The sequence below is a fragment of the Pseudomonas sp. B21-012 genome (assembly GCF_024749305.1).
Taxonomy (GTDB): Bacteria; Pseudomonadota; Gammaproteobacteria; order Pseudomonadales; family Pseudomonadaceae; genus Aquipseudomonas.
This window is the reverse complement of the sequence record NZ_CP087197.1, coordinates 1896137-1950847: the sequence shown is the minus strand read 5'-3', so window position 1 is coordinate 1950847 and position 54711 is coordinate 1896137. Positions and strand designations below refer to the sequence as shown.

Genomic DNA, 54711 nt, shown 5'->3' with positions numbered 1-54711 from the left:
CGCCAGCGGCGCGTGCAATTGCTCGCCGGGCGCCTGTTGATCCGCAGTGGCCACCCCTCGAACGCCAATCAACGCCCGTTAAGCGTTTACACCGTACATGGCCAGGTACGGGCATTGGGGACGCGTTTTAGTGTCGAGCTGCAAGAGCCAGCCACGCAGGTCGAGCTGTTCGACGGTGCAGTCGAGGTGCGGGCGCGGCAATCACCCGCCAACCCCCTGCGCCTGGCTCCCGGGCAGCGCGCGCGCTTCACCCCGACCCGCATCGAACCGGCCACCGGCACCTCGGCCGAACCGGCCTGGAGCAAGGGCTTGCTGGTGGCCGACAACATGCGCCTGGATGCCTTTGTCGAGCAACTCAGCCGCTACCGGCCTGGCCTGTTGCGCTGCAGCGACGAGATCGCTGCGTTGCGTATCTCCGGCGTTTATCCGCTGGCCGACACCGATGCGGTGCTCGACGCCCTGCCCCTGTCATTGTCCGTGCAGGTGCTGCGGCGCTCACGCTACTGGGTTACGTTGAGTCAGCGCTAGACGCCACTTACGGCGCCAGCTCAATGCTCACCTGGTGGTGTTTACCCGCCATTACCCGTACCTGCGCACCAAACACCTGGGCAATGCGCTGCTCGCTGAGCACCTGGGCCGGCGCGCCGCTGGCGCAAAGCCGGCCGCCTTCGAGCAGCCAAAGGCGGTCGCAGTAGCGCGCAGCCAGGTTCAGGTCGTGTAACACACAGACCACGGCAATACGCGGCGAACGGGTCAGCGTGCGCAACACCCGCATGAGGTTCTGCTGCTGGCCGATATCCAGGGCGCTGGTGGGTTCGTCCAGCAACAGCAGGCAGCCGCGACCATCGTCCCAGGCGTCAGTCAGCGGGCTGATTGCCAATTGGTTCATGGCCCGGGCAATGGTTACCCGCTGCAGCTCGCCGCCAGACAGCGACAACACTCCCCGGCCAAGCAAGTGACGGACATCCAGCGCATCGATAATGCCCGGGCACGGCTCGCCAGGGTGCTGCTGACCGAGACGAATGAATTCTTCGACCCGCCAATCGAAAGCACTGTCCATCTGCTGCGTCACCAGCGCGCGCCGGCGCGCCAGTTGCCCGGGCAAATAAGCGGGCAACGCTCGACCGAGCAACTCGATCTGCCCGCCCGCCGGTTGCAGGTAACCGGATATCAACGACAACAGCGTGCTTTTGCCCGCGCCATTGGGGCCGATCAACCCAAGAAGCTCACCTGCCCGTACCCGCTCGCTGAACGGCGCCAGGGCAAAAGGACGCTCCAGGCTGACATTGATCAGTTCAAGCATGTCAAAACTCCCGCACCTTGCGACCGAGTAACAACCAGAGAAAATACGGCCCACCAATAATGCTGGTGACCAGGCCGACGGGAATTTCTGCCGGGCTGGTAAGACTGCGTGCCAGGGTATCGGCGACCAGCAACAGGATCGCGCCGCAGAGCATCGACGCAGGAATCAGCAAACGGTGGCCGGGGCCGAAATACAGGCGCAGGCAATGCGGCACCAGCAGGCCGATAAACCCGATGATGCCGCTCAGCGCCACGCACAGGCCCACGCCCAGCGACGAAGCCAGCACCACACGGTTTTTCAGCCGGTCGCCATCCAGCCCGGCGGCGTGTGCAGACACCTCGCCCAGCTGAAACAAGTCCAGATCGCCCGCACAGCGCGCCAGCACCCACAAGCTCAGGGGCAAGACCAGGGCGGCCACCGATACGCTCGACCACTCGGCGCTGCTCAGGCTGCCCATGCCCCACAAGCTCAGCTGGCGCAACTGCTCTTCGCTGGCGACAAAGGTGAGGATGCCGCCCAGGGCACCGGTCAGGGTGTTGATGACCAAGCCGGCCAGCAACAAGGTGATGGTCGACTCGCGCCCTTTGTAGCCGCGGCCAATACGAAAAATCACCAGGGTCACCAGCAACGCGCCAATAAAGCCTGCGAAAAACTGCCCATAAAGCTCCAACCCGGCAAAGCGGCCATTGAACAGTACGACCCAGATCGACACCGCCAGCCCGGCGCCGCTGGCCTGGCCGAGCAGGGTCGGGTCGGCCAGCGGGTTGCGAAACAGGCCTTGCATCGCCGTGCCGCCCACCGCCAGGGTCGAGCCCACCAGCACTGCCAGCAGCAGACGCGGCAGGCGCACTTCGCTCCAGACCTGCCACTCCAGGGCGGTGGGCAGATCACCGAACACAATCCGTGGCGACAAGCCGATACTACCGACCAGCGAACACACCACCAGCAGGGCGCACAGCCCTGCCAGCATCAGCATCAGTATCGACAGCGAGACGCTGCTTGCGCGCCTCATGGAAACAGCGCTCCTGCGTCCTGGCGTAGCTGCAGCATGGCCTGCACCGTGCGCGGCCCGAGGTTGAGCAGCGCCTGGTCATCGACCTGCACCAAGCGCCGATGCTGTCCGGCCGGGGTATGGGCCAGGCCGCCCAGTTTCCACAGGTTGTCTTCACCCCCAAGTGCCGCCAGCCCGGCGCGGCTGACGATGACGAAATCCGGCGCCAGCGACACCATGGCTTCAGCCGCCACTTGCTTGTAGGCATTGAAGGTCGCGCAGTTTTCGATCCCCGCCTGCGCCAGTGCCGCCTGAGCTTCGGTGCCTTGCCCCATGATCAGCGGCGTCATGCCGGCATGATTGAAAATGAACAGCGCCTTCGGTCCTTTGAGCGCCGGCGTCTTGGCCAACTGCCCAGCCAACTGGCGCTGCTCATCAAGCAAGGGTTGCGCCTGCGCCTGTAGGTTCATGGCCGCCGCCACCTGCTCGATCTTTGCCGGGATATCGCCGACACCCTTGCCGCGGGCAATGCTCAGCACTTCAAGCCCCAGGCCGCTCAACTGGCGCAGCACGATAGCCGGGCGGGCAGCATCGCTGATCAGCAGCCGTTGCGGCTTGAGCGCCAGCACCCCTTCTGCCGAGAGCTGGCGCATGTACCCCACCGACGGCAGGTTGGCGATGGCCTGCGCAAAGCGACTGGAATCATCGCGCCCGACCAGGCGCGAAGTACCGCCCAGGCGCTCGACAATTTCCGCCAGATCATTGCCAATCACCAAGGTGTCAGCGGTTTCGGCCTGCACGGTCATGACCGCACAGGCCGCCAGCACGCCAAGCAGCAAAGCCTTCATCGCGCCGCCTCCAGGGCATCCAGCCACTCACGCCAGGCCGGTTGTTCAGGCTGCCCCGCCGGACGACGAGCAAAGACCTGGACAATCAGACGCTGCTCGGCATCAAAAAACTCGAGGCTGGTGACGCCGCCGACCTGGTTCGGTTTGTAAACCCGCCAGATCTGCGCATCCGGCGCATCGGCGACCCTGAAGCAGGTAGCCGCCGCCTGGTCACTGGCGGGCATGTCGAACAGCAGCTCGGCGCCCGACTCGCTCACACCCGTCAGCCGGCCGGTAAAGATCTGCACGCTACCGGCGCTGTAGACGAACAGCATCAGCTCCAGCGCGCTGGCGGCCAGCTCACGGAACATAGCCACCGGGCTGGTCTGCGAAAGTTGCCGGGCAAAATCCGGGGCCACCAGGGCGTTACCTTCGTAACGGGTCAGGCCGTGGCGCTTGAGCAGGGCAAAGTGCTCATGGACATTGGCCATCGCCGCCCATTCCTCAACAAGGCCGGGCACCTGCAGATCACGCTTGCTGAACGAAGGCGGCTCGCTGAAAACTGCCGGCTTGTCGATGCACTGCTCATACAGTCCTGCCCAGCCGGCCATCGACGACTGCTCGGTCGAGGCCAGGCGCAGCAGCACTTTGCCGTGGCGATCGAAGACACTCAGGCGGTAGCCACCGGCATCATGAGCCATGCCGATCCAGTACCAGGCACGCAGATTCAAGCGCAGGTCCAGGCCGTCCTCGCCAATCACCAGCCCCGCTTCGCTGATATCGTCGGATTGCGGATAACGCCCCAGTTGTTCGATCACGGCATGGTTAGCCGGCGTACACGTGCACACCAGGCCCAGGCTATGCAGCTGTGCGGCTACCTCCACGGCGGGCAGGTCCAGGCACAGCGGGTTGAATCCGCTTTCAGTCAGTTCAGTCATGGCTAATTCCTTGTAATGAAGGCTTCAATGGGCGGGCTGGTCGCAACCACCCGCGTCGGTAACCAGGGCGGCGCCCTCGGCATCCGCGCTCGGCAGCATCCAGACGTAGTCGGCGTCGCTGGCGCTCAGGCGATGATCCTGCTCAGCGATCACCAGTACTTTCAGCCCCGGGTCGCTCGCCCCTTGCCCCAGGTATTGCGGGGCGCCCAGGCTTTTGAGCGTGTGCAGCACACCCGCCAATAGCAGTCGCGGCGCCTGGGCGTTATCGAGCACCTGCGCCATGCGCTGATCGCGGGCGTGCTGGATCGCCAGCATTGCATTCATGCGCGCGGCATCGATCTGCCCGCAGTGCATCTGCTTGATCTGCTGGCGTTGGCGGGCGGCGATGGCGGGCGACGGGAACAGACCGTCGGGGTTGGCTGTCGCTGTTGCCATCAGACGCTTGCGCTCGGCGCCCGACAGGTTGCCGGCCAGCAGTGCCGCTGGCGCCGGCATCAGCGCTGCCATCAGCGTGCCGTATTGCTCCCAGCTCCAGCGCGGGTCCCAATGGATGATCTGTTGCAGGCGCTGGCTACGCACCTGGTTGCCCTGGCCCAGCCAGGCCTGGACTTCGGCGACCGGGCGCTGCTGGTCGCTGCCGAGCATCTCCAGAACCACCGCCCCCTGGGGCCGGCGCTTGGCCAGGTGGGTCGCCAGCCATTGCTCGATCAGATGATGGGCGAAGTTGTCGTGCACTTCGCCGACCATCACCGTGTGCGCTGGCGCCAGCTCATCAAGCAGTTGCGTCGGCGAAACCTGCTTGCCACTGCCCAACTCGATGATCGCGCCCCATTCGGGAATATGGCTTTCGACCCGGGTGTAGGCGCTGTCGGCCACCGGCGCATTGACGCTGGCGCAACCGACGAGCAGCGCCAGCCCTGCCCCTATAAAGGAAGACTTGAACATGAAGGGTCCTGTCAGTATTCGAGGGTGAAGCCGAACGAGGTGGTGCGGCCACGGCCGTTGCCCTGGTCCATCACCGCCGACATCAGGTAGTCCACCGAGGCGCTGTTGTTGTAGACCTTGTTGCCGACGTTCTCGACGTTGAAGAACAGGCTCAGGTTGTCCTGCACCCGGTAGCTGCCGTACAGGTCCCAGATCACCCCGGTGGAGTTGGATTTTTTCGTCTCGTACCAGTCCCAGCTGGTTTCCGACGGGCCGGCGTACTCGCCACGGGCGCCCAGCACCAGGCGTTCGTCAAACCAGCGGGTGCCAAGGTCGAGGGTCCAGAACCGGTCCGGCTGACTGTTGATGTCTTCCAGCTCGATGCCGGAGGTGGTCGGCGACTTGGTCGTGGCCTTGGTCCACGACAGATTGGCGTAGAAGAAGCCGGCGTCGTAGCGCCCTTCCAGCTCATAGCCGCTCATGCGCACTTCTTCCGGCCAGTTGACCCAGTTCATCTTCGCCGACTCTTCGCCGTCGTCATCAAGGATGTCGAACGACTGCGGGGTGATGTAGCCATCGATCTTGCTGATAAAGCGGTTGATCTTCAGTTGCCCGTAGTCGTCGTTGCTGAACAGCCCGGCGCGGCTGAAATTGACCCCGAACTCGTAGTTGGTCGAACGTTCCTGACGCAGGAACGGGTTGGCGCCAACACCATCGGCGTCGCTGGCATCGGCCTCGAGCGGCACTTTTTCGAAGAACATTTCCTGCACCCGCGGCGCCCGCGAGGTGCGCGACCAGCTGCTGTAGAGCTGCATCCAGTCATAAGGCTTGACTGCAAAGCCCACCCGCGGGTTGAAGCTGTGTTCACGCCGGGTGATATCCACGTCACCGCCATCGATGCCGCGGCACTGGCCAATGATCGAGCACTTGGGCACATGGCCGCTGACCTTGTAGCCGTCATAGTGGCCGGCCAGGGTCAGGGCATAGATGTCGTAGTTGAATTCCAGAGTGCTGAACAGGCTATGGGTAGCCTGCTTGCCTTCGGGGTTGGCGCCGCGTTTCTCCGGGGTCTGGGCAACGAAGTCGTCGGTGTAGTAACGCGCGCCATTGCTCCAGCTCGCCTCCACCGGCCCGAGGTTGAAACGACTGACGTTAGTCAGGTCAAAGCCGTGGGCGTCGTCGCGGGTTTTGCGGCCAATGTAGTGGGACTCTTCTACCGGCGGGTACTCAAGCTCGGTCTTGTTCTGGTAGGCATTGACCGTGAGGTTCACCCATTCGCTGTAGGGCGTGTAGGCGTACTTGGCGCGATAGGTCTCGTTGTCCAGTTGCCAGGGGTAGTTGTGATAGAACTCGTTGCGGTACTTCACCCCGCTCAGGTCAAGGCGATGCATGTCGTTGGGCTGCAGGCGCAGCTTGAGCAAGCCGGAGCGTGGGTTCTGCTTGGTGGTGTCGTATTCGTTGGACTGGCCGTTGGTGGTCTTGTACTCGCCGGTCTGGGTGCTGCTCACCGCGGCGACCAGACCGTAGACACCCTCGACATCTTCCGGACGGGTGCGGGCACCGGCGGCAAACATGCGGGTGTTGCCGTAGCCGTTGTTACCGGTGCGATAAGTCGTGCGCAGGCCTACACGGTGGTCTGGCTTGACGATGTCATCGATATCGAAGGTACGAAAGTTCGCCGAGCCGCCCAGGGTGTTGGCACCTTCGGCGCCGTCCACCGAACCACGCTGTACATCGACCCCGGCCAGCAGGTTGGCGTCGACAAAGGCCATCGGCCCACCCGAGCCGTGGCCGGCATTATTGCGAAAGGTCTGGGTGACGCCATCGATCATGGTGTTGACCCGGCCCAGGCCGGCCAGGCCACGAATGTTCACCGACACCCCCGGCTGGCTGCGCGAGTGCAAGGTGTAAGTACCGGGTATCGAGCGCACCACACTGTTGAGGTCCTGGCGCTCGGCATGCACTTCCCGGCTGCTCTGGATTGCCCCGGGCCGCTCGGCCAGGGCGCCGACCATGGTCGGGCCGACTTCAAGCGCGCTGTCGCTGCGTTCGTGCATGCGCAGCACGTAGGTATGATCCTTGAGCCGCTCAACCCACAGGCCAGTGCCCATCAGCAGCAGGTCGAAAGCCTCCTTGAGGGTGTACTCGCCGCTCAGGCCCTGGGTGCTGCGGTTCTCGCTGAGTTGCGGATCGAAGGTGAGGATCACCCCGGTAGCGGTGGCCAACTGGTTCAAGGCCGGCGCCAACTGCCCTGGCGCAATTTCATAATGCTTGCGCAGCGGCGCCTGCTGGGTCGCGCCTCTTTCAGCGGCATTGGCCAACGACCAGGCGTTGCTGCCGCCCGCCAAAGCCAGTGCGGTCAGCGCACTGCAGGCAATCTTGCGTGCAGCGTTTTTGTTGTTTGGCTGCAGCCGCTGAACGGCGGCCGGCTGTGTGCTCTTCACGAGGCGCTCCCTTGCAGATTGAAATGATCTTGTAGGAGAGGTCACGCGAGGGAAGCAAAAAGGGAAATGAAAATCAGTTCCATCTGAAACTATTTTCTATTTGACCGGAAACCAGCAGGCAGGAGTCAAACCCCGGAAACGAAAAAAGCCGCACAAGGCGGCTTTTTCGAGGCTTTCTCGCGCTTCAGTGAAGGGCGGTGAAAGCTTGGATGGTGCGGACGAAGAGACTCGAACTCTTACAGCTTGCGCCGCTGGAACCTAAATCCAGTGTGTCTACCAATTTCACCACGTCCGCATGAAGCGTTTAAAACAAAGGCGCCGGATTTTCATCGGGCGCCTTTGGGAATATGGGGTGGACGATGGGAATCGAACCCACGACCACAGGAATCACAATCCTGCGCTCTACCAACTGAGCTACGTCCACCATATTGCATGTGCCGCTTTGCACCTGTCAAAGCTGCTTTTGAAACATTCACGCGCTTCAGCGAAGGGCGGTGAAACGTTGGATGGTGCGGACGAAGAGACTCGAACTCTTACAGCTTGCGCCGCTGGAACCTAAATCCAGTGTGTCTACCAATTTCACCACGTCCGCATGACGCTTTTAAAGCAAAGGCGCCAGACTTTCATCAGGCGCCTTTTGGAATATGGGGTGGACGATGGGAATCGAACCCACGACCACAGGAATCACAATCCTGCGCTCTACCAACTGAGCTACGTCCACCATATTGCAGTTACCGCTTTACTTGTGCCAAAGCTGCCGATTGGCGCACCCGGCAGGACTCGAACCTGCGACCATCCGCTTAGAAGGCGGATGCTCTATCCAGCTGAGCTACGGGCGCATATTTAATCTGCTTTCTGTGACGATTACAAATTAACTTTTAGCCGTACCGAACAAGCTAAAAAATCTGCTCATTCTGCCTGACCTTGCTAACCAGTGCTAGGCTCTGCCCGACAAGTGCGACGAATCTTATAGACGAGTGGAAAGGTCGTCAACAGTTTTCTAAAAAAAATTCATTTTATTTAAGGGCTTAGGGCAATTGCCAGACCAAGCGCCTTTGCCCTCGGGCCCCTTCATGCGAGAATGCGCGCTCTTTTTATTCCCTCTCGATGGTTAATCACGCGTCATGACTGCACACCTTATCGACGGCAAGGCGATCGCCGCCAGCCTGCGCCAGCAGATCGCCCAACGTGTCGTGGAGCGTCGCCAGCAAGGCCTGCGTACGCCTGGCCTGGCGGTGATCCTGGTCGGCACCGACCCCGCTTCTCAAGTCTATGTCTCGCACAAACGCAAGGATTGCGAAGAGGTCGGCTTCAACTCCCAGGCCTTCGACCTGCCCAGCGATACCACGCAGCAAGCCCTGACCGAGCTGATCGATCGCCTCAATGACGACCCGAACATCGACGGCATCCTCCTGCAACTGCCATTGCCGGCGCACCTGGATGCCTCGCTGCTGCTCGAGCGCATTCGCCCCGACAAGGACGTCGATGGTTTCCATCCGTATAACGTCGGCCGCCTGGCCCAGCGTATCCCGCTGCTGCGCCCGTGCACGCCAAAAGGCATCATGGCCCTGCTCGAAAGCACCGGTCAGGATCTGTACGGCATGAACGCGGTGGTCGTTGGCGCCTCCAACATCGTTGGCCGGCCGATGGCCATGGAACTGCTGCTGGCCGGTTGCACCGTGACCGTCACCCACCGCTTCACCAAGGATCTGGCCGGCCACGTCGGCCGCGCTGACCTGGTGGTAGTGGCTGCCGGCAAGCCGGGCCTGGTCAAGGGTGAGTGGATCAAGGAAGGCGCGATCGTCATCGACGTCGGCATCAACCGTCAGGAAGATGGCAAGCTGGTGGGCGATGTGGTCTACGAGACCGCCCTGCCCCGCGCCGGCTGGATCACCCCGGTACCGGGTGGCGTCGGGCCGATGACCCGCGCCTGCCTGCTGGAAAACACCCTGTATGCGGCCGAAGAGCTGCATAAGTAAGTGCTGATGGCGGGATGAAAAACGGCACCTGTGAAGGTGCCGTTTTTTTGTGCCTGTGTGGTTACTTGCGCGCAGCCTCCCAGGATTTGAGCAGCTCGCTGTAGCTCACGGTCTCGCCCTGGGGCTTCTCGTTGGCCAGTTTCGGCTTCGGCGCACCGGGCTGATCAAACCAGTACTGGGCATCTTTCTCGGGATTGAGCTTCGGCGCACAGGTGGCCTGGGCCTTGGAACGCTCCAGACGAGCAAGGATCGCGTCCTGATCCTTGGCCAGGCCGTCGAGCGCCTGTTGCGGGGTTTTCTCGCCACTGGCCGCCTCGGCAATGTGGCTCCACCACAGCTGAGCCAGGCGCGGGTAATCCGGCACGTTGGTGCCGGTCGGGGTCCATTGCACCCGCGCCGGGCTGCGGTAGAACTCCACCAGGCCGCCGAGCTTGGGCGCAAGGTCAGTCATGGCCTGGGAGTTGATATCAGACTCGCGGATCGGCGTCAGGCCGACGATGGTCTTTTTCAGCGAGACGGTCTTGGAGGTGACGAACTGGGCGTACAGCCAGGCCGCCAGGCGTTGCTTCTCCGGGGTCGACTTGAGGAAGGTCCAGGAGCCGGCGTCCTGATAACCCAGCTTCATGCCCTCCTCCCAGTACGGCCCCTTGGGCGACGGCGCCATGCGCCACTTCGGCGTGCCGTCGGCGTTCATCACCGGCAGGCCCGGCTTGGTCATGTCGGCGGTAAAGGCTGTGTACCAGAAGATCTGCTGGGCGATATTGCCCTGGGACGGCACCGGCCCGGACTCGGAGAAGGTCATGCCCTGGGCCTCGGGCGGCGCATAGGCGCGCATCCAGTCGACATATTTTTGCGTGGCATACACCGCCGCCGGGCCGTTGGTATCGCCGCCACGGGTGACACTGGAGCCGACCGGGTGGCAGTCCTCGACGCGAATCCCCCATTCGTCCACCGGCAGGCCATTGGGCAAGCCCTTGTCGCCGCCGCCGGCCATGGAGAACCAGGCGTCGGTGAAGCGCCAGCCCAGTGACGGGTCTTTCTTGCCGTAGTCCATGTGCCCGTAGACACGCTTGCCGTCGATTTCCTTGACGTCCTCGCTGAAAAACTTGGCGATGTCTTCATAGGCCGACCAGTTCACCGGCACGCCCAGTTCGTAGCCGTACTTTTCCTTGAACTTGGCCTTGAGGTCGGGGCGGTCGAACCAGTCGGCGCGAAACCAGTAGAGGTTGGCGAACTGCTGGTCGGGCAGCTGGTAAACCTTGCCGTCCGGCGCGGTGGTGAAGGAGATGCCGATAAAGTCCTTGAGGTCCAGGGTTGGCGAGGTGTAGTCCTTGCCTTCATTGGCCATCAGGTCAGTGATCGACTCAGTCTTGCCGTAGCGAAAATGGGTACCGATCAAGTCGGAATCATTGACCCAGCCGTCGTAGATGTTCTTGTCCGACTGCATCTGCGTCTGCAGTTTTTCTACCACGTCACCTTCTTGCAGCAGGTCGTGGGTCAGCTTGATCCCGGTGATCTCGCTGAAGGCCTTGGCCAGCACCTTGGACTCGTATTCATGGGTGGCGATGGTTTCCGACACCACGTTGATCTTCATCCCGCGAAACGGCTCGGAAGCCTTGATGAACCACTTCAACTCTTCGAGCTGCTGCTCGGGAGTCAGGGTCGAAGGCTTGAACTCGCTGCCGATCCATTTTTTCGCGGCATCTTCGTAGGCATCGGCCCAGGCGCTGGCGTGAAAGCTGCCCAGCACCAGCAGGGCTGCCAGGGTCAAATGTCGCCGGTTCTTGTTGTTGTCGAACATTGTGATCTCCCGATTGAGTATTTTCACCCAGGCGCGCCGATTGCCCTCGGCTACCCCCAGCGCATCACCACCAACAGCCAGGCCAGGGACAGCAGCGAGGCCACCCACAGGTTCCAGTCGCTGAGCCCGATTACCAGCAAATGCAGGTAAGCGCTGCCCAGCAAAGCAATGAACAGCCGGTCGCCACGGGTGGTGGCAATCGGCAGAAAGCCGCGACGCTCGACGCATGGCCGGCGCAGCTCGTACACCGTCATGCCCAGCAGCAACAGGCCGATCGCGGCGAAGAAGATCGCCGTCGGCAGGGTCCAGGCCATCCAGTCCATAGCGCGCTCCTCAGACCCGGCCCAGGGCAAAGCCCTTGGCCACATGGTTGCGGACAAACCAGATCACCAGCATGCCCGGCAGAATGGTCAATACCCCGGCGGCGGCCAGCACGCCCCAGTCGATCCCCGAGGCCGACACCGTGCGGGTCATTACCGCGGCAATCGGCTTGGCGTTCACCGAGGTCAGGGTGCGCGCCAGCAGCAATTCGACCCAGGAAAACATGAAGCAGAAAAACGCCGTGACGCCGATGCCGGAGCCAATCAGCGGGACGAAGATCTTCACGAAGAACCGCGGGAAGCTATAGCCATCGATGTAGGCGGTTTCGTCGATCTCCTTGGGCACCCCGGACATGAAGCCTTCGAGAATCCACACCGCCAACGGCACGTTGAACAGGCAGTGGGCCAGGGCCACGGCAATGTGCGTATCGAACAGGCCAATGGAGGAATACAGCTGGAAGAATGGCAGCAGGAACACCGCCGGCGGTGCCATGCGGTTGGTCAGCAGCCAGAAGAATAGGTGCTTGTCGCCCAGAAACCGGTAGCGCGAAAAGGCATAGGCGGCCGGCAAGGCCACGCTCAGCGAGATCACTGTGTTCAGGCACACGTAGTACAGCGAGTTGATGTAGCCGCTGTACCAACTGGGGTCGGTGAAGATCACCCGGTAGTTGTCGAAGGTGAAGTTCTGCGGCCACAGGGTCAGGCCGCCGAGGATCTCGGTGTTGCTCTTGAACGACATGTTCAGCAGCCAGTAGATCGGCACCAGCAGGAACAGAATGTACAGCAGCAGCGCCAGCGTCTTGCGCAGGTTCATGGGCGGCCCCTACTGTTTGTCGGCGTGGGTCATGGCGGTATAGAACAGCCACGACACCAGCAGGATGATCAGGAAGTACACCAGCGAGAACGCCGCCGCCGGACCCAGGTCGAACTGCCCCACGGCCATCTGCGTCAGGGTCTGGCTGAGGAAAGTGGTGGCATTGCCAGGCCCGCCACCGGTGAGCACGAACGGCTCGGTGTAGATCATGAAGCTGTCCATGAAGCGCAGCATCACCGCGATCAACAGCACGTTCTTCATCTTCGGCAACTGGATATGCCGGAACACTGCCCAGGCCGAAGCGCGGTCGATGCGCGCCGCCTGGTAATAGACATCGGGGATTGCGCGCAAGCCGGAGTAACACAGCAGCGCCACCAGCGAGGTCCAGTGCCAGACGTCCATCACCAGCACCGTGACCCAGGCGTCCATGGTGTTGGCGGCGTAGTTGTAGCTGATGCCCAGCTGGTTGAGCGAAGCGCCCAGCAGGCCGATGTCGGCGCGGCCGAAAATCTGCCAGATGGTGCCGACCACGTTCCACGGGATCAGCAGCGGAATGGCCATGACGATCAGGCACAGCGACGACCAACGGCCCTGGGTCGGCATGGTCAGGGCGATGGCGATGCCCAGGGGGATTTCGATCAGCAGCACGCAGGCCGAATAGATGAACTGGCGCAACAGCGAGTCGTGCAGGCGCGGATCCTGCAGCACCTGGCGGTACCAGTCGGCGCCGACGAAGTAGCGACTGGACTGGTCGAAAATGTCCTGCACCGAGTAGTTGACCACGGTCATCATCGGCACCACAGCGCTGAACGCCACCAGCAGGAACACCGGCAGCACCAGCCACCAGGCCTTGTTGTTGGGCACTTTGTTCATGGCCGGGCCTCCAGCAGTACGTCATCGGCATAGAGCATCAGCCACTGCGCCGGAAAACTGATCCAGGCCTGGCCCTCGGGCAGCGTGCGGTCCTCGCCCAGGCGCACTTTGAGCGGCACGCCTTGAAGGTCGAGGCTGAGAATCTTGTAGGTACCCAGGTCTTCGACATCCACCACCCGGGCGCTGAAGCCTTCGTCGAACGGCGCGTCCCAGACCTGGATGAACTCCGGGCGGATGCCCACTTGCAGGCGCACGGCACTGGTCGCAGCCAGGCGCGCCTGCAACTCCAGCGGCAACGCCAGGTGAATGCCGGCGAAGCCGACGCCACCAGGCTGCACCTGCACCGGGATCAGGTTCATCCCCGGGCTGCCGATGAAATAGCCGACGAAGGTATGGCGCGGACGCTCGAACAACTCGCGCGGGGTGCCGAACTGGACGATCTGGCCGCCATACATCACCGCGATCTTGTCGGCGAAGGTCGAGGCTTCGAGCTGATCGTGGGTGACGTAGATCATGGTGATATTGAACTGCTCGTGGATCTGCTTGAGCTTGCGCCGCAGCTTCCACTTAAGGTGCGGGTCGATCACCGTCAGCGGCTCGTCAAAGAGGATCGCCGAGACGTCGTCGCGCACCAGCCCACGGCCCATGGAGACCTTCTGCTTTTCATCGGCGCTAAGGTTGCGGGCTTTTTTCTTCAGCAGGCTGCCGAGGTCGAGCACCTCGGCGATCTCGGCCACCTTGCTGGCTATGCGCGCTTCATCCAGGCCCTGGTTGCGCAGCGGGAAGGCCAGGTTGTCGAACACCGTCATGGTGTCGTAGACCACCGGAAACTGAAACACCTGGGCGATGTTGCGCGCCTGTGGCGACAGTTCGTTGACCACCTTGCCATCGAACAGTACCTGGCCGTGGGACGGGCTGAGCAACCCGGAAATGATATTGAGCAAGGTCGACTTGCCGCACCCCGACGGGCCGAGCAAGGCGTAGGCGCCGCCCTGCTCCCAGACATGTTCAAGCTCACGCAAGGCATAGTCGTCCGCACCCTGGGGGGCACGGCTGTAACTATGGGCCAGCTGCTGCAGACGAATTTCGGCCATCAGGCGACCCTCGTTTCACGCAGGCCCGGGGCCTGCACCAGTTGCCCGGCGGGGTCGAAGACGAACAGCTTGTGGGTGGGGATGAACACCCGGATCGGCGCATCGACGTGGTACTCGTGCACCCCTGGCAAGTGCAGGACCAGGCGAAAGTGCTCGTTGCGCACATGCAGGAAGGTTTCCGAGCCGCTGATTTCCGCCAGCTCCACCAGCACCGCCAGCTCCAGGTCATCGTCGTTGGACGGCACCAGGCTGATATGGCTCGGACGCACGCCGAAGCGGTAGTCGCCATCGCCGATGCGGCGCAGGTCGGCGTTCATGGCGAAATGCACAGCACCGGCAAAACTCACTTCGTTGCCGTTGATACGCCCGGGCATCAGGTTGATCGGCGGTTCGGAAAACAGCTCGGCGGCCAGCACCGTGCGTGGCTGGTGGTAAACCTGAGCAGTGGGCCCGCTCTGGACGATGCGCCCTTCATGGAGGATGGTGGTGGTGCCGCCCAGGGCCAGGGCCTCGTTGGGTTCGGTGGTGGCGTACACGGCAATGCAGTGGCGCGCGGCGAACAGCTCGCGCATCTCCTGGCGCAGCTCTTCGCGCAGCTTGTAGTCAAGGTTCACCAGCGGCTCGTCGAAGAGGATCAGTTCGGCATCCTTGACCAGTGCCCGGGCCATGGCCGTGCGTTGCTGCTGGCCACCGGAAAGCTCCAGCGGCAAGCGCTGCAGATACGGTTCGATACGCAGCATCTGCGCGGTCTGCTGGACCTTCTCGCGGATCAGCGCTTCGCCCATGTGCGCCTGGCGCAAGGGCGAGGCGATGTTCTCGAACACACTCAAGGTCGGATAATTGATGAACTGCTGATAGACCATCGACACGTTGCGCTGGCGCACCGGCCGGCCGGTGACATCCTCGCCATTCATCAGCACCCGGCCGCGGTCTGGCCGATCAAGCCCGGCCATCAGGCGCATAAGGCTGGTCTTGCCGGCCAGGGTGCGGCCGAGCAGCACATTGAACGAGCCGGGTTCGAAGCGCAGGCAGGCATCGTCGATGCACAGCTGGTTATCCACGGTACGGCTGACATGCTCAAGGGTGAGCGACATGGCGCGGCCTTCTTGTTGTTAGCGGACAGGCGCCTGCTATAGAGCGAGATTCATGCCAGCGCCGGCCAAGCCGTTGTCGGCAAAGGACTTTCAGCAGATTGTGGCTTTGCCAAGGTTCACTCCTGAACACAAATGAACAACCTTCACTGCACGGTTGAACAGCCGCGGCATTGACAATGAACAGGACTGAACAACACTGGATCACACAAAAACAACAACACTGCCGCCGGCAGAGGACGGGCCCATGGCCGCATCCAGCAGCGCCCATGCGCAACTGATCCAGGCGTCCTGGCAGCGCTGCCGCGCCTACGGCCTGGACCACCAGTCGCAACCGCAGTTCGGCGACGCATCTGCTGTGCAGGTCAGCGAGCTGCTCGAACGCCAGCACTCGCTGCTGGGCACCACTCGCGACGAGGTGCTGCCGCAGTACGCGCACCTGCTGGGTAACTCCAGCTACCTGATCATGCTCAGCGACGATCACGGCCAGTTGCTCGACGCCTGGGGCACGCGGCGCTTTATCGACCCGCGCCAGCGCCACGGCTTTGTCGCCGGTGCCTGCTGGCGCGAGCAAGGGGTGGGCACCAACGCCATCGGCACAGCCCTGGCCACCGGCGAAGCGGTGCATGTCAGCCAGGACGAACACTTCCTCAAGCTCAACCGCTTCATGGCCAGCGCCGCCGCGCCGCTGTTCGATGCCGAGCGCCAGCTGATCGGCGTGCTCGATGTGTCCAGCGACAGCTACCTGCCGACGGCGCAAACTCAGGGCCTGGTACGGATGATGAGCCAGAGCCTGGAGAACCGCCTGATCCTGGCGCGTTTTGCCGGGCACTACCAACAGCTGAGCTTCAACACCGGGGCCAACAACCTCGACAGCCAATGGGCCGGGCTGCTGGTGTTCGATGACCAGGGCCGGGTGCTGGCGGCCAACCGTCGGGCTGACAGTCTGCTTGGGCAGAACCCACTGCAACTGAACCTGGAGCAGTTGTTCCGCACGCCGCTGGCGCAACTGTTGGCCCACCGGGCTGACCAGCCATTTGCGCTGCAGGTGGCCGGGCGCAACCGCTTCCATTGCTTGCTGCATGCCCCCACAGCATCACCCGCAGCAGCGCTCAACCGCCCGCAACCAAGCTGCGATCCGCGTATCGACAAGGCCCTGCGCCAGGCCGGGTTGCTGCTGGAAAAAGACATCCCGCTGTTGATCGAGGGCGAAACCGGCGCCGGCAAGGAGGTCTTTGTCACCGCCCTGCACCGCGCCAGTAGCCGCGCCACGCAGCCATTGATTGCGGTGAACTGCGCGGCGATTCCGGCCGAGCTGGTCGAGTCGGAGCTGTTCGGCTACGAGAAAGGCGCGTTCACCGGCGCCCACCACAAGGGCAACATCGGCCTGATCCGCAAGGCCGACCATGGCATTTTGTTTCTCGACGAAATCGGCGACATGCCGCTGCCCACCCAGGCACGCCTGCTGCGCTTTCTGCAAACCCGCAGCATCCAGCCACTGGGCAGCGGCGAACCGACGCCGGTGGATATCCGCGTGGTCTCGGCGACCAACCACAACCTCGCCGAACAGGTGCGCCTGGGTCATTTTCGCCAGGACCTGTACTACCGCATCGCCGGCCTGAGCCTGATGCTGCCACCGCTGCGCGAACGCAGCGACCGCCTGGCCCTGATCGAACAGCTCCACCAGCAGTACCGCGAACCGGGGGCACCGACGCAATTGCCCGGCAAAGTGCTGGAACTGCTGCTTCAGCATCCCTGGCCGGGCAACCTGCGACAACTGGCCAGCGTGCTGCAGGTGGCCTTGGCGTTGGCCGGCGAACGGCCGATTGCCGTGGAGCACCTGCCCGACAGTTTCTTTGCCGACCTGCCTGAGACCAAGCCCGCCGCGCCAGTGCTGGCCACGCCGGCAAACACTGACGATCTCGGCCAGCGCCTGCGTGCCCTCAATGGCAATATCTCGGCCCTGGCCCGGGCCCTCGGCATCAGCCGCACCACCCTGTACAAGCGCCTGCACACCCAGGGCCATGCCGGCGCAGTTGACGAACGCCTGGGCTGATGGTCAGATGCCTGCCAGTTTCAGGTGCCTGCCGCCGCCGTGCGTCAGGTGAAACGGGAAGCCGGTGCGTCGTTATCGACCAGTCCGGCGCTGCCCCCGCAACGGTAAGCGAGTGAAGCATTCAACACGCCACTGTGCCCACAGGCACGGGAAGGCGAATGACTTTACGCCTCGCAAGCCCGGAGACCGGCCTGAAGCCCCACGACTGCATGCAGTCAATTAGGCAAACCTGCGGAGGGCGGGCACGAGCCGGCTGCCTGGCGCGTGTTGGCCGGGGCCCTCCTGTGCGCTTCGCGAATATTTTTCGAGAAGTCCATGACAGCAACAACCCCCAAGCGTCGCCGCGGCCGCCTCGCCGAAGAGCAAATCCAGAGCAAGCCGGAGTGGTCGCAGATCCCCGAGCATACCCGCCATGTGATGCTCTGCACCGGCCCGCGCTGCGTACAACGCGGTGCCCTGCCACTGTGGAAAGTCCTGCGCCGCGAGCTGCTGGTGGCCAACCGCATCGAAACCACTGACGGCGTGCTGCTGACCCGCAGCCATTGCCAGTTCCCGTGCAACCTCGGCCCGGTGCTGACGGTATATCCGGACCGCTGCTGGTACCGGGTAGCCAACGCCGAAGACGCTCAGCGCCTGGTGCGTGTGCACCTGATCGACGGCCAACCGGTGCCCGAGTTGCTGCTCAACGGCCAGGGCTCATGAGGGGGTTGGGCGCCAGCGTGCTGGCCCTGTTGAGCAGCAGCGCCATGGCCCTGGACTATCAGAACTGCGGACACACCTGGCAACTGCCACAGGAGCGCCCGCAACGCATCCTGGCCCTCAACCAGCACGCCGCCGACCTGCTGCTGGCCCTGGACGCCGGCCCGGCGCTGGCCGCCGTCAGCTATATAGATGATGACGCCCAGGCGTTGAGCAGCGGACGCTATCGCGGCGTCCCCCTGCTGTCGCGTCGCTACCCGGCAACCGAGGTGGTCTATGCCCAAGGTTACGACCTGCTGGTCGGCGGCTTTGCCAGCGCCTTTCGTGACCGCGACGGGGTCGTCCCGCGCACCACCCTGCAGGCCAACGGCATCGCCAGCTACCTGCTGGAAAACGCCTGCGCGCCGGCGCCGGGAAACGGCTTTGCCGCCATTGAACAAGACCTGCGCAGCCTCGGCCACCTGTTGCAGCGCGAGGCCCGGGCCAGCCAGTTGATCACCCGCCAGCGCCACGACCTGGCCGCCGCCAAAACCATCGCCGGGCACAGCCCGCCGCTGTCGGTGTTCTACCTCGACAGCGAGGTCAACGGCCTGCAAAGCGAAGGCAAGCGCGGTTTCATCACCCAGTTGATCGACGCAGCAGGCGGTCGCAACCTGTACGCCGAGATCGAGCTGAACCGGGTCACAGTCGATGCCGAGCGCCTGCTGCGCGCCGATCCTGACGTGATCATCCTTGCCGATGCGGTGTGGTCGCCGGCCGCCGGCAAGCGCGCCTACCTGCGCCAGCACCCGGCGCTTTCGCACCTGCGCGCGGTGCGCGACGACCGCCTGATCGACCTGCCCTTCAGCCATATCGTACCCGGCGAACACAGCGCCCGTACCGCCCTGACCCTGGCGCGCCAACTGCGCGCCTTGAAGCAACAGCGGCCTTGACCCGTCGCAGCAGAATCCGCTGCCAAACCCACTATTTCAGCTTTACCGGCTGAGCACCCAATGCGCTTCAGCCGGGATTTATCCTTGATCACGTCGACAATAAGCACACAGCCAACCCCGGATGCGTGCCTCGATGCAAACAACAAATACAGTCTTGATGATCCGCCCGGCGCGGTTCGCCTTCAACCCGGACACCGCCCTCAACAACCGTTTCCAGCAAGCCCTGCTCGACCCGCAGCAGGCACAGCAGAAAGCGCTGGAAGAGTTCGATGGCTACGTCGATACCCTGCGCCAGCACGGTGTCGAAGTGCTGGTGGTGCAGGACACCCCGGCGCCGCACACCCCTGATTCGATCTTCCCCAACAACTGGTGGAGCAGCCACGCCGACGGCAGCCTGGTGCTCTACCCGATGGAGGGCCAGAACCGCCGCCTGGAGCGCAGCAAGGGCGTGCTCAAGGTGCTTGAAGAGCGCTTCGCCGTCCGTCAGACCATCGATCTGAGCCCCTTGGAACAGCAGAGTATGTATCTGGAAGGGACCGGCAGCATGGTCCTCGATCGCGAACACCGGATCAGCTACGCCTGCCACTCCGGGCGCACCCACACCCAGGCCCTGCGCCTGTTCGCCGAACAGCTCGATTATCGCCTGTGCCTGTTCCACGCCGTCGACCGCCACCAGGCACCGATCTATCACAGCAACGTGATGATGAGCGTCGGCCGCGGGCTCTCGGTGGTCTGCCTGCAGGCGCTGCCCGAGGCCGATGAGCGTCGCACCCTGGAGCATTCGCTGCGCGACACCGGCAAGGACATCCTGACCCTGGACTTCGACCAGCTCGAAGGTTTTGCCGGCAACATGCTCGAAGTCCACGACAAGCAAGGCCAGCCACTGCTGGTGATGTCGCGCAGCGCCTGGCGCTCGCTCACCTCAGAACAACGCCGGCAGGTCGAGCAGCACAGCCACCCGGTGGTGGTGAACATCGACCATATCGAGCGCATCGGCGGCGGCAGCGCGCGCTGCATGCTCGCCGAAGTGCACCTGCCTGTCCGTCACTGATTACAACAAAGGAGTTCACCATGACCCGCTATATCGACGTTACCGACCTCAGCCGCCTGGTGGCACGCAAAGGCCTGAGCACCTGCATCAGCGAGATGGCCGAGTACATCCGTGAGGACTACCTGCGCTGGCACGACTTCGAAAAATGCGCGCGCCTGGCCAACCACTCGGCCGACGGGGTGATCGAGCTGATGCCGGTGTCCGATGCCAACCTGTACGCCTTCAAGTACGTCAACGGCCACCCGAAAAACACCCAGCGCGGCATGCTCACAGTGATGGCCTTCGGCGCCCTGGGCGACGTTGATAGCGGCGCGCCGGTGCTGCTCAGCGAGATGACCCTGACCACCGCCATCCGCACCGCCGCCACCTCGGCCCTGGCCGCGCGCTACCTGGCGCGCAAAAACAGCCGCAGCATGGCGCTGATCGGCAACGGCTCACAGAGCGAGTTCCAGGCGCTGGCGTTCCATGCCCTGCTGGGCATCGACGACATCCGCCTGTATGACCTGGACCCTGCGGCCAGCGCCAAGCTGGTGGCCAACCTCGCCGCCTTCCCGGCCATCAAGGTCAGCGTTGCCGGCTCTGTCGCCGACGCGGTGCGCGGCGCCGATATTGTCACCACGGTGACTGCCGACAAGGCCTACGCCACCATCCTCACCCCGGACATGATCGAGCCTGGCATGCACCTGAATGCCGTCGGCGGCGACTGCCCGGGCAAGACCGAACTGCACCGCGAGATCGTCGAGCGCGCGCGGGTGATCGTCGAGTACGAACCGCAAAGCCGCATCGAAGGCGAAATCCAGCAAATGCCTGCCGACTCGCCCACCACCGAGTTCTGGCAAGTGGTCAACGGCCAGGCCGCCGGGCGCGAGAACGCCGAGCAAGTGACCCTGTTCGATTCGGTCGGCTTTGCTCTTGAGGACTACTCGGCCCTGCGCTATGTGCTGGACGTCGCCAAGGCCCTGGACATCGGCAGCGAGATTGCCCTGGTGCCGGAGCTCAAGGACCCGAAAGACCTGTTCGCGCTGCTGCGCGCCCCGGTTGCAGACCTGCAGAAAAAACGCGCCTGAGGCCGACCGATTCTGCCGCGCCGCGGTGCGGCAGATCGGAAACCGCTGCACACGAAGCTCAAACAGGAGGTGCTCCAGCCGATTCGGCTGCCATTCACGCGTTAACAGCAAAATCCGGCAGCCGACGCCGGCGCAAACGACACAAAAAAAACGTCGTCATCGCGCATTCTGAGCCCGACCAGAGAGTCACTAAAAGACCAGAAGCGCACCACTGCCCTACATCAACTATAAAACTCAGGGATACTCATATGACTTCGCTGCGAAAGCTCCTCAGCGTGCTGCTCCTGCCACTGTGCGCAAGTGCGGTGCAGGCCAAGGAATGGACCGAGATCCGTTTCGGCGTCTACCCCGAATACCCCCCTTTTGAATCGGTTGCTGCCGATGGCAGCCTGCAAGGCTTCGACATCGAGCTGGGCAACGCCATCTGCGCCAAGCTGCAGGTCAAATGCACCTGGGTGCACAACGAATTCGACGGCATGATCCCGGCCCTGCGGGCACGCAAGTTCGACGCGATCATGTCGTCGATGGCGGTGACCCCGGCGCGGCAGAAACAGATCGATTTCAGCGCCAAACTGTTCCTCAGCCCGACCTCGGTTATCGTGCGCAAGAGCGCCGACTTCGGCGATACCCCGGAATCGCTCAAAGGCAAGCAGGTCGGCGTGCTGCAAGGCTCGCTGCAGGAAGCCTACGCCCGCGCCAAACTGGCGCCGCTGGGGGCCCAGGTCAAGGCTTATCAGGCTCAGGACCAGAACTACGCCGACCTGCTCAACGGCCGTCTCGACGCCACCTTGACCGACAAGCTCGAAGCCCAGCTCAACTTCCTTTCCAAACCCGAAGGCGCCGACTTCAAGAGCGGCCCGGCGATCAAGGACCCGACCCTGCCCCTGGATATCGCCATGGGCCTGCGCAAGAACGACAGCGAGCTCAAGGCCCTGCTCGACAAAGGCATTGCCGCGGTGCACGCCGACGGTACCTTCGCCGAAATCCAGAAAAAATACGTCGGCGACCTGGATATCTACAACGAGTAAGCCGTGTAGTCGCGATCGGCTCGCCCTGAGCTGATCGCGCCCGCATTTGCCCTGCGTCCTACCGAGATTTTTCCCGTGAACGACTTCCTTCACTCCCATGGCTGGCAGGCCTTGAGCCTGCAGGGCTTCGGCCCGCTGTTGCTGCAAGGGACCTGGATGACCCTGAAACTGGCGCTGTTGTCGCTGGCCCTGAGCCTGGCACTGGGCCTGTTCGGTGCCAGCGCCAAGCTCTCGCGGCTGAAACTGCTGCGGGTACCGGCCACTCTGTACACCACGCTGATTCGCAGTGTGCCGGACCTGGTGCTGATCCTGCTGATTTTCTACACCTTGCAATTGTGGCTCAACGACCTGACCGAGCTGCTCGGCTGGGACTACTTCGAGATCGACCCGTTCACCGCCGGGGTCATCACCCTGGGCTTTATCTACGGCGCTTATTTCACCGAGAACTTTCGCGGGGCGATCCTCAGCGTCCCGGCCGGGCAACTGGAAGCCGCCACGGCCTACGGTCTGAGCCGCGCGCAACGCTTTCGCCTGGTGCTGTTCCCGCAACTGATGCGCTTCGCCCTGCCGGGCCTTGGCAACAACTGGCTGGTGCTGCTCAAGTCCACTGCGCTGGTGTCGATCATCGGCCTGGCCGACCTGGTCAAGGCCGCACAAAACGCCGGCAAGACCACCAACAACACCCTGTACTTCCTGATCATCGCCGGGCTTGTGTACCTGCTGATCACCACCCTCTCCAACCGTCTGTTCAAGCACCTGGAGCGGCGTTACAACACCGGTATCAAGGGGCTGGCACGATGATCGAACTCTTTGAGCAATACGGCCAGGCCTACCTCTACAGTGACGGCGCCGGGCTTTCCGGGCTGGCCATGACCCTGTGGCTGTTCGTCATCACCATGGTCCTGGGCTTTTTCCTGTCGCTGCCGCTGGCCCTGGCGCGGGTCTCGCGCAGCCTGTGGTTGCGCTGGCCGGTGGAGTTCTACACCTTCGTGTTCCGCGGCACGCCGCTGTATATCCAGCTGTTGATCTGCTACACCGGCCTGTACGGGCTGGAGGTGGTGCGCGATCACGCCCTGCTCGACCAGTTCTTTCGCAATGCGCTGAACTGCACCCTGCTGGCTTTCGTGCTCAATACCTGCGCCTACACCGTGGAGATTTTCGCCGGGGCGATTCGCAATATCCCCCATGGCGAGATCGAAGCGGCCCAGGCCTACGGCCTGCACGGCTGCAAGCTGAACCTGTTCGTGGTGCTGCCGGCGGCTCTGCGCCGCTCATTACCGGCTTACAGCAACGAGCTGATCCTGATGCTGCACGCTACCTCGCTGGCTTTTACCGCCACCATCGCCGACATCCTCAAAGTCGCCCGCGATGCCAATGCCGCCACCTTCCTGACCTTCCAGGCCTTTGGAACCGCGGCACTGCTGTACATGTTGCTGTCCTTCGCGCTGGTCGGGCTGTTTCGCCTGGCCGAGCGGCGCTGGATGGGTTTTCTTGTTCCTGCCCGAGGCTAACTCATGACCACTACCGCACACGCCTTGTCGACCGGCGAACACACTCACTGCACACGTCCAAGCCCGCGCATTGCCAACGTCGCCGCCGATGCCACGGTAAAACTGAGCGTTGCCGACCTGCACAAACGCTACGGCGATCATGAAGTGCTCAAGGGTGTCTCGCTGCAGGCGCGCAAAGGCGACGTGATCAGCCTGATCGGTGCCAGCGGCTCAGGCAAGAGCACCATGCTGCGCTGCATCAACTTCCTTGAGCAACCCGATGCCGGGGTCATCACCCTCGATCAGCAGACCATCGAAATGCGCCAGGGCCGCGCCGGCAGCCGGGCGCCGCACCCAGCGCAGTTGCAGAACCTGCGCACGCGCCTGGCCATGGTGTTCCAGCACTTCAACCTGTGGAGCCACATGACGGTGCTTGAGAACATCTGCATGGCGCCGCGGCGGGTGCTCGGGGTCAGCAGCCAGGAAGCTGAAGCGCGGGCACGCAAGTACCTGGACAAGGTCGGCCTGCCGGCCCGCGCCGCTGACCAGTACCCGGCGTTTCTTTCCGGTGGCCAGCAACAGCGGGTGGCGATTGCCCGGGCCCTGGCCATGGAGCCGGAAATCATCCTCTTCGATGAACCGACCTCGGCCCTCGACCCGGAACTGGTCGGTGAAGTGCTGAAAGTCATACAGACGCTGGCCGAGGAAGGCCGTACCATGCTCATGGTCACCCACGAGATGGGCTTTGCCCGCCAAGTGTCGAGCCAGGTGCTGTTTCTGCATCAGGGCCGGGTCGAGGAACAAGGAAGCGCCGAGATACTTGACCAGCCGCAGAGCGAACGCCTGCAGCAATTTCTTTCCAACCGTTTGAAGTGAAGCCGAACCTGCATGGATACCAAGGTCAACAGCCCACAGACCACGCCGCCCCTGGACCGGATCGACGAAGCGATCATCGATGTGTTGCGCCACAACGGGCGCATCACCTATGAAAAGCTCTCATCGCTGGTGCACCTCACCCCTCGCCCGTGCCTGGAACGGGTGCGCAAGCTGGAACGGCGCGGAGTGATTCGCGGCTATGGCGCGATCATCGATGTGCAGATGGTTTCGCCGGGGCTGTCGCTGCTGGTGCTGGTGGCCCTCTCCAACCAGAGCGGGCGCGCCGCGCAAAAGGCCTTCGAGGCCTGCGTGCGCGCCTGCCCGCAGGTGTTCGACTGCCAGCTGATCAGTGGCCACTTCGACTACAGCTTGCGCATGCGCTGCCGTGACATGGAGCACTACCGGGTGCTGACCGAAACCTGGATGAACAACGACGAGCTGCACATCGACAAGCTGGTCGCCCACCCGGAGCTGGCGGTGGTGAAGAACACCGCCCCCCAGCTCTAGGCCATCAACTCAGGTACGCGGCGGCGCCACCGGCCCGCTGCGCGACCAATCGAGCAACAAGCTGTAGGCCACCGCCAGCAAGGTCGGGCCGATGAACAGGCCGATAAAGCCGAAGGCCAGCAAGCCGCCAAACACCCCGAGCAAGACGATCACCAGCGGCAGGTTACCGCCACGGCTGATCAGGTAGGGTTTGAGCACGTTGTCGACGCCGCTGATGATGAAGGTACCCCAGAGGCCGAGGAACACCGCCATGCCGTACTCGCCCTGCCAGGCCAGCCAGGCGGTAGCCGGCACCCAGGCCAGCGGTGGGCCCATGGGAATCAGGCTGAGCATGAAGGTGACGATCCCCAGCACCAGCGCCCCTGGCACACCGGCAATCAGGAAGCCGATCAGCGCCAGTACCGCTTGCGCCGCAGCGGTGCCGATCACGCCGTTGACCACCCGTTGCACGGTACCTGCCACCAGTTCGAGGTAGTACTCGGCGCGCTCGCCAATCAGGCGGTCCAGCAGGCGCAGGACAAACGCCGCCAGGCGCGGCCCGTCACGGTAGAAGAAGAACACGAAGACCAGGCTCAGGGTCAGCTCGAGAATGCCGCTGCCGATCTGCGCGCTGCGCGCCAGCAGCCAGTTGCCGACCTGGCCCAGGTACGGCTTGATGGTGACCAGCAACGCCGCACCTTGCTGGTCAATGGTGTTCCACATGCCCACCAGGCGCTCGCCGACAAAAGGCACGCTGCCCAGCCAGCCCGGCGCATCGGGCAGGCCATCGACCTGCACGTCGCGCACGAAGGCGGTGGCATCGCGAATATGGTCGGCCAGGTTGAAGCCCAGCCATACCAGCGGCAACGCCACCAGCAATATCCACAAGGTGGTCAACAACCCTGCGGCGAGGGTTTCGCGACCGCCGAGCAGGCGCGTCAACAGGCGCATCAGCGGCCAGCTGGCGTAGGCCAGGATGGCCCCCCAGAGCAGCGCCGAAATGAACGGTGCCATCACCCAGAGGCCGGCGCCAAGCAGCGCCAGCAGGATGATCTGCACCAGCAGGCGGTCATTATTGGGCATCATGTTTCTCGATCAACGAATCAGTTCGACGTGGAAACCATCAGTCTCGGCGCTACCCACTTCCAGTCGCGCCGAACGCACCCCGGCCTTTACCAGTTGCTCACGCCAGTCTTGCGCCTTGGCCCCGCTCAGGCTCACGCGCAAGGTGGTGTTGTTGTTCAGGCTGCGCCCGATCAGCTTGACCCAGGCCGCAGGCGGCTCGCCGTTCAAGTCAGGGTAGTCGAGCTTGCCGGTGTCGAGCAGTTCGCGCATCAAGGTGGCGGGCGTGGGCAGCAACTCGCCCAGGGGCGCATCGGCGACGAACTCTTCGACATGCAGGTAAGCGCGCTTGTTGCCACGGGTGATGCTGTACAGGGCGACCAGGGTGTTGCTCTGCTCGGCGGAGCGGCGCAGCAGAATGAACGCCTGTTGCTCGTCGGCACCCGACAACCTGCGGTTCTTGAACACCTCGTTGGCCCACAGGCTGTTCTCGCCACAATCACGCGCCTGGCACCAGAACAACGGATAACCGCCATCGTTCTGCAGGGCTTCGCGGGCGGCGGTGAAGGCTTCGTTGGCACTGCGCTCGCGGGGCAGCTCATAGGTGGTGGAGCTGACCTGGCCGCGGCTTTCGATCTTGCCCTCGACCCGCAGCTGATTGCTGATCTTGCGCAGGCCGCCCAAGGGGTAGATGCGCTCCTGCGGTACCGCCGCGCGCTGATCGACCACCTTGGCGTCCAGCGGAACCGGCAGGCCGTCGGCCAGCAACGGCAGGCTGGCGAGAACGCCGAGCCCGGCCATGGCCGCCCGGGTAAGCAATTTGAGCCTCATAGGCTCGTCACCGAGCGCGGGGCGTCAAGGTGGTCAAATGATGTGGCGTTGTCTTGCTCATTCATGGTTGTCTCCCTGTTCAACCCGCCAAGCCTCGACAGTTGCCGGTCACAAGTCAAGAAATGCCAAAGAAGCGATTGAAACAGTCTGCAACAAGGGTTGCGCCGGCCTCGTCATTCAGGTGCAGATGATGACCGCCCGGCAGTTGTTCTCGCTCAAAGGGTAGCTGCTCGAGCAACTCGCTGTGGCGCGCCAGCATGCCGTCGGCGGCCACCACCAGTTTCGCCGGGCAGGCGATGCGCTGTACAAAGCTCATGGCCTGGGCTTCGTTGAGGCGGGTCGGCGATGGCAGGGTCAGGCGGCTGTCGCTGCGCCAAGTGAAGCCACCGGGTACCGGCATCAGCCCTCGCTGGGCAAGCAGTTCGGCCGCTTCTCGGCTGACCGCCACCAGGCCCTTCATGCGCGCCTCGATGGCCTGCTCGAGGGTCGAGTGCACGGCCTTGCGCTTGCTGTCCAGGCGCAGTTGCGCCTGCAGGGCCATGCCCATGCGTTCGGCGGCATCCTGCGGGCCGCTGGTGGGCGGGATGACCCCGTCGATCAAGGCCAGGCGGGTGATGCGTTCGGGCAAGGCGCCGGCCAGCAGCACCGAAATGATCGCCCCCAGCGAGTGCCCGAGCAGGGCAAAGCGCTCCCAGCCCATCTGCTCGGCCACCCGCAGTACATCGTGGGCGTAGTCGGCCAGGGCGTAGCCGGCGCCGGCCGGGCGATGCTCGGAATGGCCATGGCCGGCCAGGTCCAGGGCGAGGATGCGCAGGCCCTTGAGCCGGGGCGCCAGGCGGGCAAAGCTGTTGGCGTTGTCCAGCCAGCCGTGCAGGGCAATCACCGGCAAGCCGTCGGCCGGGCCGAACAGGTGCGCGGCCAGCTCGATATGGCCCAGGTTCAGGCGTACTTCTTCCATTTCAGTGCTCATGTCGGGGTGTCCTGCCAGCGCTCGAACAGGCCCTTGATCAGGCTGGCGGTATCGCTCGGGTGCTCCAGCGGAAACATATGACCGCCCGGCAGGCTATGGTATTCGCCCCTGGGCATGCCACGCACGGCCAGGGCGTGATGGCGCTTGACCACCCGGCTGTGGCTGCCACGGACCATGGCCAGGGGCAGCTGCAGCTGTTTGGCCGGGCTCGGGCTGGTGTGCGGCAGGCTGCGGTAGATGCTGATCTCGGTAGCCGGGTCAAAGCGCAGGCGCAAGCCGTCTGCGCCGGGGTGCAAGCCATGCTCAAGGTAGGCGTCCAGGCATTCGGGATCGAAATGGCGGAACAGCGTTTTGCCAGCGAAATAGGCCCGTGCGCTGTCACGGTCGGCAAAGGCTTCGCGGCGGCCCAGGGTGCGCCCGGCCGGGGTGATGCGATCGATGAAGCCCATGCGCTTGGCGGCCTGGATCAGCCACTGGTCGACCCGGGTCAACACCGGCGAATCGAGCATCACCACGCCGCGGTAGTACTGCGGGCAGCGCAGCGCCGCATGCAGATGCAACACACCCCCCAAAGAATGCCCGACGCCCCAGACCGGGCCCGGCTGTTGCTCCAGGTGATGGATCAGCTCGTCGACCAGGTTCTGCCAGTTGTCGTTGACCGGAAAGCGCGGATCGTGGGCATGCTGGGCCAGGTGGCTGACCTGATAGTCCGGCGCCAGCGCCGCGAACAGCTTGCCGTAGGTGGCCGAGGGAAAGCCATTGGCATGGGCGAAGAAGATCTGCTGCGACATGGCCGCCAATCCAGAAGGAAGTGATGGCTCATTGTCGGCAACCGCACCCGTGGCGGCAATGTCCGGAAAAGCCATCGGCAACGGCAATCAGGTCAATACTCGCCGAAACTGGCCATCGAGCGGCGCAGGCAGGCCTGCATATAGGCCAGTTGCTGCTCGAGGGCTTCGCGGGCGCGACGCTTGTCTTCGACATCGAGCTCGAGCCGGCGCAGGGCCAGACAACTGGTCTGCAGCAGGTGTGACATGCGAATGCTGGCCTGGCGCAGTTGCTCCAGCTCGTACTGGCCTTCGAACTTGCGCAGCAGGTAGTCGAGCTTGGCGTCGGCGCTGTCCTGCAACATGCGGTACTCGGCAAAGTCCAGCACCTGGTGCTTTTGCACCTTGTCGAGCGCCGGCTGCACGTCGGCCGAGTACACCAGATCCAGATGTCTACTGCTCATAGTCCAATTCCCTGGGACACCCTGCCCCGCAACTTGATTGCACGCTAACAAGGTGTACCGGGCACGACAACTGGTAAAAATGCTAGGTCGATCAGCGGATTTATGGATGATTCAGGCCACGCAAGGTCATCAGCCCCGCCAGCGGCCACTCACCCTCGAGTTCGGCCAGGCTGGCGGTGCTCATCGGCGCCGGAGGTTGGCGGCTGCCATGCGCCAGCAGGCTGACCAGGTTGCCCACCAGCGGCTGGTGACTGACCAGCAACACTTCGTTCACGCCCAGGTTCTCCAGCTCACTGATTACCGCCTGCGGGTCACTATCGGGGGTCAGCCACGGCACGGTCTGCACCGGTTTGCCGAAGCCGAGGGCTTCGTGGACCAGCGCCGCAGTCTGCTGGGCGCGCACATAGGGGCTGGCGAGAATCACCTGCAGCGGCTGCCCGAGCAACTGCGCCGCGCTGCGCAGCACCTGCTCGCGGCCATGGGCGGTGAGACGGCGCTCGGCATCGGTGTTGGCCCGCTGCTCGGCTTCGCCGTGACGCAGCACCCACAACTTCACAGCTTCGGCTCTTCGTCGCGCACCGGGTGCGCTGCCGGCGGCACGCTGTGGGCAGCTTCGCCTTCAGGCGCGCGCGGGGTTGGCCAGTCGGCGAATGGCCAGGGCTTCTGGTCACTGTGGAAGCTGCCGAAGCGGCCGATCTGGGCCAGGAACTGGCTGAGGCTGTCGCCGAAATTCATCAGGCTGGCACTCGGTGCGCCGTAGATAAGCCGGTAGATCAGTTGCACCAGCACCAGGCCACCGAGCAGCAGCTCGGCCAATTGCCAGACCACCAGGAACACCAGCATCCACAGCACGCGCAAGATGATCGACTCGCGCTGGGTCTGGTTTGAAGAATTGTTCATGTCCTGCTCCTGCTTAGTTGAAACCGCTGGTGGAGATAAAGTCGACATCAGTTTTCGGCTCGCCGCGCATCAGCAGCTCGATCACCTGGGTCAGGGTCCGGCCTTCGAACAGGATCGCATGCAAGCCGGCGACCAGGGGCATGTATACCTGGACCTCCTGGGCTTTGACCTTGAGCACCTTGAGGGTGTTCACCCCTTCGGCCACTTCGCCCAGGCGGCTGACCGCCTCGTCCAGGCTCAGGCCCTGGCCCAGGGCATGACCGACCTGGTAGTTGCGGCTCTTGGGCGAGGAGCAGGTGACGATCAGGTCACCGACCCCGGCCAGGCCCAGGAAGGTCATCGGGTTGGCGCCCTGGCTGACGGCAAAGCGGGTCATCTCGGCCAGGGCGCGGGTAATCAGCATGCTCTTGGTGTTCTCGCCCATACCCAAGGCCACGGCCATCCCGGCAATGATTGCGTAGACGTTCTTCAACGCCCCGCCCAGCTCGACACCAAAGCGGTCGCCGCTGGCATAAACACGGAAGGTGCGCCCGTGCAGCACAGCCTGGACCTGCTGGCAGAGGGCCTCGTCTTCACTGGCGACCACGGTGGCGGTCAGCGCGTGCTCGGCCACTTCGCGGGCCAGGTTCGGCCCGGACAGCACGCCGATGCGCGCCTGGGGGGCGATTTCTTCGAGGATCTGGCTCATCAGCTTGAAGCTTTGCGCCTCGATGCCCTTGGTCAGGCTGACCAGCATCTTGCCGCCCAGCAGCTGGGCGTGGGGCGCCAGCACGCTGCGCAGGGCGCTGGAAGGCAAGGCGACGAAGATCAGCTCGCAGGCCTGCAGGGTCGCCAGCAGATCATTGACCGGCTCGACCCCGGCATGCAACTTGATGCCCTTGAGGTAGCGCGGGTTCTCGCGGTTGCTGCGCATGGCCTCGGCCTGCTCGGGGTCGCGCATCCATTGGCGCACCCGAACACCGTTTTCTGCCAGCAGATTCGCCACGGCGGTGCCGAAACTCCCGCCTCCCAGAACTGCAACAGGCTGCTGTTCAGTCATATCCAATCCGTTAAAACCAATTTAAGTGGCGACCTGCGCATTATACGGAGCGCCGGTGCCAGAGCCAGTGGCAGATGACCGAATCGCCGCTGGGAAGCGTCGCGCCATGACTGGAAAATGCCCACCACTCGGTTAACATGCCCGACTTGAACCTGTTACCAAGGCCGCACTGTGTCTTTTGGCCCGACCTGCAAACGCCCTTTATTACTGCTGACTGCCCTGCTCAGCGGCCCCAGCATGGCTGACGACCTGTTCGTCGACAGCCAGGCTTTGCCGCAAGTGCTCACCGCCACCCGCCTCAAGCAATCGCCAGCGGCGGTGCCGGGCAGCATGACCGTGCTCGACAACGAGCTGATCCGCGCCAGCGGCGCCCGCGACATACCCGAACTGCTGCGCCTGGTGCCGGGGATGATGATCGGCTACGGCGCCGGCAACCAGCCGACGGTCAACTACCACGGCAGCAACGTCAACGATGCCCGGCGCATGCAGGTGCTGATCGACGGCCGCTCGGTGTACCGCGCAGGCCTGGCCACGGTGGACTGGAGCGATATCCCGCTGGCCATGGAAGACATCGAGCGCATCGAGGTGTTCCGCGGCCCCAACACCGTCAGTTACGGCGCCAATGCGCTGATGGCGGTGGTCAATATCCTCACCCGCAGCCCGGCCGACAGCCACGGCACGCACTTGAAAGTCACCCGTGGCCAGCGCGGCATCAATGACTGGTACGCAAGCCAGGGCCTGGGCTGGGACGGTGGCGACCTGCGTCTGTCATTGTCGGGCATGCAGGACGACGGCTTCGACGAGAACCACCTGGGCCAGGACTACCGCGACAGCCGCCGCCTGAACCGCCTGAACCTCAGCGCCAGTCACACCCTGGCCAGCAACCAGAGCCTGGAGTGGCAGTTCGCGGCCAAAGAAGGCAGTGACCAGCGTCCTTATACCTATAAACCGGTGTTTCCCTACGTTACTGCCGCCGGCAACAACGCCGACCTCAACGCCAAGGACTACGCCGGCTCGATGCGCTGGAACATCGACTTCAACCCGAACCATAGCCTGTACATCCAGGGCTCGGCCCAGCACTGGGAACGTGAACAGGTGTGGCGCGCCTGCGATGCGGCGCTGTCGTTCAGCCCGCAACTGACTACGCTGTGGCGCCTGAACCCGAACTACGCCGAGCAGGTGGCGCGCAACATCACCTCACCCCTGCCCGCCGGCAGCAGCGAGGAGACCGCGCTGGCCACGCAAGTCCAGCAGCAATGGCGCAACGGCGGCGCGCAGCAGGTGTGCGGCGACATCGACCAGAGCACCCGGGAAACCCGCTACGACCTTGAAGTGCAGGACACCCTGAGCCTGTCCGACAGCCTGCGCCTGGTCAGTGGCGCCAATTACCGCTACGACCGCGCCGACTCGCAGACCTACTTCAATGGCAGCCTCGACGACAGCACCTGGCGCCTGTTCGGCCACCTGGAATGGCGCGCCGACGAGCACTGGATCCTCCAGGGGGGGGCCATGTACGAAGATGCCCGGCTGTCCGGCAGCTCGCTGACCCCGCGGGTGGCGGTCAACTACCTGATCACCCCGCGCCATGGCCTGCGCGCGGTGTACTCGGAGGCGGTGCGCTCGCCGGACATGTTCGAGAACAACGTCAACTGGAGCTACCGGGTCAATAACCTGGAACCTGGCGCTTTCGGCCAGCGCGACGCCGATTACTTCGTCAAGACCCGCGGCCCGGGCGATCTCGAGCAAGAGCGCATGCGCTCGCGGGAACTGGGCTATAACGGTTACTTCGCCGATGCCGACCTGAGCGTCGACCTCAAGCTGTTCTACGACGAAATCACCGGCATGATCAGCGAACCGCTGCGCAACAACCAGTACATTGCCAGCAACAGCAACAAGGCCCGCTTCAGCGGCAGCGAAGCGCAGCTGGACTGGCGCCTGAGCCCGGCCGATCGCCTGCGCCTGACCTACGCCTACGTCGATGCCTGGGCCAGCAACCCGGCCGACCGGCGCCTGAGCGCCCACAACAGCGGTTCGGCCGGCTGGCTGCGGGACTGGGGCGGCGGCTGGTCCAGTGCGCTGTTCTACTACGGCGACGATGCCCTCAACCAGTACCGCTTCGAACGCGTCGATTTACGCGTGGCCAAGCACCTGCGCTGGAACCGTACCAGCCTGGAACTGGCCGGCATGCTCCAGCAGCGCCTGGATGACGAGCCGACGACCATCTACGACAACCGCTATGACAGCCGTCACGTGCTGTCTTTCAGTGCGGAGCTGGCGTTCTGATGCGCCGCCTGCGGCGCTGGCTGCTGCTGGTCTGCCTATGGCCCCTGGGCAGCCTGTCGGCCAGTGAGATCCTGCTCACTGCCAGCCAGGACAACCCCGGCGTACGCAGCTTCGTCGACGCCTTGCGCGAGCGCCGCCCGGCCGACCAGGTGCGCTTCGTGCCGGTGGCCGAGCTGCCACGACCGAGCCAGATTAAAGCCGCCACCCGCTTGATCCTGCTCGATGGTGCCAGCCTCGAATGGCGCCTGAGCGAAAGCGCCGGGCCACCGGCGCTGGCCTTGCGCGTCAGCCGCGTCCAGGCCCAACAGCGTCTGGGCAGCCTGCGCCCGCCTTACCTGAGCCTGCTATGGAGCGACCCGCCGCTGGCCCGCCAGCTGCGCCTGACCCGCTACCTGTTGCCGCAGGCCAAGCGCGTGGGCGTGCTGTATGCCGAGCACAGCCAGTTTCTGCTCGACGAGTTGCGCAAGGCGGCCAGCCCGTTGGGCCTGGAGATCATCGCCGAAGCCTGGCCAGACCTGCGCGACAGCCGCCCTCTGCAAAGTCTTCTGCAAAACAGCGATGTACTGCTGGGCATCGACGATCCACAGTTGTACAACTCGAAAACGGCGAAAAACGTTCTGCTCAGCAGCTATGGCCGGCAAATGGCGCTGATCGGGCCTAATGCCGGCTTCGTCAAGGCCGGCGCCCTGGCCAGTACCCTGAGCGATCAGGACGACTGGCTGGCGGTGCTCGAGCGGCTGCTCAACCAGGCCCCCAATCGCTGGCCACGCACGCTCTACCCGGATCACTTCAACGTGCTCGGCAACCAGCAGGTGGCCCGCGCCCTGGGCATCGAAGCGATTGACCCGTCCGCCGCCGCCCTGGCCCTGGCCGAAGGAGAAAGCACACCATGAGACGGCGCCTGAGCTGGGACATCCACACCCGCACGCAGATCATCAGCCTCGGCCCGGCCCTGTTGCTGACCCTGCTGCTGATCAGCTTCTTTACCTTCGTGCGTATCCAGGATTTGCGCCAGGAGCTCAACCACACTGGTCAGTTGATCGCCAACCAGTTGGCCCCGGCCTCCGAATACGGGGTAATCGCCGGTAATAACGAAGTGCTCGAAAGCCTCATGCGCGCGACCTTGAGCATCCCCCACGTGCGCTTTCTCGAGGTCCAGGACAGCAGCAACCATATCCTCGTGTATGTCGAGCAGCCGGACGAAAGCAACAACCGCGCACAGCAGGTCGAAGTGTTCCAGGCCCCCATTCGCCTGCAGCAGATCCGCCTGGACAACGACTTTTTGCACAGCAACGCACCGGCCAGGAGCATCGGTGACGACTATCTGGGCCGGGTAATCGTCGGCATGTCGGACGATGCCTTCAGCGAGCGCCAGCAGGAAATCGTGGTCAAGGCCGGGATCCTCGCGCTGTTTGCCCTGCTGTTCACCTTTATCCTCGCCCGGCGCCTGGCCCTGAGCCTGGCCAAGCCGATCAGCGACATGGGCCATGCGGTCAAGGCCATCCAGCAAGGGCAGTTCAATGCGCCGCTGCCGGTGGTCGACGACAGCGAACTGGGCCATCTGGCGCGGCACATCAACAACCTTGCCAGCGCCCTGGGCACGGCCAGCCATGAACAACAGCAAGCCATGTCGCAACTGATCCAGGCCCGCGAAGAAGCCGAACAGGCGAACAAGGCCAAATCCGACTTCCTGGCGATGATGAGCCACGAACTGCGCACGCCCATGAACGGCGTCATGGGCATGCTGCAACTTCTGGAAACAACCCCGCTCAACGAGGAGCAGGCCGAATACACCGCGGTGGCCAGCGAGTCGACCGGGCACCTGCTCAAGGTCATCAACGATATCCTCGATTTCTCGCGCATCGAGCGCACCAACCTCGAGCTTGAGCATATCGACTTCAACCTCGGCGAGCTGATCGGCAGCAGTGTGCAGTCGTTCCAGCACCTGGCCCAGCAGCGCCAGCTGGAGCTGCAACTGCGCCTGCCGCCGGGCATGGAACAACTGCAAGTGGTGGGCGACCCGACGCGCATCCGCCAGGTGCTGCTCAACCTGATCGGCAACGCCCTGAAGTTCACCGAGCGCGGCAGCGTGCACATCGAACCGCGCTGGCAGGTGCTCGACCGCCAGCTGATCTGGTTCACCTGCGCGGTGCGCGACACCGGCATCGGCATCGACAGCACCCGCCTGGAGATGATGTTCGTTGCCTTCCAGCAAGCCGACAGCTCGATCTCACGCCGTTATGGCGGCACCGGCCTGGGCCTGTCGATCGCCCGCACCCTGGCCGAGCGGATGGGCGGAACCCTGCGCGGCGAAAGCCGTGAAGGCCTGGGCTCGACTTTTACCCTGGAAATGCCCCTGGCCCTGTCGACCGCGCAAACGCCGCGCCTGCCCAGTGGCCTGACCCGCCCCGAAGACGACGGCCAGGGCCGACGGATCCTGCTGGTCGAGGACAATCCGGTGAACCAGACGGTGATCGAAGCGATGCTGCGCAGCCTGGGCTTTGAAGTCTGCGTTGCAGTTGATGGCGCCCAAGCCGTGGCCCAGGCCGGACGTCAGCGCTTTGCCGCCGCACTGATGGATTGCCGCCTGCCGATCATCGATGGCTACGAGGCCACCCGGCGCATTCGCCTGCTGCCACAGGCGGCGGCCATGCCGATCATCGCCCTGACCGCCAATGCCTTGCAGGGCGATCGCGAGCGTTGCCTGAACGCCGGCATGAACGACTACCTGGCCAAGCCGTTCAAACGCACTGATCTGCAGCAAATTCTGCAACGCTGGCTGCCCGGTCAGACAGCTGTGACTGGCGATAAATGCTAAATTGCGGCAGTCTAAGAGACTGGACAAGCGCCGCGAAGGGCTTGAAAATAAAATTTCAGTGCACAAGTGTACTTCTTTGCCCCGTGCGCTGTGACTTTCACTACAACGCAATAGTCTATGTGTAGGCTGCCGGCTCAAACGCTAGCGTTTTGGGACGGCCGGGAAGATTTGCCCCCTGCCGCACGGGGACTATTGAGGAGCTCGCATGACCAAACAAAACGCCTTTACTCGGGAAGACCTGCTGCGCTGCAGTCGCGGTGAGCTGTTCGGCCCAGGTAACGCGCAACTGCCCGCCCCGAACATGCTGATGGTTGATCGCATCACCCATATCAGCGCCGAGGGTGGCAAGTACGGCAAAGGTGAATTGGTCGCCGAGCTGGATATCACCCCGGACCTGTGGTTCTTCGCCTGCCACTTCGAAGGTGATCCGGTGATGCCGGGCTGCCTGGGCCTGGATGCCATGTGGCAGCTGGTCGGTTTCTACCTCGGCTGGCAAGGTTTGCCGGGCCGTGGCCGCGCCCTGGGTTCGGGCGAAGTGAAATTCTTTGGCCAGGTCCTGCCGACCGCCAAGAAAGTCACCTACAACATTCATATCAAGCGCGTCCTCAAAGGCAAGCTGAACATGGCCATCGCCGATGGTTCGGTCAGCGTCGACGGTCGCGAGATCTACACCGCCGAAGGCCTCCGGGTCGGCGTCTTCACCTCCACTGACAACTTCTAAGGGTTATCCGCATGCGCCGCGTCGTTATCACTGGTCTGGGCATCGTTTCGTGCCTGGGCAATGACAAAGAGACCGTCTCCGCCAACCTGCGTGCAAGCCGCCCTGGCATCCGATTCAACCCGGAATATGCCGAAATGGGTCTGCGTAGCCAGGTTTCCGGCTCCATCGACCTCAACCTCGAAGAACTGATCGACCGTAAAATCTACCGCTTCGTTGGTCACGCCGCTGCCTATGCCTACCTGGCAATGGCCGACGCGATCAAGGACTCGGGCCTGACCGAAGAGCAGGTTTCCAACCCGCGTACCGGCCTGATCGCAGGCTCCGGCGGCGCCTCGACCCTGAACCAGATGGAAGCGCTGGACATCCTGCGCGAGAAAGGCGTCAAGCGCGTTGGCCCGTACCGCGTCACCCGGACCATGAGCAGCACCGTCTCGGCGTGCCTGGCCACCCCGTTCAAGATCAAGGGCCTGAACTACTCCATCGCCTCGGCCTGCGCCACCAGTGCTCACTGCATCGGTACCGCGATGGAACAGATCCAGATGGGCAAGCAGGACATCGTCTTCGCCGGTGGCGGTGAAGAAGAGCACTGGAGCCAGTCGTTCCTGTTCGACGCCATGGGCGCCCTGTCCAGCAAGCGCAACGACACCCCGGAAAAAGCCTCCCGCGCCTACGACGCTGACCGTGACGGTTTCGTCATCGCCGGCGGTGGCGGCATGGTCGTGGTTGAAGAGCTGGAACACGCCCTGGCCCGTGGCGCCAAGATCTACGCCGAAATCGTCGGCTACGGCGCGACGTCCGATGGCTACGACATGGTCGCGCCAAGCGGCGAAGGCGCCATCCGCTGCATGCAGATGGCCATGTCCACCGTCGACACCCCGATCGACTACCTGAACACCCACGGCACCTCGACCCCGGTGGGCGACGTTGCCGAGATGAAGGGCGTTCGCGAAGTGTTCGGCGACAAGGCTCCGGCCATCAGCTCGACCAAGAGCCTGTCCGGTCACTCCCTGGGCGCCGCCGGCGTTCACGAAGCGATCTACTGCATGCTGATGATGGAAGGCAACTTCATTGCCGGTTCCGCCAACATCGACGAGCTGGACCCGGAAGTGGCCGACCTGCCGGTGCTGACCAAGACCCAGGAAAACGCCAAGATCGATACCGTGATGAGCAACAGCTTCGGTTTCGGCGGCACCAACGCTACCCTGGTACTCAAGCGCTGGGCTGGCAAGTAAGGGCTGGCCCCTTGCACTCAAAACGCCCCGACTCGTCGGGGCGTTTTTGTTTGTGCCTTACACCGAAAAGCGCCCCACCAGCCCATTGAGCTCAATCGCCAGCTGTGACAACGCCTGGCTCGCCGCATTGGTCTGATTCGCCCCCGCCGACGTCTGCATCGCCAGGTCGCGAATATTGGTCAGGTTGCGGTCCACCTCCCGCGCCACCTGCGCCTGCTGCTCCGAGGCACTGGCGATCACCAGGTTGCGCTCGTTGATCAGGCTGATGGCCGCGGCAATCTCCTCCAGCGCCGCCCCGGCGGCATGTGCGCCTTCCAGGGTGCCGCGCGCCCGCTCGTTGGTCTGCTGCATGCCCTCGACCGCACGATTGGTGCCCTGCTGGATGCCGTCGATCATCTGCTCGATTTCCCGGGTCGACTGCTGGGTGCGATGGGCCAGTGCCCGCACCTCGTCAGCCACCACGGCAAAACCGCGCCCGGCATCACCGGCGCGCGCCGCCTCGATCGCCGCGTTCAGGGCCAGCAGGTTGGTTTGCTCGGCAATCGCGCCGATCACATCCAGCACCTTGGTAATGCCATGCACCTGTTGCGCCAGTTGCCCGACCTCTTCGGCGTTGGCAGTGACGCCAGCGGCCAGGTCTTCGATCGAGGTCACGGTCAGGCGCACCTGCTCGCGCCCTTGACGGGCGATGCGGTCGGACTCGCGCGAGGCTTCGGAGGTGGCCACGGCATTGCTCGCCACCTCCTCCACCGCAGTGGTCATCTGGTTGACCGCGGTGGCCGCCTGTTCGATTTCCTGGCTTTGCTGCATCAGCCCGCGGGTGGCATCTTCGGTTACCGCGCTGAGTTCTTCGGAGGCCGAGGCCAGCTGGCTGGAAGAATCGGAGATGCGCCCGATGGTATCGCGCAGGCTTTGCTGCATCTGCTTCAAGGCCGCCAGCAAGCGCGCCGGCTCATCCTTGCCCTGCACCGAGATCTGCGGGGTCAGGTCTCCGGTGGCGACCACTTCGGCGACCTGCAGCGACTGCGCCAGTGGCCGAACGATGCTGCGGGTCAGAGTCAGGGCCAGGACCACGGTGAGCACCACAGCGGCGATCAGCAAGCCGATCACCCAGATCCGCGCCTGCGTGTAGACGACTTCGGCAAGGTCGGTGGCGCTGTTGGCATGCTGATTATTGAGCGCGATCAGCTCGTTGAGGCTGGCGGTCATCTGGTCGGCGAGCTGGTTCATCTCGCCATTGACCATGGCCACCGCCTCTTCCACCCGGTGCTCGGTAGACAACTGCACCACCTGGGCCTGCAGCTTGAGGTAGCGCCGCTCCAGGTCCAGGTAGCGGTCGAACAGCGTCTGTTCTTCAGGCAGGACGATCAGCGCCTGGTACTTCTGCTGGGCCTTGTCCAGACCGGACTTAATCTCTTCGATGCGCGACTTGTTCTGCTCCAGCGCCGCCGCATCGCGATTGACCAAAAGGCGCAGGGTCAAGGCGCGGATGCGCAACATGTCCTGGGTCATCTGCCCGACCGAGATCACGCTGGGCAACCAGTTGCTGTCGACCTGCTCGGACTGCTGGCGCATGCTGGTCATCTGCATCAAGGCAAACGCACCCAAGGCAAACACCAGCGCCGCCACCAGGCCGAAGCCCAGGCCGGCCCTGGGCGCGATATTCATGCTTCTCAAGCTCATCTTCTGGCTCCCTCCAAAAGCGCTGCTCAATAGGGCAGCAGTCCTTGCTTCTAGACGGTATCGGCCTGTGGAAAATTTGCGTAAGACGAAAACGTGATATCAAAAGGCCTTATGATCGCGACGCCAGGGTCGCCCTGCCTCAGCGCACGGTAAAGCGCTGCTCGGCCAGCAGGCGATCGCCCTGAAAGACCATGAAATGCCATTGCCCCGGCACCACTTCGTGGTTCTCGGTGAACTCGTAGGCCATGACATCCTGAACCGCACCGGGCACCAGCTTTTGTACCACTTCGAACTTGTCGTGGCGCTTGCCGTCGGGTGTGCGCACGCCAGGGGTGAGGTACAGCAGGGTCAGCGGCGTGTCCTCGGCGACCTTGCCTTCCAGGCGGTAGCGCATACCGAATTTGCTACCCAGGCGCGCCGGGATTTCATCGGTTTGCTGGATGGTCTGGTTGCTCTGCCTCAGCACCCGCTCACCGGGCTGGAAGTTCTGGTGGCGGGTTTCGAACAGGCCGTACTCGACCGGACCTTCGACGCGAACCTCGGCAGCGGCCAGGCCACTGACCAGCAACAGCCCGCACAGGGCGCTGAAACGACGTGGAAACATAGTGCACTCCATCAGGTTGATGGCGGCAGGCTATGACGCGGGCATGACAAGCTGATGACAGTGCTGTCATTTGCGTGCCTTGGGCAGCACCGCGAGGAAGTTGTCGCGGGCGACCTTTTGCGCCACCTCGGCAGGCAAGGCATCGAGAAACGGATCGAAACCATGCAACTGTTCGCCCAGGCTGTTGAAGCGCCCGACCACGTCGGAGCCAAGCATGAAGCGCTCAGGGAAGCGTTTGACCAGCGCCAGCCACTCAGCCCTGGGCTTGCCCTTTTCATCCAGCAGATAAGGCTGCAGCACGCTCCAGGACAGGTCTATGTAAAGGTTCGGGTAATCCTCGAGCATCCGTGTCAGGGTCGGCAGCAGAAAATCCAGCTGCGTCTGGTGCCGATGAATCTCCATACTGGTGCCGGCATGGGCCCAGATGAAGCGGGTGTGCGGGTGATTGCGCAACGGTTCTTCGATTTCCGCCAGGTACAGCGGGTTGCGTTCGCGCTTGGAGGTGATATTGGAATGGATCAGCACCGGCAGGTCCTGCTCGGCGGCCAGGTGATAGATGCGGGTCATGGCCTCGTTGTTGGCCCTGGGCGTGTCGCCGCTGGTCAACGCGGTGAGGTCGTCGTGGCGGGTGAACACCTCGCCGATACCCTGCCACAGGCCCGGGTGCAGCGCGAGCATGCGTTCGATGTGGGCCACGGCGTTCTTGTCTACCGGGTTGAAGCCGGTTAGAAACGGATGAAAGCGCTGGCGCTGCTCAGGCGTGAGCTTTTCCAGCGCCGCAGCAACGTAGATGTCGGTGGCGCTGTACCAATAGGCATCGGCATCGTCGCCCGCGTAGTAACGCGGGCGCTTGGGCTCGTCTTCGTGCCACTTCTTGGCCACCGGGATGCCGGAAATCATCGACTGGTCGATGCGCGCCTCATCCATGGCCTTGAGCAAGGCGTCCATGCCGGCGGTTTCCTGGAAAAAATCGACGTAATGCAGGTGCGCATCACTGTAGTGATACTCGCGCGCCTGCGCCGCCTGCAGCGACAGCCCCAGCAACAGCGCCCAGCCCAGACACCTGGCAATCATTTCGCATTCCTTCTGGCCGATTCAGACAGGGTAGACCGGAGCGAACACACGCCAGTTCAGCAGGTTATGCTACAAGAACTTTCCCTGCTGTCCTGGAGCACACCGTGAGCCTTCCCCTGGTCATCCGCCCTCGCGCCGAATCGGTCGAAGGCCAACCCATCCTGCGCCCCCTGCCCTCGGCCCAGTGCCGCAGCGTCGGGCCGTTCGTGTTCTTCGACCACATGCTCGAAACCGACTACCCGGCCGGGCGCGGCATGAACATCCGCCAGCACCCGCATATCGGCCTGTCGACCCTCACCTACCTGTTCGAGGGCGCAATCCAGCACAAGGACAGCCTGGGCTCGGATCAACGGGTCAAGGCCGGTGAAGTCAGCTGGATGACTGCCGGCAGCGCCATCGCCCATGTCGAGCGCACGCCGGCCGAACTGCTGCCTGGCAGCTCGCGATTGCACGGTTTGCAGGTGTGGCTGGCATCGCCCAAAGCGCATGAGCAAGGCCCGGGGCACTACAGCCATCATCCGGCGGCGAGCCTGCCGGTCAGTGACAGCCTGGGGGTGCGCATTCGCATGATTGCCGGCAGCGGCTTTTGCCTGCAGTCGCCGGTGCCGGTGTTGTCACCGACCCTGTATGCGCTGGTGCAGATGCAGGCGGCCACTACCCTGACGGTGCCCACCGAGCATGCCGAGCGTGCGCTGTATGTACTGGATGGCGAAGTCAGCCTCGACAATGAAGCGCTCGAGCCGTGCAGCCTGGTGATCTTGCCGCACGGTGAAGAGATGAGCCTGTATGCCGACAGCGAAAGCCAGTTGGTGCTGTTTGGCGGGGCGCCGCTGGACGGGCCGCGGCGGATGAACTGGAATTTTGTTGCCAGCGATCCGGCGCTGATCGAGCAGGCGCGGGCACGCTGGGCGGCCGGGGAGTGGCCGACGGTGCCGGGGGAAACTGAAAGGATCGAGCTGCCTTGAGGTTATCGCGACCGCTACGCGGTCGATCGCCGGCAAGGCTGGCGCCCACAAGGTCAAGTGTGGGAGCCAGCCTTGCCCCTTCACTCAGCGCTGGAACACGTCATCGAGCAAATTGAACATTGCCCGGAACGCGCGCTTGGATGTGCGGGCGTCGTACTTCATCTTGCCGGGAATGTTCGCCGCGGTATCGGTGAACGAATGCACCGCGCCGCCATAGCTGATCAGTTGCCAATCGACCTTGGCCGCATCCATTTCGGCCTCGAAGGCCGGCAACTGCTCTTTGGGCACGAACGGGTCGGCGGCGCCATGCAGCACCAGCATCGAAGCCTTGACCTTGCCTTCTACCGCCGGCAGCGGCGTATCGAGGGTGCCGTGGAACGACACCGCAGCCAGCAGGCGGGCATCTTCGCGGGCCAGCTCCAGGGCGCAGCAACCGCCGAAGCAGAAGCCGAAGGTGGCCAGCTTGCCAGGCTCCAGTACCGCCTTCGATTGCCCCAGCAACTGGTCCAGCGCCGCCTTCAGGCGCTTGCGCAGCTCGACGCGGTCGTTCTTCAGCGGCATCATCGCCGCCCCTGCTTCATCCATGTTCGACGGTCGCAGGGTCTGGCCGTAGATGTCGGCCAGCAACACCACATAGCCCTGAGCGGCGACTTCGCGGGCGATACGCTCGGCGCCCTCGCCCACCCCCATCCAGTTTGGTGCCATCACCAGCCCAGGCTGTTCGCGGGCGCCCTGGGTAAAGAACAAGCGGCTCTCATAGGCTTTGCCGGCAACATGATAGACCAGCGATTCGACGGTAACCTTGCTCATGCACTCCTCCTTGCACAATGAAAAAAGCCCGCCGAAGCGGGCTTTCCTGCAACTACTTAAGCCGACAATTCGACCAGCAGCTTGTTCAGGCGACGAACGTACGCCGCCGGGTCCTTGAGGCTATCGCCCGCCGCCAGCGCGGCCTGATCGAAGAGGATGTGCGAGAAGTCGGCGAAACGGTCTTCGCTCTGCTCGTTGTCCAGCTTCTCGATCAGCGGGTGGCCCGGGTTGAATTCGAAGATCGGCTTGGAGTCCGGCACCTTCTGTCCGCTGGCTTCGAGGATCTGGCGCATCTGCAGGCCCAGGTCCTGTTCACCGATAGCCAGGATCGCCGGCGAATCGGTCAGGCGGTGCGACACGCGCACTTCGCTGACGCTCTCGCCCAGCGCCGCCTTGAGGCGCTCGACCAGGCCTTCTTTCTCCTTGGCGACTTCTTCCTGGGCTTTCTTGTCCTCTTCAGAGTCCAGCTTGCCCAGGTCCAGGTCACCGCGGGCGACGTCGACGAAGCTCTTGCCGTCGAATTCGCTCAGGTAGCTCATCAGCCACTCGTCGATACGGTCGGTCAGCAGCAGCACTTCGATGCCTTTCTTGCGGAAGACTTCCAGGTGCGGGCTGTTCTTGACCTGCGCGTAGGATTCGCCGGTGAGGAAGTAGATCTTGTCCTGACCTTCCTTGGCGCGGGCCAGGTAGTCGGCCAGGGCAACGCTCTGCTCGCCGCTTTCGTCATGGGTGGAGGCGAAACGCAGCAGGCCGGCGATCTTTTCCTTGTTGGCGAAGTCTTCAGCCGGGCCTTCTTTCATCACCTGGCCAAAGTTCTTCCAGAAACCCTTGTACTGCTCAGGCTCGTTCTTGGCCAGCTTCTCGAGCATGTCCAGCACGCGCTTGGTCAGCGCCGACTTCATCGAATCGATGATCGGGTCTTTCTGCAGGATTTCGCGCGAAACGTTCAGCGACAGGTCGTTGGAATCGACCACGCCCTTGATGAAACGCAGGTACAGCGGCAGGAAGGATTCTGCCTGGTCCATGATGAACACACGCTGCACGTACAGCTTCAGGCCGCGTGGCGCTTCACGCTGGTACAGGTCGAACGGGGCGCGGGCCGGTACGTAGAGCAGCGAGTTGTACTCAAGCTTGCCTTCGACCTTGTTGTGGCTCCAGGCCAGCGGGTTCTCGAAATCGTGACCGATGTGCTTGTAGAACTCCTGGTATTCCTCGTCCTTGATCTCGGTACGCGGACGGGTCCACAGGGCGCTGGCGCGGTTGACGGTTTCCCATTCTTCGGCCGGCTTTTCTTCACCTTCGCCGGCTTCGACCTGTTTTGGCAGCTCGATCGGCAAGGCGATGTGATCGGAGTACTTCTTGACGATGTTGCGCAGGCGCCAGCCGTCGGCGAACTCTTCTTCACCTTTTTTCAGGTGCAGGACGATGCGCGTACCGCGCTCGGCCTTGTCGACAGTGGCAACTTCAAAGTCACCCTCGCCCTTGGACGACCAGTGCACGCCCTCGGCAGCTGGCAGGCCGGCGCGGCGGCTGAATACGTCGACCTTGTCGGCGACGATAAAGGCCGAGTAGAAGCCCACGCCGAACTGACCGATCAGGTGCGAGTCCTTCTTCTGGTCGCCGGTGAGGTTTTTCATGAAGTCGGCGGTGCCGGACTTGGCGATGGTGCCCAGGTGCGCGATGACCTCTTCGCGGCTCATGCCGATGCCGTTGTCTTCGAGGGTGACGGTGTTGGCGTCCTTGTCGAAGCTCAGGCGGATTTTAAGCTCGGCGCCGCCTTCGAGCAGCTCTGGCTTGGCCAGGGCTTCGAAGCGCAGTTTATCGACGGCGTCGGAGGCGTTGGAAATCAGTTCGCGAAGGAAGATTTCCTTGTTCGAATACAGGGAATGGATCATGAGGTGCAGCAGTTGCTTCACCTCGGTCTGGAAGCCCAGGGTTTCTTTTTGAGTTTCCACACTCATGGTCTTCAACACTCCGATCTGATGGCAGTTGTCGTTGGGCAGGCCGGCGGCCTGCTTTCACGGCGGGATGCACAACAGATGGGGGTGGCTGGGGCTATTTCAAGGGCGAAGTCATTTCTTCGATCTTGAAATGCGCGCGCGCCGTGGCAATCGGTTCGTCCGCGTCGCCCTGCCAGGCGGTTATGGCCACGTTGGTTACCCGCCGGCCCTGGCGCCATAGCTGGCAGCGGGCGTAGGTGTCGCGGTAGTGGCCGGCGCGCAGGTAGTCGATGGAAAAGTCGATGATCTTCGGGATCGCCGCGCTTTCGCTGAAAATCAGCAGGTACAGCGCCGCCGACAGCTCCATGAAGCCTGCGATCACCCCGCCGTGGATCGCCGGCAGCAACGGATTGCCAATGTTGTCCTGGCTGGCCGGCAGGCAAAACAACAGGTCATCGCCCTGGCGGCTGCACTGGATACCAATCAATCCGGCATAAGGGATCAACTGCAGCAGCGGCTCATAATTACCTTCGGCATGGGCCTGGCGCAGTTGCTGGTGTACCTCTGGCGCAATCATTGGCCGCTCCCCTTGAGCTTGCTGGCGAAATTCAGGCCGCCCTTGATGCCCTTGCCCAGGCGCATGAAAGTGCCTACCACCTGGGCGATCGGCTGCTGCGGGTCGTCCTGGTAGGCCAGCCCACGGGTGAAGATCACATCGCGAGAAACGCGATAGCAGTAGGCATGGCCGAAGATGTCCTTGCCGGCCTCGGCCGGCTGCATGTAGTCGATGCGCAGGTCTAGCGTCGGGCATACCTCGAACTCAGGCAGCGCACAAAGGGTAGCCATGCCGCAGGTGGTGTCCATCAGGGTGGTCACCGCCCCGCCATGCACGGCGCCGGTCTGTGGGTTGCCGACGATCTTCGTCGAGTACGGCAACACCAGGGTCATGCCCTGGGCATCAGCGTGATGCACGCGCATCTGCAGCACCTGGCAATGTCGCAATGCCGAGAGAAAACGTTCGGCCATTGCCAGCAAAGAAGTGTCGGTCATTTGAAAAACTCCCGGGCCATTGAGAACATGCACACAGTCTGGCAAATGTCCATATAGAACCATTTGTTATATATCTGTATTGTGCGCGGAACTTCTACCGGTTACTTGAGCTCGAAGGAACAAGTAACTTATTCCACAAGGAGAAACACCCCATGCGTAAACCTTTTGCTTTTGCCGTTATGCTCGCCGCTGCTCTGGGCCTGGCCGCTTGCGATAAAGCCAGCGAGAACAAAGCCCAAGATGCTCAACAACACGCCGAGCAAGCCCAAGAGAAGATGGGTGAAGCTCAGGATAAAGTGAACGAGGCCGCGAAAGAAAACGCCGAAGCCGCCAAAGATCAGGCCGAAGCGCAACAGAAAGCCGCTGAAGAAGCTGCAAAAGAAGCTGCACCTGCTGCTCCAGCTACTCCTGCCGAGCCTGCCAAGTAAGCAAGCCCGCCGGAATAAAAAAACCCGACGCTGTCGGGTTTTTTTATGCCTGTTGCAATAAGGTTAAACGATTCAGTCAATAACCTTCAGGCGAGGTTCTCTTTGCCGGGTTCCGCCACCGGCGCTTCGGTCGGGGTATAGACCATCACATCGAGCACATCGGAGTGGAATTCACGGCGATACAGCACCAGCACTACCCCGGTACTCATCAACATAAACAACCAGGGGCTGATAAACCAGCAGAGCATGGCCATGCCGAAGTAATAGGAACGCAGGCCAAAGTTGAACTGGTTGGCGGCCAGGGAAATAACCTTGGCCGCTCTAAGGGCAAAGGCCTTGCGCTCAAGTTCGCTGACCTGACGCTCGCCGATCATCGGCGCCGAACCCACCAATACGGCGGCGAAGTTGTATTGACGCATGCACCAGCTGAAAGTGAAGAAGGCGTACACAAATACCATCGCCAGGCACAGCAACTTGATTTCCGACATGCCCTGGGACGCCTGCTGCACCAGCGGCAGGTCTGCCAGCAACGATACCGCACGGTCTGATGCGCCGAGCACGGTGAGAATACCGGCCAGGATGATCAAGGTGCTGGAGGCAAAGAACGAGGCGTTGCGCTCCAGGTTACCGATCACGCTGGCATCGGCGATGCGGTTGTCACGCAGCAGCATGCGGCGCATCCAGTCTTCGCGGTACAGGTGCAGCACGCTGGCCAGGCAAGCGGTATCGCGGCCCTTCCAGGTGGCATAACGGGTGTATCCGCCCCAGCAGACAACGAACCAGCAGGCGGCCAGCAAGTGGATCAGATTGCTTTGAATGAAGCTCATGCAAGGTCCTGATTGAAGTTTCGAGCACAATAAAGCCCATTGACCGGCTTTCGACGCTTTAGCGCAGAAAAAGACACGTCTGCCGTGCAGAAACGAAAAAGCCCCGCGTCCTTGCGGACACGGGGCTCGGAATTTGCCGTGACGGTCACCCTGTTGGCTTGTGGCCGGTGTCCGTCATAGGGCCAATTCTCAGGCCAGCACTTCGCGTGGCTTGCCAAGCATGCGGTCACACACCACCGCAACGCCCAGGGCCACTACCGACGGTACCAGCCAGGCCAGGCCCTGCTCGCTCAGCGGCAGGTGGGCGAGGATTTCCGGCAGTTCGCTGGCCAGGGCGGTGCCCTTGATGGCATCGATCATGCCGAACAGCAGCGACACCAGCATCACCGGCGCGAGGATGCGCACCTCGGAATTCCACAGCTCTTTGCAGAAGCTCAGGCCCACGACCACGATGCACGGCGGGTAGATAGCCGTCAGCACCGGAATCGAGAACATGATCAGCTTGGTCAGGCCGAGGTTGGAGATCAGCAGCGAGAAGCCGGCAAGGATCACCACCAGGGTGCGGTACGACAGCGGCAGTACCTGGCTGAAATACTCGGCACAGGCGCAGGTCAGGCCAACGGCGGTCACCAGACAGGCCAGGGCGATCAGCACGGCCAGGAAGCCGCTGCCCAGCGAGCCGAAGGTGTGCTGTACATAAGCATGCAGTACCGCTGCGCCGTTGCTGGCACCGGCGGCGATTTCATGGCTGCCGGCACCCAGGCGGAACAGGCTGATGTACACCAGGGCCAGGCCGACCCCGGCGATCAGGCCGGCAATGATCGCGTAGCGGGTGATCAGCCGCGGCGATTCGACACCGCGCGAACGGATGGCGTTGACGATGACGATACCGAACACCAGGGCGCCGAGGGTATCCATGGTCAGGTAACCATTGATGAAGCCCTGGGAGAACGGTGCGGCAACGTAGGCCGGCTGCGCTTCACCGATACCACCGGCGGGCAGCATGAACGCGGCGATGCCGAGTGCGGCCAGGGCGATGATCTTCAGCGGCGCGAGGAAGCGACCGACGGTGTCGAGCAACTTGCCCGGGTACATGGACACCGCCAGCACCACCAGGAAGTACACCAGGCTGTAGATAAACAGGGCCAGCGGGCTTTCACCGGTCAGCGGCGCAACACCCACCTCGAAGGATACGGTGGCGGTACGCGGAGTGGCGAACAGCGGGCCTACCGACAGGTAGCACACCGCCGCCAGCAGGCCGCCGGCGACCTTGCCGATCGGGCTGCTCAGGGCATCCATGCCGCCGCCGACCTTGGCCAGGGCGACAACAGTGATAACCGGCAGGCCCACAGCAGTGATCAGGAAACCCAGCGCCGCCATCCACACGTGTGGACCGGATTGCAGACCGACGATAGGTGGGAAAATGATATTGCCCGCGCCGACGAACAAAGCGAACGTCATAAAACCAAGTGCCAGGATGTCCTGGCCTTTTAAAACTTTCATTAAGGAAATACCACACTGCTGAAATCGGGATTTAGAGAGGGATTTCCCCTTGGGTGAGGGAAATGCTGCCTGGCTGGATGAGCCAGACCCGTTTAGCGTGTCGTTCCCTTTTGGGGAGCGGGCACAAAATGAGTGCATAGGTTAACGAATTTGTCACAGAAACGCACTGCTGCAGGGCTGCTTGTCCGATGTGTGAATATGCGTGTCGCTTGCGCGACAGCCTCAAGCGGCAAGTTACAAGCTGCAAGCTTGCCGCAATACCCTCTTGCAGCTTGAAGCTTGCCCCTTGCCGCTGCTGCCCGGTAAACAAAAAAGGCCACCCGAAGGTGGCCTTTCTTGTTTACCGGGCAGTGCTTACTTCTTCACTTCCCAGCCAGTCAGCTCGGCCAGGGCCTTGCCGATGTCTGCCAGCGAACGCACGGTTTTCACACCAGCATCCTGCAGCGCAGCGAATTTCTCGTCTGCAGTGCCTTTGCCGCCGGAGATGATGGCGCCAGCGTGGCCCATACGCTTGCCCGCAGGCGCGGTAACACCAGCGATGTAGGAAACCACAGGCTTGGTAACGTTGGCCTTGATGTAGGCAGCTGCTTCTTCTTCAGCCGAACCGCCGATCTCGCCGATCATGACGATCGCTTCGGTCTTCGGGTCTTCCTGGAACAGCTTCAGGATGTCGATGAAGTTGGAGCCCGGGATCGGGTCGCCACCGATACCGACGCAGGTGGACTGACCGAAACCGGCGTCAGTGGTCTGCTTGACCGCTTCGTAGGTCAGGGTGCCGGAACGCGAAACGATACCGACCTTGCCTGGCAAGTGGATGTGACCTGGCATGATGCCGATCTTGCACTCGCCCGGAGTGATGACGCCTGGGCAGTTAGGGCCGATCAGGGTAACACCCAGCTCGTCGCACTTGACCTTGGCATCGAGCATGTCCAGGGTAGGAATGCCTTCGGTGATGCAGACGATCAGCTTGATGCCGCCGAAGGCAGCTTCCAGGATCGAGTCCTTGCAGAAAGGAGCTGGAACGTAGATGACCGACGCATCAGCGCCGGTAGCTTCTACTGCTTCTTTCACAGTGTTGAACACTGGCAGGCCCAGGTGGGTGGAGCCACCCTTGCCTGGCGTCACGCCGCCGACCATCTTGGTGCCGTAGGCGATGGCTTGCTCGGAGTGGAAAGTACCTTGCGAGCCGGTGAAGCCCTGGCAGATGACTTTGGTGTCTTTATTGATCAGGACGCTCATTACTTGCCCTCCGCAGCTTTGACAACTTGTTGAGCAGCGTCGGTCAGGCTGGTTGCCGCAATGATGTTCAAACCGCTTTCTGCCAGTACTTTAGCACCCAGTTCAGCGTTGTTGCCTTCCAGGCGAACAACAACCGGTACCTTGACGCCGACTTCTTTCACAGCGCCGATGATGCCTTCGGCAATCATGTCGCAACGAACGATGCCGCCGAAGATGTTGACCAGAACGGCCGCGACATTGCTGTCGGACAGAATGATCTTGAAGGCTTCGGTAACGCGCTCTTTGGTAGCACCACCACCTACGTCGAGGAAGTTGGCTGGCTTGCCGCCGTGCAGGTTGACGATGTCCATGGTACCCATGGCCAGGCCGGCACCGTTGACCATGCAGCCGATGTTGCCTTCCAGGGCCACGTAGTTCAGCTCGAAGCTGGCAGCGTGGGCTTCACGAGGATCGTCTTGCGACGGGTCGTGGAAGGTTTTCAGCTTAGGCTGACGGTACATGGCGTTAGCGTCGATGTTGATCTTGGCATCGAGGCAGTGCAGGTCGCCGTCGGCCTTGATGACCAGCGGGTTTACTTCCAGCAGGGCCAGGTCGTGTTCTTTGAACAGCTTGGCCAGGCCTACGAAAATCTTGGCGAACTGAGCAACTTGCTTGCCTTCCAGACCCAGCTGGAACGCCAGTTCACGACCCTGGAATGGCTGAGCGCCAACCAGTGGATCGATAGTAGCCTTGATGATCTTCTCAGGAGTCTCGTGAGCGACTTTCTCGATGTCCACGCCACCTTCGGTGGAAGCCATGAACACGATACGGCGGCTCGAACGGTCGACTACAGCGCCCAGGTACAGCTCTTTGGCGATGTCAGTGCAGGATTCGACCAGGATCTTGGTCACTGGCTGACCGTTGGCGTCGGTCTGGTAGGTTACCAGACGCTTGCCCAACCATTGCGCAGCGAACGCCTTGGCGTCTTCCTTGCTGCGAACCAGCTTGACGCCGCCCGCTTTACCGCGACCACCGGCGTGGACCTGGGCTTTGACAACCCACTCGGTGCCACCGATCTTGTCGCAGGCTTCTGCGGCAGCTTCAGGGGTGTCGACTGCGAAACCCTTGGAAACTGGCAGGCCGTATTCAGCGAACAGCTGCTTACCCTGATACTCGTGAAGATTCATGCTTTTTACCGTCTTCGTTAGGTACTGCGCTTCGGCGCTGCGCTCCATGGGAGTGCCGCGCCACCTGTGACCACTTGCCCCCGGTATGCTCCGGGAGTTCGAGTCCGGCGGACTTTCCGCGGTGAGTCATGCACGCAAGACTCACGACGGGCCACCCGCCGTGGTTTCTTATTGTTTAACGCTTCTTACGGTTGGCAACGTGAATGGCACCGCCATTCACAGCCAGCGCGGCTTCATGCAGCGCTTCGGACAGGGTCGGATGGGAGAAAACCATCATGCCCAGGTCTTCGGCGCTGGTGCCGAATTCCATTGCGATTGCACCCTGCTGCACCAGTTCGGCAGCCGATGGGCCAATCACGTGTACACCCAGGACGCGGTCGGTCTTGGCATCGGCGATGACCTTGACGAAACCACCGGTGTCGTTGGCAGCCATCGCACGGCCGCTGGCCGCGAACGGGAAGGTGCCCACGTTAACCTCAACGCCTTCGGCCTTCAAGGTCTGTTCGGTTTTACCGACCCATGCGATTTCCGGGTGGGTGTAGATAACCGACGGGATCAGGTCGTAGTTCATCTGGGCTTTGTGGCCCTTGATGCGCTCGACGACCATGATGCCCTCTTCCGAGGCCTTGTGCGCCAGCATCATGCCACGAACCACGTCACCGATGGCGTAAACGCCCGGTACGCTGGTCGCGCAGTGATCGTCGACGAAGATGAAACCACGCTCGTCGATGGTCACGCCGCTGTCGGCAGCCAGCAGATCGGTGGTCACCGGACGACGGCCGACCGCAACGATCAGCTTGTCGAAGGTGATCTTCTGCTCGCCGTTGGCGTCGGTGTAGGTCACTTCGACTTCAGCGCCGTTGACCTTCGAGCCGGTCACGCGAGCGCCCAGCTTGATGTCCAGGCCTTGCTTGGTCAGGGTTTTCAGCGCTTCCTTGGAGACAGCGGCGTCAGCGGCCATCAGGAAGGTGTCCAGGGCTTCCAGGACGGTGACTTCTGCGCCCAGGCGAGCCCAGACCGAACCCAGCTCCAGACCGATCACGCCAGCACCGATCACGCCCAGGCGCTTAGGTACGGTCTGGAATTCCAGGGCGCCGGTGGAATCGACGATGACGTTCTGGTCGACCGGAGCCGGTGGAATGTCGATCGGACGCGAACCGGAAGCCAGAATGACGTTCTCGGCTTCGATGATTTCGGTGGTGCCGTCAGCCTTGGTGACTTCAACTTTCTTGCCAGCCAGCAGCTTGCCGTGGCCCTGGATCGAGGTGACGCCGTTGGCCTTGAACAGGGTGGCAACACCGCCGGTCAGGTTTTTGACGATGCCAGCCTTGCGGCCAACCATCGCGGCGACGTCCATCTTCACTTCGCCAGTGGAGATACCGTGGACGTTGAAGCTCTCTTTGGCTTCCTTGTACTTCCAGGAGCTGTCCAGCAGCGCCTTGGAAGGAATGCAACCCACGTTCAGGCAGGTACCGCCGAGGGCCAGCTTGCCTTCGCCGTCAGTGTACTTCTCGATACAGGCAGTGCTCAGACCGAGTTGCGCAGCCTTGATGGCAGCTACGTAGCCGCCAGGACCTGCGCCAATCACTACCACATCAAATTTTTGCGACATTCAGAAAATCCTCTTTAAAGCTGCAAGCGATAAGCTGCAAGCCACAAGTTCAAGCGCAAACCGTTCAGGCTTGCCGCTCGAAGCTTGCAGCTTGCAGCTGCTCAATCAGATATCCAGCAGCAGACGAGCCGGGTCTTCCAGCAGGTTCTTGATGGTCACCAGGAAGGTCACGGCTTCTTTACCGTCGATCAGACGGTGGTCGTAGGACAGTGCCAGGTACATCATCGGGCGGATCACGACCTGACCGTTAACGGCCATAGGACGCTGGATGATGTTGTGCATGCCCAGGATCGCAGCCTGCGGCGGGTTGACGATCGGGGTCGACATCATCGAACCAAAGGTACCACCGTTGGTGATGGTGAAGGTACCGCCGGTCATTTCGTCGATCGACAGTTTGCCGTCACGGGCTTTCTTGCCGAAGGTGGCGATGCCGTTCTCGATTTCAGCCAGGCTCATCTGCTCGGCGTTACGCAGTACCGGTACCACCAGGCCGCGGTCGCTGGAAACGGCAACGCCGATGTCCGCATAACCGTGGTAGACGATGTCGGAACCGTCGATCGAGGCGTTGACGGCCGGGAAGCGTTTCAGCGCTTCGGTGGCAGCCTTGACGAAGAACGACATGAAGCCCAGGCGTACGCCGTTGTGGGTCTTCTCGAACAGGTCCTTGTACTTCGAACGCAGGGCCATGACTTCGGTCATGTCGACTTCGTTGAAGGTGGTCAGCATGGCCATGTTCGACTGAGCTTCGACCAGACGCTTGGCAACGGTTGCACGTACGCGAGTCATCGGTACACGCTTCTCGGTGCGATCGCCAGTGGCGACGACCGGGGCAGCGGCAGCAGCGGCTGGCTTGGCGGCAGGTGCGGCAGCCGGAGCGGATTTCTTCGCTTCGATGGCAGCAACCACGTCTTCCTTGGTGATACGACCGTCTTTGCCGGTGCCCTTGATGCTGTTCAGGGCGATGCCGTTCTCTTCGGCCAGCTTGCGTGCAGCCGGAGCGCCGATGGCGTCTTCGTCGCCAGCAGCAGCGGCGGCAGGAGCAGCGGCGGCAGGCGCGGCAGCAGCGGCAGGCGCAGCGGCAGCAACACCACCTGCTTCGATCGAACCCAGGACTTCGTCGGACAGGACGGTTTCGCCCTCGCCCTTGACGATAGCGCCCAGCACGCCGTCAGCGGTAGCCAGTACTTCCAGGACAACCTTGTCGGTTTCGATGTCGACGATCAGCTCGTCACGCTTGACCGCTTCGCCCGGTTGCTTGTGCCAGGTGGCAACGGTGCCATCGGCAACCGATTCCGGGAAAGTAGGGGCTTTGATCTCGATAGCCATTATCAGTGGTTCCTTAAATTCGGTTTCTGGTGCGCGATGGCATTAAACGGTGAAGGCATCTTGCAGCAGTTTTTCCTGCTGCTCGGCGTGCATCGAAGCGTAACCACAAGCAGGTGCTGCCGAAGCATCGCGACCGGCGTACTCGAGGACCAGGTCCTTGTTGTGACGGGTCAGGATACGACGCATGTGGTGTTGGCTGCTGTACCAGGCGCCCTGGTTCATTGGCTCTTCCTGGCACCACACCACATCCTTGAGATTGGTGTACGGCGCGAGGATTTCGACCAGGTCGTCTTCAGGGAACGGATACAGCTGC

Annotated in this window: 53 protein-coding genes, 5 tRNA genes and 1 riboswitch (2 of these 59 only partly in view); of the genes, 19 read left to right on the top strand and 39 right to left on the bottom strand. The window is 62.7% G+C overall.

The window, feature by feature from the left end:
* On the top strand, window positions 1-528 hold the 3' portion of the coding sequence (locus LOY37_RS08980; RefSeq protein ID WP_258716670.1) for a FecR domain-containing protein. Its footprint begins 432 nt before the window's first position; 528 of the gene's 960 nt are visible here — the last part of the coding sequence; its start codon lies off the left edge, out of view; its stop codon occupies window positions 526-528.
* Between the two features lie 7 nt (window positions 529-535).
* On the opposite strand, the gene LOY37_RS08975 is transcribed toward LOY37_RS08980, so the two are convergent.
* From LOY37_RS08975 to LOY37_RS08925, 11 genes are all read right to left on the bottom strand, one after another.
* Entirely contained in the window at window positions 536-1303 is a 768-nt protein-coding gene (locus tag LOY37_RS08975) for an ATP-binding cassette domain-containing protein (RefSeq protein WP_258716669.1), read from the bottom strand.
* Between the two features lies 1 nt (window position 1304).
* Window positions 1305-2315 (bottom strand): iron ABC transporter permease, encoded by a 1011-nt coding sequence (locus LOY37_RS08970; protein ID WP_258716668.1) that lies wholly within the window; start codon window positions 2313-2315, stop codon window positions 1305-1307.
* The gene (locus LOY37_RS08965) at window positions 2312-3142 is read right to left on the bottom strand and encodes a hemin ABC transporter substrate-binding protein (RefSeq protein WP_213601977.1); all 831 of its coding nucleotides are present in this window, start codon (window positions 3140-3142) and stop codon (window positions 2312-2314) included. Before LOY37_RS08965 ends, LOY37_RS08970 begins: the two co-directional genes overlap by 4 nt.
* Window positions 3139-4059, bottom strand: a complete 921-nt coding sequence (locus LOY37_RS08960) for a ChuX/HutX family heme-like substrate-binding protein (protein ID WP_258716667.1) — start codon at window positions 4057-4059, stop codon at window positions 3139-3141. Before LOY37_RS08960 ends, LOY37_RS08965 begins: the two co-directional genes overlap by 4 nt.
* A gap of 24 nt (window positions 4060-4083) precedes the next feature.
* A complete protein-coding gene (locus LOY37_RS08955; protein ID WP_258716666.1) occupies window positions 4084-5004 on the bottom strand; it encodes a ChaN family lipoprotein in 921 nt (306 codons plus the stop codon).
* An 11-nt stretch (window positions 5005-5015) separates the two neighbouring features.
* A complete protein-coding gene (locus tag LOY37_RS08950) occupies window positions 5016-7427 on the bottom strand; it encodes a TonB-dependent receptor (protein ID WP_093385278.1) in 2412 nt (803 codons plus the stop codon).
* 210 nt (window positions 7428-7637) lie between these two features.
* Window positions 7638-7722 (bottom strand) — tRNA-Leu (locus LOY37_RS08945).
* Between the two features lie 53 nt (window positions 7723-7775).
* Window positions 7776-7851, bottom strand: a tRNA-His gene (locus LOY37_RS08940).
* 83 nt (window positions 7852-7934) lie between these two features.
* Window positions 7935-8019: transfer RNA gene (locus LOY37_RS08935), tRNA-Leu, on the bottom strand.
* A gap of 53 nt (window positions 8020-8072) precedes the next feature.
* Window positions 8073-8148, bottom strand: a tRNA-His gene (locus tag LOY37_RS08930).
* 41 nt (window positions 8149-8189) lie between these two features.
* Window positions 8190-8266, bottom strand: a tRNA-Arg gene (locus LOY37_RS08925).
* A 285-nt stretch (window positions 8267-8551) separates the two neighbouring features.
* Between LOY37_RS08925 and folD the strand changes: the two genes are divergently transcribed.
* Window positions 8552-9406, top strand: a complete 855-nt coding sequence (folD, locus tag LOY37_RS08920) for a bifunctional methylenetetrahydrofolate dehydrogenase/methenyltetrahydrofolate cyclohydrolase FolD (protein WP_093385281.1) — start codon at window positions 8552-8554, stop codon at window positions 9404-9406.
* A gap of 61 nt (window positions 9407-9467) precedes the next feature.
* On the opposite strand, the gene LOY37_RS08915 is transcribed toward folD, so the two are convergent.
* The 6 genes from LOY37_RS08915 to LOY37_RS08890 are packed head-to-tail and all read right to left on the bottom strand — an operon-like array spanning window position 9468 to window position 15402.
* Window positions 9468-11207, bottom strand: a complete 1740-nt coding sequence (locus LOY37_RS08915; RefSeq protein ID WP_045202144.1) for an ABC transporter substrate-binding protein — start codon at window positions 11205-11207, stop codon at window positions 9468-9470.
* Window positions 11208-11257: 50 nt separating this feature from the next.
* Entirely contained in the window at window positions 11258-11530 is a 273-nt protein-coding gene (locus LOY37_RS08910; RefSeq protein WP_045202145.1) for a DUF2160 domain-containing protein, read from the bottom strand.
* Window positions 11531-11540: 10 nt separating this feature from the next.
* Window positions 11541-12341, bottom strand: a complete 801-nt coding sequence (locus LOY37_RS08905) for a carbohydrate ABC transporter permease (protein WP_045202146.1) — start codon at window positions 12339-12341, stop codon at window positions 11541-11543.
* A gap of 9 nt (window positions 12342-12350) precedes the next feature.
* On the bottom strand, window positions 12351-13214 hold the full coding sequence (locus LOY37_RS08900) for a carbohydrate ABC transporter permease (protein ID WP_258716665.1): 864 nt from the start codon (window positions 13212-13214) through the stop codon (window positions 12351-12353).
* Window positions 13211-14308 (bottom strand): ABC transporter ATP-binding protein, encoded by a 1098-nt coding sequence (locus LOY37_RS08895; RefSeq protein WP_258716664.1) that lies wholly within the window; start codon window positions 14306-14308, stop codon window positions 13211-13213. The genes LOY37_RS08900 and LOY37_RS08895 overlap by 4 nt, the downstream gene beginning before the upstream one ends.
* A complete protein-coding gene (locus tag LOY37_RS08890; RefSeq protein ID WP_258716663.1) occupies window positions 14308-15402 on the bottom strand; it encodes an ABC transporter ATP-binding protein in 1095 nt (364 codons plus the stop codon). Before LOY37_RS08890 ends, LOY37_RS08895 begins: the two co-directional genes overlap by 1 nt.
* Before the next feature lie 244 nt (window positions 15403-15646).
* Between LOY37_RS08890 and LOY37_RS08885 the strand changes: the two genes are divergently transcribed.
* The 10 genes from LOY37_RS08885 to LOY37_RS08840 all read left to right on the top strand — a co-directional run bounded on the left by LOY37_RS08885 (window position 15647) and on the right by LOY37_RS08840 (window position 25105).
* Window positions 15647-17455 (top strand): sigma-54-dependent Fis family transcriptional regulator, encoded by a 1809-nt coding sequence (locus LOY37_RS08885; protein ID WP_258716662.1) that lies wholly within the window; start codon window positions 15647-15649, stop codon window positions 17453-17455.
* Window positions 17456-17460: 5 nt separating this feature from the next.
* Window positions 17461-17665: riboswitch (cobalamin riboswitch) on the top strand.
* 105 nt (window positions 17666-17770) lie between these two features.
* The gene (locus tag LOY37_RS08880; RefSeq protein WP_045202155.1) at window positions 17771-18157 is read left to right on the top strand and encodes a ferredoxin; all 387 of its coding nucleotides are present in this window, start codon (window positions 17771-17773) and stop codon (window positions 18155-18157) included.
* The gene (locus LOY37_RS08875; protein WP_258716661.1) at window positions 18154-19086 is read left to right on the top strand and encodes an ABC transporter substrate-binding protein; all 933 of its coding nucleotides are present in this window, start codon (window positions 18154-18156) and stop codon (window positions 19084-19086) included. Before LOY37_RS08880 ends, LOY37_RS08875 begins: the two co-directional genes overlap by 4 nt.
* A 133-nt stretch (window positions 19087-19219) precedes the next feature.
* Entirely contained in the window at window positions 19220-20137 is a 918-nt protein-coding gene (gene ctlX / locus LOY37_RS08870; protein WP_258716660.1) for a citrulline utilization hydrolase CtlX, read from the top strand.
* A gap of 20 nt (window positions 20138-20157) precedes the next feature.
* Window positions 20158-21204 carry an ornithine cyclodeaminase gene (locus LOY37_RS08865; protein WP_258716659.1) on the top strand — a complete coding sequence of 349 codons (1047 nt, stop codon included), beginning with the start codon at window positions 20158-20160 and terminating at the stop codon, window positions 21202-21204.
* Between the two features lie 248 nt (window positions 21205-21452).
* Window positions 21453-22232: an ABC transporter substrate-binding protein gene (locus tag LOY37_RS08860; protein WP_045202161.1), complete on the top strand. Its 780-nt coding sequence runs from the start codon at window positions 21453-21455 to the stop codon at window positions 22230-22232.
* Between the two features lie 75 nt (window positions 22233-22307).
* Window positions 22308-23033, top strand: coding sequence for an ABC transporter permease (locus LOY37_RS08855; protein ID WP_038996184.1), 726 nt, complete (start codon window positions 22308-22310; stop codon window positions 23031-23033).
* The gene (locus tag LOY37_RS08850) at window positions 23030-23743 is read left to right on the top strand and encodes an ABC transporter permease (RefSeq protein WP_045202163.1); all 714 of its coding nucleotides are present in this window, start codon (window positions 23030-23032) and stop codon (window positions 23741-23743) included. Before LOY37_RS08855 ends, LOY37_RS08850 begins: the two co-directional genes overlap by 4 nt.
* Before the next feature lie 3 nt (window positions 23744-23746).
* On the top strand, window positions 23747-24598 hold the full coding sequence (locus LOY37_RS08845; RefSeq protein ID WP_258716658.1) for an ABC transporter ATP-binding protein: 852 nt from the start codon (window positions 23747-23749) through the stop codon (window positions 24596-24598).
* Window positions 24599-24610: 12 nt separating this feature from the next.
* Entirely contained in the window at window positions 24611-25105 is a 495-nt protein-coding gene (locus LOY37_RS08840) for an Lrp/AsnC family transcriptional regulator (protein WP_010224632.1), read from the top strand.
* A gap of 9 nt (window positions 25106-25114) precedes the next feature.
* Here LOY37_RS08840 and LOY37_RS08835 read toward each other — a convergent pair whose 3' ends face one another.
* The 8 genes from LOY37_RS08835 to LOY37_RS08800 all read right to left on the bottom strand — a co-directional run bounded on the left by LOY37_RS08835 (window position 25115) and on the right by LOY37_RS08800 (window position 31117).
* Window positions 25115-26167: an AI-2E family transporter gene (locus LOY37_RS08835; RefSeq protein ID WP_045202231.1), complete on the bottom strand. Its 1053-nt coding sequence runs from the start codon at window positions 26165-26167 to the stop codon at window positions 25115-25117.
* Window positions 26168-26179: 12 nt separating this feature from the next.
* Window positions 26180-26947 (bottom strand): DUF4892 domain-containing protein, encoded by a 768-nt coding sequence (locus tag LOY37_RS08830; RefSeq protein WP_258717181.1) that lies wholly within the window; start codon window positions 26945-26947, stop codon window positions 26180-26182.
* 145 nt (window positions 26948-27092) lie between these two features.
* Window positions 27093-27947: an alpha/beta hydrolase gene (locus LOY37_RS08825; RefSeq protein WP_258716657.1), complete on the bottom strand. Its 855-nt coding sequence runs from the start codon at window positions 27945-27947 to the stop codon at window positions 27093-27095.
* The gene (locus tag LOY37_RS08820; protein WP_258716656.1) at window positions 27944-28738 is read right to left on the bottom strand and encodes an alpha/beta fold hydrolase; all 795 of its coding nucleotides are present in this window, start codon (window positions 28736-28738) and stop codon (window positions 27944-27946) included. The genes LOY37_RS08825 and LOY37_RS08820 overlap by 4 nt, the downstream gene beginning before the upstream one ends.
* Before the next feature lie 92 nt (window positions 28739-28830).
* Window positions 28831-29178, bottom strand: a complete 348-nt coding sequence (locus LOY37_RS08815) for a hypothetical protein (protein WP_258716655.1) — start codon at window positions 29176-29178, stop codon at window positions 28831-28833.
* 100 nt (window positions 29179-29278) lie between these two features.
* Window positions 29279-29734, bottom strand: a complete 456-nt coding sequence (gene sixA / locus LOY37_RS08810; protein WP_258716654.1) for a phosphohistidine phosphatase SixA — start codon at window positions 29732-29734, stop codon at window positions 29279-29281.
* Entirely contained in the window at window positions 29731-30078 is a 348-nt protein-coding gene (locus tag LOY37_RS08805; RefSeq protein WP_258716653.1) for a DUF4389 domain-containing protein, read from the bottom strand. The genes sixA and LOY37_RS08805 overlap by 4 nt, the downstream gene beginning before the upstream one ends.
* Window positions 30079-30091: 13 nt before the next feature.
* Window positions 30092-31117 carry an NAD(P)H-dependent glycerol-3-phosphate dehydrogenase gene (locus LOY37_RS08800; RefSeq protein WP_045202177.1) on the bottom strand — a complete coding sequence of 342 codons (1026 nt, stop codon included), beginning with the start codon at window positions 31115-31117 and terminating at the stop codon, window positions 30092-30094.
* A 237-nt stretch (window positions 31118-31354) separates the two neighbouring features.
* Here LOY37_RS08800 and LOY37_RS08795 point away from each other — a divergent pair, with 237 nt between their 5' ends.
* The 5 genes from LOY37_RS08795 (at window position 31355) to fabB (ending at window position 38171) form a co-directional block, all read left to right on the top strand.
* Entirely contained in the window at window positions 31355-33400 is a 2046-nt protein-coding gene (locus LOY37_RS08795) for a TonB-dependent siderophore receptor (RefSeq protein ID WP_258716652.1), read from the top strand.
* Complete coding sequence (locus LOY37_RS08790; RefSeq protein WP_045202181.1) at window positions 33400-34293, top strand: ABC transporter substrate-binding protein; 894 nt, start codon at window positions 33400-33402, stop codon at window positions 34291-34293. Before LOY37_RS08795 ends, LOY37_RS08790 begins: the two co-directional genes overlap by 1 nt.
* Window positions 34290-36218: an ATP-binding protein gene (locus LOY37_RS08785; protein ID WP_045202183.1), complete on the top strand. Its 1929-nt coding sequence runs from the start codon at window positions 34290-34292 to the stop codon at window positions 36216-36218. The genes LOY37_RS08790 and LOY37_RS08785 overlap by 4 nt, the downstream gene beginning before the upstream one ends.
* A 205-nt stretch (window positions 36219-36423) precedes the next feature.
* Window positions 36424-36939 carry a 3-hydroxyacyl-[acyl-carrier-protein] dehydratase FabA gene (gene fabA / locus LOY37_RS08780; RefSeq protein ID WP_045202185.1) on the top strand — a complete coding sequence of 172 codons (516 nt, stop codon included), beginning with the start codon at window positions 36424-36426 and terminating at the stop codon, window positions 36937-36939.
* 11 nt (window positions 36940-36950) lie between these two features.
* Window positions 36951-38171, top strand: coding sequence for a beta-ketoacyl-ACP synthase I (fabB, locus tag LOY37_RS08775; protein WP_045202187.1), 1221 nt, complete (start codon window positions 36951-36953; stop codon window positions 38169-38171).
* 57 nt (window positions 38172-38228) lie between these two features.
* On the opposite strand, the gene LOY37_RS08770 is transcribed toward fabB, so the two are convergent.
* The 3 genes from LOY37_RS08770 to LOY37_RS08760 form a co-directional block, all read right to left on the bottom strand.
* Window positions 38229-39854 carry a methyl-accepting chemotaxis protein gene (locus LOY37_RS08770; RefSeq protein ID WP_045202189.1) on the bottom strand — a complete coding sequence of 542 codons (1626 nt, stop codon included), beginning with the start codon at window positions 39852-39854 and terminating at the stop codon, window positions 38229-38231.
* Between the two features lie 139 nt (window positions 39855-39993).
* Window positions 39994-40458: a DUF3859 domain-containing protein gene (locus LOY37_RS08765; protein WP_258716651.1), complete on the bottom strand. Its 465-nt coding sequence runs from the start codon at window positions 40456-40458 to the stop codon at window positions 39994-39996.
* Window positions 40459-40524: 66 nt separating this feature from the next.
* A complete protein-coding gene (locus LOY37_RS08760) occupies window positions 40525-41532 on the bottom strand; it encodes an amidohydrolase family protein (RefSeq protein ID WP_258610167.1) in 1008 nt (335 codons plus the stop codon).
* 104 nt (window positions 41533-41636) lie between these two features.
* On the opposite strand from LOY37_RS08760, the gene LOY37_RS08755 reads away from it, so the two are divergent.
* On the top strand, window positions 41637-42497 hold the full coding sequence (locus LOY37_RS08755; RefSeq protein WP_258716650.1) for a pirin family protein: 861 nt from the start codon (window positions 41637-41639) through the stop codon (window positions 42495-42497).
* A gap of 84 nt (window positions 42498-42581) precedes the next feature.
* Here LOY37_RS08755 and LOY37_RS08750 read toward each other — a convergent pair whose 3' ends face one another.
* The 4 genes from LOY37_RS08750 to LOY37_RS08735 all read right to left on the bottom strand — a co-directional run bounded on the left by LOY37_RS08750 (window position 42582) and on the right by LOY37_RS08735 (window position 46297).
* A complete protein-coding gene (locus tag LOY37_RS08750) occupies window positions 42582-43307 on the bottom strand; it encodes a dienelactone hydrolase family protein (RefSeq protein ID WP_258716649.1) in 726 nt (241 codons plus the stop codon).
* Between the two features lie 56 nt (window positions 43308-43363).
* A complete protein-coding gene (gene htpG, locus LOY37_RS08745) occupies window positions 43364-45268 on the bottom strand; it encodes a molecular chaperone HtpG (RefSeq protein ID WP_123568226.1) in 1905 nt (634 codons plus the stop codon).
* 94 nt (window positions 45269-45362) lie between these two features.
* Window positions 45363-45824 (bottom strand): PaaI family thioesterase, encoded by a 462-nt coding sequence (locus tag LOY37_RS08740; protein WP_258716648.1) that lies wholly within the window; start codon window positions 45822-45824, stop codon window positions 45363-45365.
* On the bottom strand, window positions 45821-46297 hold the full coding sequence (locus LOY37_RS08735; protein WP_045202204.1) for a PaaI family thioesterase: 477 nt from the start codon (window positions 46295-46297) through the stop codon (window positions 45821-45823). The genes LOY37_RS08740 and LOY37_RS08735 overlap by 4 nt, the downstream gene beginning before the upstream one ends.
* A gap of 152 nt (window positions 46298-46449) precedes the next feature.
* Between LOY37_RS08735 and LOY37_RS08730 the strand changes: the two genes are divergently transcribed.
* Window positions 46450-46725 (top strand): hypothetical protein, encoded by a 276-nt coding sequence (locus LOY37_RS08730; RefSeq protein ID WP_045202206.1) that lies wholly within the window; start codon window positions 46450-46452, stop codon window positions 46723-46725.
* An 86-nt stretch (window positions 46726-46811) separates the two neighbouring features.
* Here LOY37_RS08730 and LOY37_RS08725 read toward each other — a convergent pair whose 3' ends face one another.
* The 7 genes from LOY37_RS08725 to LOY37_RS08695 all read right to left on the bottom strand — a co-directional run.
* Window positions 46812-47552, bottom strand: coding sequence for a DUF599 domain-containing protein (locus LOY37_RS08725; protein ID WP_045202208.1), 741 nt, complete (start codon window positions 47550-47552; stop codon window positions 46812-46814).
* A 189-nt stretch (window positions 47553-47741) separates the two neighbouring features.
* A complete protein-coding gene (gene brnQ / locus LOY37_RS08720) occupies window positions 47742-49055 on the bottom strand; it encodes a branched-chain amino acid transport system II carrier protein (RefSeq protein ID WP_045202210.1) in 1314 nt (437 codons plus the stop codon).
* 354 nt (window positions 49056-49409) lie between these two features.
* Window positions 49410-50294, bottom strand: coding sequence for a succinate--CoA ligase subunit alpha (gene sucD / locus LOY37_RS08715; RefSeq protein WP_045200545.1), 885 nt, complete (start codon window positions 50292-50294; stop codon window positions 49410-49412).
* Window positions 50294-51460 (bottom strand): ADP-forming succinate--CoA ligase subunit beta, encoded by a 1167-nt coding sequence (sucC, locus tag LOY37_RS08710; RefSeq protein ID WP_010224674.1) that lies wholly within the window; start codon window positions 51458-51460, stop codon window positions 50294-50296. Before sucC ends, sucD begins: the two co-directional genes overlap by 1 nt.
* A gap of 175 nt (window positions 51461-51635) precedes the next feature.
* On the bottom strand, window positions 51636-53072 hold the full coding sequence (lpdA, locus tag LOY37_RS08705; protein WP_038996215.1) for a dihydrolipoyl dehydrogenase: 1437 nt from the start codon (window positions 53070-53072) through the stop codon (window positions 51636-51638).
* A 105-nt stretch (window positions 53073-53177) separates the two neighbouring features.
* Entirely contained in the window at window positions 53178-54398 is a 1221-nt protein-coding gene (odhB, locus tag LOY37_RS08700) for a 2-oxoglutarate dehydrogenase complex dihydrolipoyllysine-residue succinyltransferase (RefSeq protein WP_045200542.1), read from the bottom strand.
* Between the two features lie 42 nt (window positions 54399-54440).
* A protein-coding gene (locus LOY37_RS08695) for a 2-oxoglutarate dehydrogenase E1 component (RefSeq protein ID WP_258716647.1) crosses the window boundary here: on the bottom strand, window positions 54441-54711 show its 3' end. 2561 nt of this gene lie beyond the right edge of the window; 271 of the gene's 2832 nt are visible here — the last part of the coding sequence; the start codon falls outside the window, past its right edge — the gene reads right to left on this strand; its stop codon occupies window positions 54441-54443.

What these genes read in the sequence shown, in the direction of transcription:
- LOY37_RS08975 (WP_258716669.1), bottom strand. Translation starts at nt 1,303, where the DNA reads ATGCTTGAACTGATCAATGTCAGCCTGGAGCGTCCTTTTGCCCTGGCG.
- LOY37_RS08970 (WP_258716668.1), bottom strand. Translation starts at nt 2,315, where the DNA reads ATGAGGCGCGCAAGCAGCGTCTCGCTGTCGATACTGATGCTGATGCTG.
- LOY37_RS08965 (WP_213601977.1), bottom strand. Translation starts at nt 3,142, where the DNA reads ATGAAGGCTTTGCTGCTTGGCGTGCTGGCGGCCTGTGCGGTCATGACC.
- LOY37_RS08960 (WP_258716667.1), bottom strand. Translation starts at nt 4,059, where the DNA reads ATGACTGAACTGACTGAAAGCGGATTCAACCCGCTGTGCCTGGACCTG.
- LOY37_RS08955 (WP_258716666.1), bottom strand. Translation starts at nt 5,004, where the DNA reads ATGTTCAAGTCTTCCTTTATAGGGGCAGGGCTGGCGCTGCTCGTCGGT.
- folD (WP_093385281.1), top strand. Translation starts at nt 8,552, where the DNA reads ATGACTGCACACCTTATCGACGGCAAGGCGATCGCCGCCAGCCTGCGC.
- LOY37_RS08915 (WP_045202144.1), bottom strand. Translation starts at nt 11,207, where the DNA reads ATGTTCGACAACAACAAGAACCGGCGACATTTGACCCTGGCAGCCCTG.
- LOY37_RS08910 (WP_045202145.1), bottom strand. Translation starts at nt 11,530, where the DNA reads ATGGACTGGATGGCCTGGACCCTGCCGACGGCGATCTTCTTCGCCGCG.
- LOY37_RS08905 (WP_045202146.1), bottom strand. Translation starts at nt 12,341, where the DNA reads ATGAACCTGCGCAAGACGCTGGCGCTGCTGCTGTACATTCTGTTCCTG.
- LOY37_RS08900 (WP_258716665.1), bottom strand. Translation starts at nt 13,214, where the DNA reads ATGAACAAAGTGCCCAACAACAAGGCCTGGTGGCTGGTGCTGCCGGTG.
- LOY37_RS08895 (WP_258716664.1), bottom strand. Translation starts at nt 14,308, where the DNA reads ATGGCCGAAATTCGTCTGCAGCAGCTGGCCCATAGTTACAGCCGTGCC.
- LOY37_RS08890 (WP_258716663.1), bottom strand. Translation starts at nt 15,402, where the DNA reads ATGTCGCTCACCCTTGAGCATGTCAGCCGTACCGTGGATAACCAGCTG.
- LOY37_RS08885 (WP_258716662.1), top strand. Translation starts at nt 15,647, where the DNA reads ATGGCCGCATCCAGCAGCGCCCATGCGCAACTGATCCAGGCGTCCTGG.
- LOY37_RS08880 (WP_045202155.1), top strand. Translation starts at nt 17,771, where the DNA reads ATGACAGCAACAACCCCCAAGCGTCGCCGCGGCCGCCTCGCCGAAGAG.
- LOY37_RS08875 (WP_258716661.1), top strand. Translation starts at nt 18,154, where the DNA reads ATGAGGGGGTTGGGCGCCAGCGTGCTGGCCCTGTTGAGCAGCAGCGCC.
- ctlX (WP_258716660.1), top strand. Translation starts at nt 19,220, where the DNA reads ATGCAAACAACAAATACAGTCTTGATGATCCGCCCGGCGCGGTTCGCC.
- LOY37_RS08865 (WP_258716659.1), top strand. Translation starts at nt 20,158, where the DNA reads ATGACCCGCTATATCGACGTTACCGACCTCAGCCGCCTGGTGGCACGC.
- LOY37_RS08860 (WP_045202161.1), top strand. Translation starts at nt 21,453, where the DNA reads ATGACTTCGCTGCGAAAGCTCCTCAGCGTGCTGCTCCTGCCACTGTGC.
- LOY37_RS08850 (WP_045202163.1), top strand. Translation starts at nt 23,030, where the DNA reads ATGATCGAACTCTTTGAGCAATACGGCCAGGCCTACCTCTACAGTGAC.
- LOY37_RS08845 (WP_258716658.1), top strand. Translation starts at nt 23,747, where the DNA reads ATGACCACTACCGCACACGCCTTGTCGACCGGCGAACACACTCACTGC.
- LOY37_RS08840 (WP_010224632.1), top strand. Translation starts at nt 24,611, where the DNA reads ATGGATACCAAGGTCAACAGCCCACAGACCACGCCGCCCCTGGACCGG.
- LOY37_RS08835 (WP_045202231.1), bottom strand. Translation starts at nt 26,167, where the DNA reads ATGCCCAATAATGACCGCCTGCTGGTGCAGATCATCCTGCTGGCGCTG.
- LOY37_RS08830 (WP_258717181.1), bottom strand. Translation starts at nt 26,947, where the DNA reads ATGGCCGGGCTCGGCGTTCTCGCCAGCCTGCCGTTGCTGGCCGACGGC.
- LOY37_RS08825 (WP_258716657.1), bottom strand. Translation starts at nt 27,947, where the DNA reads ATGAGCACTGAAATGGAAGAAGTACGCCTGAACCTGGGCCATATCGAG.
- LOY37_RS08820 (WP_258716656.1), bottom strand. Translation starts at nt 28,738, where the DNA reads ATGTCGCAGCAGATCTTCTTCGCCCATGCCAATGGCTTTCCCTCGGCC.
- LOY37_RS08815 (WP_258716655.1), bottom strand. Translation starts at nt 29,178, where the DNA reads ATGAGCAGTAGACATCTGGATCTGGTGTACTCGGCCGACGTGCAGCCG.
- LOY37_RS08805 (WP_258716653.1), bottom strand. Translation starts at nt 30,078, where the DNA reads ATGAACAATTCTTCAAACCAGACCCAGCGCGAGTCGATCATCTTGCGC.
- LOY37_RS08800 (WP_045202177.1), bottom strand. Translation starts at nt 31,117, where the DNA reads ATGACTGAACAGCAGCCTGTTGCAGTTCTGGGAGGCGGGAGTTTCGGC.
- LOY37_RS08795 (WP_258716652.1), top strand. Translation starts at nt 31,355, where the DNA reads ATGGCTGACGACCTGTTCGTCGACAGCCAGGCTTTGCCGCAAGTGCTC.
- LOY37_RS08790 (WP_045202181.1), top strand. Translation starts at nt 33,400, where the DNA reads ATGCGCCGCCTGCGGCGCTGGCTGCTGCTGGTCTGCCTATGGCCCCTG.
- LOY37_RS08785 (WP_045202183.1), top strand. Translation starts at nt 34,290, where the DNA reads ATGAGACGGCGCCTGAGCTGGGACATCCACACCCGCACGCAGATCATC.
- fabA (WP_045202185.1), top strand. Translation starts at nt 36,424, where the DNA reads ATGACCAAACAAAACGCCTTTACTCGGGAAGACCTGCTGCGCTGCAGT.
- fabB (WP_045202187.1), top strand. Translation starts at nt 36,951, where the DNA reads ATGCGCCGCGTCGTTATCACTGGTCTGGGCATCGTTTCGTGCCTGGGC.
- LOY37_RS08770 (WP_045202189.1), bottom strand. Translation starts at nt 39,854, where the DNA reads ATGAGCTTGAGAAGCATGAATATCGCGCCCAGGGCCGGCCTGGGCTTC.
- LOY37_RS08765 (WP_258716651.1), bottom strand. Translation starts at nt 40,458, where the DNA reads ATGTTTCCACGTCGTTTCAGCGCCCTGTGCGGGCTGTTGCTGGTCAGT.
- LOY37_RS08760 (WP_258610167.1), bottom strand. Translation starts at nt 41,532, where the DNA reads ATGATTGCCAGGTGTCTGGGCTGGGCGCTGTTGCTGGGGCTGTCGCTG.
- LOY37_RS08750 (WP_258716649.1), bottom strand. Translation starts at nt 43,307, where the DNA reads ATGAGCAAGGTTACCGTCGAATCGCTGGTCTATCATGTTGCCGGCAAA.
- htpG (WP_123568226.1), bottom strand. Translation starts at nt 45,268, where the DNA reads ATGAGTGTGGAAACTCAAAAAGAAACCCTGGGCTTCCAGACCGAGGTG.
- LOY37_RS08740 (WP_258716648.1), bottom strand. Translation starts at nt 45,824, where the DNA reads ATGATTGCGCCAGAGGTACACCAGCAACTGCGCCAGGCCCATGCCGAA.
- LOY37_RS08735 (WP_045202204.1), bottom strand. Translation starts at nt 46,297, where the DNA reads ATGACCGACACTTCTTTGCTGGCAATGGCCGAACGTTTTCTCTCGGCA.
- LOY37_RS08730 (WP_045202206.1), top strand. Translation starts at nt 46,450, where the DNA reads ATGCGTAAACCTTTTGCTTTTGCCGTTATGCTCGCCGCTGCTCTGGGC.
- LOY37_RS08725 (WP_045202208.1), bottom strand. Translation starts at nt 47,552, where the DNA reads ATGAGCTTCATTCAAAGCAATCTGATCCACTTGCTGGCCGCCTGCTGG.
- brnQ (WP_045202210.1), bottom strand. Translation starts at nt 49,055, where the DNA reads ATGAAAGTTTTAAAAGGCCAGGACATCCTGGCACTTGGTTTTATGACG.
- sucD (WP_045200545.1), bottom strand. Translation starts at nt 50,294, where the DNA reads ATGAGCGTCCTGATCAATAAAGACACCAAAGTCATCTGCCAGGGCTTC.
- sucC (WP_010224674.1), bottom strand. Translation starts at nt 51,460, where the DNA reads ATGAATCTTCACGAGTATCAGGGTAAGCAGCTGTTCGCTGAATACGGC.
- lpdA (WP_038996215.1), bottom strand. Translation starts at nt 53,072, where the DNA reads ATGTCGCAAAAATTTGATGTGGTAGTGATTGGCGCAGGTCCTGGCGGC.
- odhB (WP_045200542.1), bottom strand. Translation starts at nt 54,398, where the DNA reads ATGGCTATCGAGATCAAAGCCCCTACTTTCCCGGAATCGGTTGCCGAT.